This is a genomic window from Pantoea sp. VS1, from assembly GCF_002207995.1.
Classification (GTDB): domain Bacteria; phylum Pseudomonadota; class Gammaproteobacteria; order Enterobacterales; family Enterobacteriaceae; genus Pantoea; species Pantoea dispersa.
On sequence record NZ_NHZE01000044.1, the window covers coordinates 57,672 to 115,342 of the forward strand.

General features: G+C 60.5%; 39 protein-coding genes and 3 tRNA genes (2 of these 42 cut by a window edge). 28 read left to right on the forward strand and 14 right to left on the reverse strand.

What is annotated here, in order from left to right; genetic code table 11:
- Positions 1-1,983: the 5' portion of an autotransporter domain-containing protein gene (locus CBW22_RS16550; RefSeq protein WP_088517216.1), read on the reverse strand. Its footprint begins 777 nt before the window's first position; 1,983 of the gene's 2,760 nt are visible here — the first part of the coding sequence; it begins with the start codon at positions 1,981-1,983; its stop codon lies off the left edge, out of view.
- 551 nt (positions 1,984-2,534) lie between these two features.
- Between CBW22_RS16550 and prfB the strand changes: the two genes are divergently transcribed.
- Both prfB and lysS read left to right on the forward strand, forming a co-directional pair.
- Positions 2,535-3,633 (forward strand): peptide chain release factor 2 gene (gene prfB, locus CBW22_RS16555; RefSeq protein ID WP_104093670.1). Its coding sequence is split into 2 segments (ribosomal slippage): positions 2,535-2,609 and positions 2,611-3,633, totalling 1,098 coding nucleotides; the frame shifts between segments, so codons are not numbered across the junction.
- A gap of 9 nt (positions 3,634-3,642) precedes the next feature.
- Entirely contained in the window at positions 3,643-5,163 is a 1,521-nt protein-coding gene (lysS, locus tag CBW22_RS16560) for a lysine--tRNA ligase (RefSeq protein WP_088517217.1), read from the forward strand.
- Positions 5,164-5,376: 213 nt separating this feature from the next.
- Here lysS and CBW22_RS16565 read toward each other — a convergent pair whose 3' ends face one another.
- Entirely contained in the window at positions 5,377-6,003 is a 627-nt protein-coding gene (locus CBW22_RS16565; protein ID WP_021506683.1) for a hypothetical protein, read from the reverse strand.
- 391 nt (positions 6,004-6,394) lie between these two features.
- On the opposite strand from CBW22_RS16565, the gene CBW22_RS16570 reads away from it, so the two are divergent.
- The gene (locus tag CBW22_RS16570; RefSeq protein WP_088517218.1) at positions 6,395-7,558 is read left to right on the forward strand and encodes an MFS transporter; all 1,164 of its coding nucleotides are present in this window, start codon (positions 6,395-6,397) and stop codon (positions 7,556-7,558) included.
- Here the strand turns inward: CBW22_RS16570 and CBW22_RS16575 are convergent.
- Complete coding sequence (locus CBW22_RS16575) at positions 7,555-8,475, reverse strand: LysR family transcriptional regulator (RefSeq protein ID WP_088517219.1); 921 nt, start codon at positions 8,473-8,475, stop codon at positions 7,555-7,557. The two genes, CBW22_RS16570 and CBW22_RS16575, sit on opposite strands and share 4 nt — an antisense overlap.
- Before the next feature lie 110 nt (positions 8,476-8,585).
- Between CBW22_RS16575 and lysA the strand changes: the two genes are divergently transcribed.
- On the forward strand, positions 8,586-9,839 hold the full coding sequence (lysA, locus tag CBW22_RS16580; protein ID WP_088517220.1) for a diaminopimelate decarboxylase: 1,254 nt from the start codon (positions 8,586-8,588) through the stop codon (positions 9,837-9,839).
- Positions 9,839-10,291 (forward strand): GNAT family N-acetyltransferase, encoded by a 453-nt coding sequence (locus CBW22_RS16585; protein ID WP_088517221.1) that lies wholly within the window; start codon positions 9,839-9,841, stop codon positions 10,289-10,291. The genes lysA and CBW22_RS16585 overlap by 1 nt, the downstream gene beginning before the upstream one ends.
- Before the next feature lie 153 nt (positions 10,292-10,444).
- Here the strand turns inward: CBW22_RS16585 and galR are convergent, their stop codons facing one another.
- Positions 10,445-11,446 (reverse strand): HTH-type transcriptional regulator GalR, encoded by a 1,002-nt coding sequence (gene galR / locus CBW22_RS16590; protein ID WP_031279486.1) that lies wholly within the window; start codon positions 11,444-11,446, stop codon positions 10,445-10,447.
- Between the two features lie 196 nt (positions 11,447-11,642).
- Here galR and CBW22_RS16595 point away from each other — a divergent pair, with 196 nt between their 5' ends.
- From CBW22_RS16595 to lplT, 8 genes are all read left to right on the forward strand, one after another.
- Positions 11,643-13,916 (forward strand): molybdopterin-dependent oxidoreductase, encoded by a 2,274-nt coding sequence (locus CBW22_RS16595; RefSeq protein ID WP_088517222.1) that lies wholly within the window; start codon positions 11,643-11,645, stop codon positions 13,914-13,916.
- 311 nt (positions 13,917-14,227) lie between these two features.
- Positions 14,228-15,958, forward strand: coding sequence for a penicillin-binding transpeptidase domain-containing protein (locus tag CBW22_RS16600; RefSeq protein WP_021506690.1), 1,731 nt, complete (start codon positions 14,228-14,230; stop codon positions 15,956-15,958).
- A gap of 443 nt (positions 15,959-16,401) precedes the next feature.
- Positions 16,402-17,607: an MdtA/MuxA family multidrug efflux RND transporter periplasmic adaptor subunit gene (locus tag CBW22_RS16605; RefSeq protein WP_088517223.1), complete on the forward strand. Its 1,206-nt coding sequence runs from the start codon at positions 16,402-16,404 to the stop codon at positions 17,605-17,607.
- Positions 17,604-20,753, forward strand: coding sequence for a multidrug efflux RND transporter permease subunit (locus tag CBW22_RS16610; RefSeq protein WP_088517224.1), 3,150 nt, complete (start codon positions 17,604-17,606; stop codon positions 20,751-20,753). Before CBW22_RS16605 ends, CBW22_RS16610 begins: the two co-directional genes overlap by 4 nt.
- Positions 20,750-23,851, forward strand: coding sequence for an efflux RND transporter permease subunit (locus tag CBW22_RS16615; protein WP_088517225.1), 3,102 nt, complete (start codon positions 20,750-20,752; stop codon positions 23,849-23,851). The genes CBW22_RS16610 and CBW22_RS16615 overlap by 4 nt, the downstream gene beginning before the upstream one ends.
- 12 nt (positions 23,852-23,863) lie before the next feature.
- Complete coding sequence (locus tag CBW22_RS16620) at positions 23,864-25,255, forward strand: efflux transporter outer membrane subunit (protein ID WP_441339118.1); 1,392 nt, start codon at positions 23,864-23,866, stop codon at positions 25,253-25,255.
- A gap of 90 nt (positions 25,256-25,345) precedes the next feature.
- Positions 25,346-27,496 carry a bifunctional acyl-ACP--phospholipid O-acyltransferase/long-chain-fatty-acid--ACP ligase gene (aas, locus tag CBW22_RS16625; RefSeq protein WP_088517226.1) on the forward strand — a complete coding sequence of 717 codons (2,151 nt, stop codon included), beginning with the start codon at positions 25,346-25,348 and terminating at the stop codon, positions 27,494-27,496.
- Positions 27,493-28,683, forward strand: a complete 1,191-nt coding sequence (gene lplT / locus CBW22_RS16630) for a lysophospholipid transporter LplT (protein ID WP_088517227.1) — start codon at positions 27,493-27,495, stop codon at positions 28,681-28,683. Before aas ends, lplT begins: the two co-directional genes overlap by 4 nt.
- Before the next feature lie 127 nt (positions 28,684-28,810).
- Here the strand turns inward: lplT and CBW22_RS16635 are convergent, their stop codons facing one another.
- From CBW22_RS16635 to mutH, 4 genes are all read right to left on the reverse strand, one after another.
- Entirely contained in the window at positions 28,811-29,851 is a 1,041-nt protein-coding gene (locus tag CBW22_RS16635; RefSeq protein ID WP_088517228.1) for an NADP(H)-dependent aldo-keto reductase, read from the reverse strand.
- A 143-nt stretch (positions 29,852-29,994) separates the two neighbouring features.
- On the reverse strand, positions 29,995-30,213 hold the full coding sequence (locus tag CBW22_RS16640) for a YgdI/YgdR family lipoprotein (RefSeq protein WP_021506698.1): 219 nt from the start codon (positions 30,211-30,213) through the stop codon (positions 29,995-29,997).
- 116 nt (positions 30,214-30,329) lie between these two features.
- Complete coding sequence (locus CBW22_RS16645) at positions 30,330-31,040, reverse strand: TerC family protein (RefSeq protein WP_021506699.1); 711 nt, start codon at positions 31,038-31,040, stop codon at positions 30,330-30,332.
- A 97-nt stretch (positions 31,041-31,137) separates the two neighbouring features.
- Positions 31,138-31,824 (reverse strand): DNA mismatch repair endonuclease MutH, encoded by a 687-nt coding sequence (mutH, locus tag CBW22_RS16650; protein ID WP_058757065.1) that lies wholly within the window; start codon positions 31,822-31,824, stop codon positions 31,138-31,140.
- A gap of 684 nt (positions 31,825-32,508) precedes the next feature.
- Between mutH and rppH the strand changes: the two genes are divergently transcribed.
- The 12 genes from rppH (at position 32,509) to recD (ending at position 50,831) form a co-directional block, all read left to right on the forward strand.
- Positions 32,509-33,039 (forward strand): RNA pyrophosphohydrolase, encoded by a 531-nt coding sequence (rppH, locus tag CBW22_RS16660; RefSeq protein ID WP_031279497.1) that lies wholly within the window; start codon positions 32,509-32,511, stop codon positions 33,037-33,039.
- A 12-nt stretch (positions 33,040-33,051) separates the two neighbouring features.
- Positions 33,052-35,298: a phosphoenolpyruvate--protein phosphotransferase gene (ptsP, locus tag CBW22_RS16665; RefSeq protein ID WP_058757064.1), complete on the forward strand. Its 2,247-nt coding sequence runs from the start codon at positions 33,052-33,054 to the stop codon at positions 35,296-35,298.
- 112 nt (positions 35,299-35,410) lie between these two features.
- The gene (lgt, locus tag CBW22_RS16670; RefSeq protein WP_021506703.1) at positions 35,411-36,292 is read left to right on the forward strand and encodes a prolipoprotein diacylglyceryl transferase; all 882 of its coding nucleotides are present in this window, start codon (positions 35,411-35,413) and stop codon (positions 36,290-36,292) included.
- Positions 36,289-37,083, forward strand: a complete 795-nt coding sequence (gene thyA, locus CBW22_RS16675) for a thymidylate synthase (protein ID WP_021506704.1) — start codon at positions 36,289-36,291, stop codon at positions 37,081-37,083. Before lgt ends, thyA begins: the two co-directional genes overlap by 4 nt.
- A gap of 203 nt (positions 37,084-37,286) precedes the next feature.
- Entirely contained in the window at positions 37,287-37,757 is a 471-nt protein-coding gene (locus CBW22_RS16680; protein ID WP_058757063.1) for a prepilin-type N-terminal cleavage/methylation domain-containing protein, read from the forward strand.
- Entirely contained in the window at positions 37,748-38,287 is a 540-nt protein-coding gene (locus CBW22_RS16685; protein WP_088517229.1) for a prepilin peptidase-dependent protein, read from the forward strand. The genes CBW22_RS16680 and CBW22_RS16685 overlap by 10 nt, the downstream gene beginning before the upstream one ends.
- Entirely contained in the window at positions 38,284-38,712 is a 429-nt protein-coding gene (locus CBW22_RS16690) for a DUF2509 family protein (RefSeq protein ID WP_064511411.1), read from the forward strand. Before CBW22_RS16685 ends, CBW22_RS16690 begins: the two co-directional genes overlap by 4 nt.
- A gap of 1 nt (position 38,713) precedes the next feature.
- Entirely contained in the window at positions 38,714-39,004 is a 291-nt protein-coding gene (locus CBW22_RS16695) for a prepilin-type N-terminal cleavage/methylation domain-containing protein (protein WP_230857086.1), read from the forward strand.
- 61 nt (positions 39,005-39,065) lie between these two features.
- Positions 39,066-42,446, forward strand: a complete 3,381-nt coding sequence (recC, locus tag CBW22_RS16700; RefSeq protein ID WP_088517230.1) for an exodeoxyribonuclease V subunit gamma — start codon at positions 39,066-39,068, stop codon at positions 42,444-42,446.
- Between the two features lie 107 nt (positions 42,447-42,553).
- Positions 42,554-45,451: a pitrilysin gene (gene ptrA / locus CBW22_RS16705; RefSeq protein WP_088517231.1), complete on the forward strand. Its 2,898-nt coding sequence runs from the start codon at positions 42,554-42,556 to the stop codon at positions 45,449-45,451.
- Positions 45,448-48,987: an exodeoxyribonuclease V subunit beta gene (gene recB / locus CBW22_RS16710; protein WP_088517232.1), complete on the forward strand. Its 3,540-nt coding sequence runs from the start codon at positions 45,448-45,450 to the stop codon at positions 48,985-48,987. The genes ptrA and recB overlap by 4 nt, the downstream gene beginning before the upstream one ends.
- A complete protein-coding gene (gene recD / locus CBW22_RS16715; RefSeq protein ID WP_058757057.1) occupies positions 48,984-50,831 on the forward strand; it encodes an exodeoxyribonuclease V subunit alpha in 1,848 nt (615 codons plus the stop codon). The genes recB and recD overlap by 4 nt, the downstream gene beginning before the upstream one ends.
- Before the next feature lie 51 nt (positions 50,832-50,882).
- On the opposite strand, the gene argA is transcribed toward recD, so the two are convergent.
- A complete protein-coding gene (gene argA / locus CBW22_RS16720; protein WP_021506712.1) occupies positions 50,883-52,211 on the reverse strand; it encodes an amino-acid N-acetyltransferase in 1,329 nt (442 codons plus the stop codon).
- A 232-nt stretch (positions 52,212-52,443) separates the two neighbouring features.
- Here argA and amiC point away from each other — a divergent pair, with 232 nt between their 5' ends.
- Positions 52,444-53,679, forward strand: coding sequence for an N-acetylmuramoyl-L-alanine amidase AmiC (gene amiC, locus CBW22_RS16725; RefSeq protein WP_088517233.1), 1,236 nt, complete (start codon positions 52,444-52,446; stop codon positions 53,677-53,679).
- An 88-nt stretch (positions 53,680-53,767) separates the two neighbouring features.
- On the opposite strand, the gene CBW22_RS16730 is transcribed toward amiC, so the two are convergent.
- The 3 genes from CBW22_RS16730 to CBW22_RS16740 all read right to left on the reverse strand — a co-directional run bounded on the left by CBW22_RS16730 (position 53,768) and on the right by CBW22_RS16740 (position 54,102).
- Positions 53,768-53,844: transfer RNA gene (locus tag CBW22_RS16730), tRNA-Met, on the reverse strand.
- A gap of 52 nt (positions 53,845-53,896) precedes the next feature.
- A tRNA-Met gene (locus CBW22_RS16735) sits at positions 53,897-53,973 on the reverse strand.
- A gap of 52 nt (positions 53,974-54,025) precedes the next feature.
- Positions 54,026-54,102 (reverse strand) — tRNA-Met (locus tag CBW22_RS16740).
- 207 nt (positions 54,103-54,309) lie between these two features.
- Here CBW22_RS16740 and mltA point away from each other — a divergent pair.
- Both mltA and tcdA read left to right on the forward strand, forming a co-directional pair.
- A complete protein-coding gene (gene mltA / locus CBW22_RS16745; RefSeq protein WP_021507388.1) occupies positions 54,310-55,458 on the forward strand; it encodes a murein transglycosylase A in 1,149 nt (382 codons plus the stop codon).
- 60 nt (positions 55,459-55,518) lie between these two features.
- On the forward strand, positions 55,519-56,325 hold the full coding sequence (tcdA, locus tag CBW22_RS16750; RefSeq protein ID WP_021507387.1) for a tRNA cyclic N6-threonylcarbamoyladenosine(37) synthase TcdA: 807 nt from the start codon (positions 55,519-55,521) through the stop codon (positions 56,323-56,325).
- Here tcdA and csdE read toward each other — a convergent pair.
- Both csdE and csdA read right to left on the reverse strand, forming a co-directional pair.
- Positions 56,313-56,765 carry a cysteine desulfurase sulfur acceptor subunit CsdE gene (gene csdE, locus CBW22_RS16755; RefSeq protein WP_058771612.1) on the reverse strand — a complete coding sequence of 151 codons (453 nt, stop codon included), beginning with the start codon at positions 56,763-56,765 and terminating at the stop codon, positions 56,313-56,315. The two genes, tcdA and csdE, sit on opposite strands and share 13 nt — an antisense overlap.
- A 4-nt stretch (positions 56,766-56,769) precedes the next feature.
- Positions 56,770-57,671 carry the 3' portion of a cysteine desulfurase CsdA gene (gene csdA / locus CBW22_RS16760; protein ID WP_088517234.1) on the reverse strand. It continues 304 nt past the right edge of the window, so 902 of the gene's 1,206 nt are visible here — the last part of the coding sequence; the start codon falls outside the window, past its right edge; its stop codon occupies positions 56,770-56,772.

Sequence of the window (57,671 nt, forward strand, 5' to 3'; positions counted from 1 at the left end):
GAGATAGCCGTCCTGGTCGAGCGAACCGCGCAGCTGACCGCTCTCCAGCCAGAAGCCGAAGCGCCCCTGTTCGCTGGCATCATCGATGCGGTTGTTGAGCAGGCGCGTCTGATAATCAAGCGCGTTGAACAGCACCGCATTGCCGGAGGCATGCGCCTGGCCGGACAGGGAGTTGATCGCCGCCTGTGCGCTGCGGGTGTCCGCCAGCGTCTGGAAGGCACCTGCGGCCGCCAGCGCTGACTGCTGCGCACTGCTCAGCGTCGCCTGACCCTGCCAGCGGTCCGCCAGCTCAAACGCCTGCTCCAGGTTGCGGCTGGTTTGCTGCGCGCTGGTGCTATCGATTCCCATCGCCTGTGCCGCTGCGGCGGTGTTCTTGCGCGTCAGCTGGCCGGTAACGCTGTGGGCGTCATAGCTGACGGAACCGTCGAGAAATACGCCGGTATTGACCTGGCTAAACTGACCGCTCACGCCGCCGCCGCTGGTCAGCAGCGTTTCCTGCTGTTTCACCACGTAGCTGGCGGAGGGCGGCGCCAGGTTTAGCGTGCCGTCGAGCGCTGCGTTGCCGGTCACGCGCAGCGGATTGTTCAGCGTGACGTTGAGCGTACCGTTGGCGCTTTGCTGATAGTTGCCCGCCACCTGCAGGCCGCTATTAACCGATCCCTGGTTGACCAGATTGCCGCCGATGCGTCCGCTGCCACCCAGTTTACCGCTGCCGTTCACCAGCGCGTTGCCGGCAATCGCACCGTCAATCAGCAGGCTATTGGCGGAGACCTGCGTCAGGCCCTGATAGCTGTTGTTGCCGGTCAGCTGCAGCGTACCGCCGCGTTCGCTGCCGTCCAGCACCAGCCCGCGATCGCCGCTGATGTCATTGCTGAACACATACTGGCCGCCGTCGAGGCGCGCACTGAAGTCCTCTGCCCAGAATTGTCCCGGCCCGTTTAAGGCTTTGGCGGCGTTAAGATCGCCCCAGCCGAACGTCTCATTGTATGGCCGCCCGTTCGCGCTGTCGGCGACGTTATCGTGCGCATCACTGCGGTAGGTGGCGGTGGTCAGCAGGGTTTGCTGCAGGTTATGGCCGCTCATCCACGGGAAACGCTGCAGCAGCTGCGAAGCTGCGGCCGTCACGCGCGGTGCGGCAAATGAGGTGCCGAAGCTGCGCACCTTTACCCAGCTGCCGTCAGAATTTTGATACAGATAATCGGTATAACCCGGCGCGGTCAGGCACCATGCGGCGGCCGCGCCGCAGGCGTCAAACGGTCCGGTGCCGGCTGCGCGTCCCGGCAGATCATAACCGGTATGATCCATGATGCCGGTGACCGCCAGCAGATTACGCGCCAGTTGCGGGTCGTTATACATCAGCGGAGTCAGCACGTCCGGTGCCGGCGTGGCGCCGCTGTTGTTGCCGGTGATCATCACCGCCAGCCCATCTGCCGCAGCCACCGCGTTAAGCCCCTGATACAGTGACTGATAGCGCTGACGCGCATCGCTCAGTGCCTGCTGGCTGGTGAGACGCTCCTGCGAACCGTAGGACATATTGAAGATGCGCACACCCTGCGCCACTAAGCCCTGCACGGCGCGCGCAGTATTGTCGTAGCTGAAAATGTTATTTTGTGATGCCTGCGCCACATACAGCGCGCTGTCAGGCGACAGCCCCAGTAGCGTCATCGCCACTAACGTGCCGTGGCCGTTGATCCCCATGTTGTCGTTCAGCGCGGTGTTGCTGCCGACATAGCTGGAGAAATTCACGTTAGCGTAATTAATTTCGCTGCGGCCCGGGGCCAGACCGGAGTCAATGATGCCCACTTTATTGCTGGCTGCCGTGGCCGGCACCGCAGGTTCAACCACCGGCGTGACCGGGGCCAGGGTGCCGCCGCCGCCGCTACCACCGCCGCCGCCGCCACCACCACAGGCGCTCAGCAGAAACGGGATGATCAGCGCCAGCAGGCGCGGTGAGGATCGAAAAGTAACAACAGGATAATGCATGGCAACTCCTCATGCCTCTCAGGGCATGTTGTCGCCCGTTCACGTTAACGGGCCTGAATGCAGTCTTTCCCTGTCACGAATACTCCTGAGCAACGTGGCTGACAGACAGAACGCAATAGATGAAGCACGAACCCCTGAGATTCCGCCAGGGTGCAGAAAGGATAAGGTGCGCACTGGCCGGTTGATGGCCAGGACAGCGCAGCATTGCGCAGGCTAATCGCGCTATATCACGCTTCGAACCAGACATTTCTGATGGTGGAGTTTTAATGATTTTGTTTGAGAAATCATGGGTTTTAATGACGCCAGCTGGCGTTTATTGTCGTGATTATGTAGGAAAATTCTGAAGATGCACCGCGCCGGTGGCGAGTGACAGCGGGATTTCTGGCAACCGCCATACCTGCTGGTTTCCAGAACTGGCGCAATTATTTTCTGCCGGTTCATACGCGGTATAGCCATTGATGTGCAAAGCTACAAACCAGGCGCGCTTTCGGGTAAACTAGCGCGTTACTTTTATCTCCTCTCACCGAATCGTCAAAAAAGACTGAAAAGCCATGTTTGAAATTAATCCGGTCAAAAATCGTATCCAGGACCTCAGCGAGCGCAGCAGCGTTCTTAGGGGGTATCTTTGACTACGATGCCAAGAAAGAACGCCTCGAAGAAGTAAACGCCGAGCTGGAACAGCCGGACGTCTGGAACGAACCTGAACGCGCGCAGGCGCTGGGCAAAGAGCGCGCCTCGCTGGAAGCGGTGGTTGAAACGCTCGACCAGATGCAGCAGGGGCTGGAAGATGTGCAGGGTCTGCTGGAGCTGGCGGTTGAAGCCGACGACGAAGAGACCTTCAACGAAGCCGTGGTCGAGCTGGACGCGCTGGACGTGAAGCTGGGTGAACTGGAGTTCCGCCGTATGTTCTCCGGCGAATATGACAGCGCCGACTGCTACATGGATATTCAGGCCGGCTCCGGCGGCACCGAAGCGCAGGACTGGGCCAGCATGCTGCTGCGCATGTATCTGCGCTGGGCGGAAGCCAAAGGCTTCAAAACCGAGATCATCGAAGAGTCCGAAGGCGAAGTGGCCGGTACCAAATCAGCCACCATCAAAATCATCGGTGATTACGCTTACGGCTGGCTGCGTACCGAAACCGGCGTTCATCGTCTGGTGCGTAAGAGCCCGTTCGACTCCGGCGGTCGTCGTCACACCTCATTCAGTTCGGTATTTATTTACCCGGAAGTGGATGACAACATCGACATCGAAATCAACCCGGCCGACCTGCGTATCGACGTCTATCGCGCCTCGGGTGCCGGTGGTCAGCACGTTAACAAAACCGAGTCAGCGGTGCGTATTACCCACCTGCCGACCAACATTGTGGTGCAGTGCCAAAACGACCGCTCGCAGCATAAGAACAAAGATCAGGCCTTCAAACAGCTGCGTGCCAAGCTGTATGAATACGAAATGCAGAAGAAGAATGCCGACAAGCAGGCGGCGGAAGAGAACAAGTCGGACATCGGCTGGGGCAGCCAGATCCGTTCATACGTTCTTGACGATTCGCGCATCAAGGATCTGCGTACCAGCGTAGAAACGCGTAACACCCAGGCCGTACTGGATGGCGATCTTGACCGTTTTATTGAAGCAAGTTTAAAAGCAGGGCTATAAGGAACCGACATGTCTGAACAACAACCGCAGAGCGCTGATGCCGCCCTTGAGTTAAACAACGAACTGAAAGCGCGTCGCGAAAAACTCAGCGCGCTGCGTGAAAAGGGCGTGGCGTTTCCTAACGATTTCCGCCGTGACACCACCTCCGATCGTCTGCATGCCGACTATGACAGCAAAGAGAACGACGAGCTGGAAGCGCTCGGCGTTGAGGTGAGCGTAGCCGGTCGTATGATGACCCGCCGCATCATGGGTAAAGCGTCGTTCGCCACCCTGCAGGATGTAGGCGGTCAGATCCAGATCTACGTTTCGCGTGACGATCTGCCGGAAGGCGTCTACAACGAGCAGTTCAAAAAATGGGATCTCGGCGATATCCTCGGCGCGCGCGGTAAGCTGTTCAAAACCAAAACCGGCGAGCTGTCGATCCACATCTCTGAGCTGCGCCTGCTGACCAAAGCGCTGCGTCCGCTGCCGGACAAATTCCACGGCCTCGCCGATCAGGAAACCCGTTACCGTCAGCGTTACCTCGACCTGATCTCCAACGACGATTCGCGTAAAACCTTCAAAATTCGCTCACAAATCATGGCCGGCATTCGTCAGTTCATGGTTAACCGCGACTTTATGGAAGTGGAAACGCCGATGATGCAGGTGATTCCGGGCGGCGCGTCCGCGCGTCCGTTCATCACCCATCACAATGCGCTCGACATCGACATGTACCTGCGTATCGCGCCGGAGCTGTACCTCAAGCGTCTGGTGGTCGGCGGTTTTGATCGCGTGTTTGAGATCAACCGTAACTTCCGTAACGAAGGGATTTCGCCGCGCCACAATCCAGAGTTCACCATGATGGAACTCTATATGGCGTATGCGGATTACAAAGATCTGATCGAACTGACCGAGAGTCTGTTCCGCACCCTGGCGCAGGACGTGCTGGGCACGACGGAAGTGCCTTATGGTGAGCACACCTTCGATTTCGGCAAGCCGTTTGAGAAGCTCACCATGCGTGAAGCGATCAAGAAATACCGTCCGGAAACGGACCTCGCCGATCTGGATGACTTTGATAAAGCAGTGGCGATTGCCCATGCGCTGCACATCAAAGTGGAGAAGAGCTGGGGGCTGGGCCGCGTGGTGACCGAGATCTTCGAAGAGACCGCAGAAGCGCACCTGATTCAGCCAACCTTCATCACCGAGTATCCGGCAGAAGTGTCACCGCTGGCGCGTCGTAATGACGAGAACCCGGAAATCACCGACCGCTTTGAGTTCTTCATCGGCGGCCGTGAAATCGGTAACGGCTTCTCCGAGCTGAACGATGCGGAAGATCAGGCCGAGCGTTTCCTGCAGCAGGTTAACGCGAAGGACGCCGGTGATGACGAAGCGATGTTCTACGACGAAGACTACGTCACCGCGCTGGAGCACGGTCTGCCACCGACTGCGGGTCTGGGCATTGGTATCGACCGTCTGGTCATGCTGTTCACCAACAGCCACACCATTCGTGACGTGATCCTGTTCCCGGCTCTGCGCCCGACTGGTAAGTAATCAGGTTGCCTTCACCCTCACCCTAACCCTCTCCCATGGGGAGAGGGGACTTGCCTGTACCCCGGTGGGAGAGGGCCGCTGTGGTTTTCTCCCTCTCCCTGTGGGAGGGGGACGCTGTGGTTATCTCCCTCTCCCCGTGGCAGAGGTCAGCTCTGGTTTTCTCCCTCTCCCTGTGGGAGAGGGCCGGGGTGAGGGCATCAGCGCGCACCCAACCTAAGACTTCACCACCCCATCCAGCCACGCCTGGAACCGCGCATAAGGCACATACAGCGCCACATCTTTAAACAGCGTTTTGCCGCTCTTATTATCATCAATCCGACTGCTATAGCCGACAATCACCCCGGCCAGCGTGTCGTCGCTGGCGTTATACACCGCGCCGCCGGACATGCCTTTCACCACGCCGGCATTGGCCGCCACCACCACGCAACTGGCCTTATTCCAGTCATTGCTCAGCGTCGTATTGATCAGGTTTTTGCCGCTTGATGCCACCGGCAGCGCGGAGATAAAGCTATACCCATACAGATTAACGTTGTCGCCGATATGGCTGTTGCGGAACTGCGGGGGCAGGTTGGCTTCTTTATTCGCATGATAAACCACGGCGATATCGCACTCCGGATGCCACGCCTTTACCCGATACAGCGAATATTTGGCCACGTGCGCCGCCGTCAGGCTGTATTCGCGCGTCAGGGGGATAGTGGTGCCCAGCGCACCCATGCCGAGCACGGTGGGGATGCCGGTGACGGTCATATCGACGCGCCTGGCCGCTTCTGAGCTGTATTCATAGTGCCCGACCGAGCAGCCGCTTAAGCCGCCGATCGCCAGCGCGATGATCCATCGCATAACTCTGTCCCCCTGTTGTGTTGACGCCGCATTACCGGGCAATCCATTGGGGTATCGGCAATGTGCGACCATCCTTTACTGCCTGATTTAACGCCAGAAAGCGCCGTCGCTGTGACAGCGATCACAACCTGTTATCAAGCGTAGTCTGTTATCGCCATCCTGTCTCAGTGATGCATAAGCGACACTTTTTAGCGCCGGGATTATTGCCGCGCAGGCAAAATAGCCTTGCTGCCGCCCGGGTGGTTGAGAGTCAGAGGCTGTGCTTTAATAGCAGACTGTGACGCAGTTCAAAAATAAACATCCCCGCACTGTCGGAGGGATACGCGTCTGTCTTAACCGTACGGCGTTCGTCGTGCGGCCCGCCTGCAAAATTATTTTGGGAGAGTGTGTTATGCCTGTTGCATTACTGGCGCTGGCGCTGAGTGCGTTCGCCATCGGCACCACGGAGTTCGTCATCATGGGGTTACTGCCGGAAGTGGCGGGTGACCTGCAGGTGTCGATTCCTTCTGCGGGCTGGCTGATCAGCGGCTATGCGCTGGGCGTGGCCATCGGCGCGCCAATCATGGCGCTGCTGACCGCGAAACTGCCGCGTAAACGTACCCTGATTCTGCTGATGATCATCTTCATCATCGGCAACGTACTCTGTGCGCTGGCTTATACCTATAACCTGCTGATGCTGGCGCGCGTCATTACCGCGTTGTGTCACGGTGCGTTCTTCGGCATCGGTTCAGTGGTGGCGGCCAGCCTGGTGGCACCGAGCCGTCAGGCGTCGGCGGTGGCGCTGATGTTTACCGGTCTGACGCTGGCCAACGTACTGGGCGTGCCGCTCGGCACCTGGTTTGGTCAGCTGTTTGGCTGGCGCGCCACCTTCTGGGGCGTGGCGATTATTGGCATCCTCGCGTTCATCGCGCTGATTGTCAGCCTGCCGACTAACAAAGATGAAAAACCGGTGCACCTGGCGAGCGAAATCAGCGCGCTGGCCAACGGCAAATTGTGGCTGTCGCTGCTGATGACGGTGTGTTTTGCCGCCGCGATGTTTGCGCTGTTCAGCTACATTGCACCGCTGCTGCTGCAGGTGACCGGCATCAGCGATCGCGGTGTCAGCTGGACGCTATTCCTGATTGGCGCTGGCCTGACGGTGGGTAACATTGTTGGCGGAAAACTGGCGGACTGGAAAGTGTCGTTCAGCCTGATCCTCAGCTTCTCGCTGATCGCCGTGTTCTCGCTGCTGTTCAGCTGGACCAGCCATGCGCTGTGGCTGGCAGAGGTAACCCTGTTCCTGTGGGCAATGGCGACCTTCGCCACCGTGCCGGGCCTGCAAATTAACGTGGTGCGCCACGGTAAAGACGCGCCAAATCTGGTGTCGACGCTCAACATTTCGGCCTTCAACGTCGGTAACGCACTCGGTGCGTGGGTGGGCGGCGCAGTAATCGATAAAGGCTATGGCCTGACGGCGGTGCCGGTCGCGGCGGCAGCGCTGGCGGCAGCGGGATTAGTGGTTTGTCTGATGACCTTCCGCAAATCGGGCGGTCAGCGCGAGACGGTTCGCGCTTAAGCCAGACGCCGGGCGATGCGCTGCGGAAAGGTGGCCACCTGCTGCTGCAGGTGGTCGCAGAAGTGATCGACCAGCGCCGATGCCGGCCGATGCTGTGGCCGCACCAGGCTTACCGTGAACGGCACGGCAATACTGAAGCGGCGCATCACCACGCCGCTGTCGGCGTAATCCAGCGCCGTCAGCGGATTAACAATCGAAATGCCCACCCCGGCGCGCACCATCGCGCACACCGACGCGGCGCTGTGCGTCTCCAGCACCAGCCGCCGCTCCACCTGCTGCTCATGGAACAGCGCATCCAGCAACTGACGATAGCTATCGCTGCGCGACAGGCTGACATAGTTTTCACCGTGAAAATCCTGCGGCGTCAGCACCGCCCGCTGACACAGCGGATGCTGCGGCGGCAGCACACACACTTCATCACAGGTCAGCAGTGCCAGGCGTTCAGTCCCGGCGGGTGCATGCTGGGTTTCGGTCAGACCGAGATCGTAGCGCTGCGCCGACAGCCACTCCTCCAGCAGCGGCGACTCCTGCGGAATAATATTCAGGCTCACCTGCGGATAGCGCTGTAAAAACGGCTGCAGCAATGGCGGCAACAGCGACTGGGAAAAGACCGGCAGGCAGGCGATGGACAGCTCGCCCTGGCGGAAATTGCGCAACCCTTCGGCGGCATCCATGATGCGATCCAGACCGTACCACGAGCGCTGCACCTCTTCGTACAGCCGCAGCCCCTGCACGGTGGGCTGCAGGCGGCCGCGCACCCGCTCAAACAGCTGTAAGCCCAGCTGCTGCTCCAGCCGCGCCAGTTCGCGGCTCATCGTTGGCTGCGAGGTATGCAGCAGCGTGGCGGCCTGGGTCAGATTGCCGCTGGTCATCACCGCGTGAAAGATTTCGATATGCCGCCAGTTGATTTTTGCCATCGTCGCCTCCGTGTTATCCATATCATATTTGCATAGCTGATGCTTAAACAGATATTTTTCTGCATCACTGTGCTGTGGCTAAATGACAGCAACGACTCAGGAGAATGCTCATGCCACGTCCACTTAACGATTCCCAGACGGCGCTTAACGCCACAAATCTGCTGCCGCTGGCGCAGCGCTACAGCGGCCCGTTCTGGGCTTACGATGCCGAAATCATTCAGCAGCGTATTGCGCAGCTCAGCGCGTTTGACGTGGTGCGCTTTGCGCAAAAGGCCTGCTCAAATATTCATATTCTGCGCCTGATGCGTGCTGCCGGCGTCAGGGTCGATTCGGTTTCGCTCGGCGAGATCGAACGTGCGCTGGCTGCCGGTTTTCAGCCGGGCGGCGAGGATATTGTGTTCACCGCCGATGTGCTGGACTCACCGACGCTGGCGCGCATCGCCGAGCTGAAGGTGCCGGTGAATGCCGGCTCAGTAGATATGCTGCATCAGCTCGGCGCGGTTTCGCCGGGTCACAGCGTCTGGCTGCGCATTAATCCGGGCTTTGGCCACGGTCACAGCCAGAAAACCAATACCGGCGGCGAAAACAGTAAGCACGGCATCTGGCACAGCGATCTGCCGCTGGCGCTGGCGGCGATTCAGCAGCATGGCCTGCAGCTGGTGGGGCTACATATGCACATCGGTTCCGGCGTCGATTATGGCCATCTGCAGCAGGTGTGCGACGCGATGGTCGACCAGGTAGTGGCCTTTGGTCAGGACCTGCAGGCCATTTCGGCGGGCGGCGGGCTGTCGATTCCTTACCGCTTTGGTGAGGAGGCGATTGATACGCAGCACTATTACGGCCTGTGGAACGGCGCGCGCGAGCGTATCGCGGCGCACCTCGGCCATGCGGTGAAGCTGGAGATTGAGCCGGGCCGTTTTCTGGTGGCGGAGTCGGGCGTACTGGTGTCGCAGGTGCGGGCGGTGAAGCAGATGGGTAGCCGTCACTTTGTGCTGGTGGATGCCGGTTTCAGCGATCTGATGCGTCCGTCGATGTACGGCAGCTATCACCATATTTCGCTGCTGCCTGCCGATGGCAGTGTGCCGGGTGAGGCGCATGTGGAGAGCGTGGTGGCCGGGCCGCTGTGTGAGTCGGGAGATGTGTTTACCCAGCTGGAAGGGGGCAAAGTGGAAACCCGCGCGCTGCCGGCGGCACAGGTCGGCGATTATCTGGTGTTCCATGATACCGGCGCTTACGGCGCATCAATGTCCTCCAACTACAACAGCCGTCCGCTGATCCCGGAAGTGCTGTTTGAGCAGGGCGTGCCGCGTGAGATTCGCCGTGCGCAGACCATTCAGGAACTGCTGGCGCTGGAGCTGAACTGATGCGCATCGTGCCGCTCAGCAGCGTGCCGCATCACGCCAGCCAGATCACCGACTGGCTATGGCAGGCGTTTGGTGACGGCACCTCGCGCGCGTTTTACGACAGCATTGTACGCAGTAGCCTGAACGGTGCCGCGTTTCCGGTGACCTTTGTCGCGCTGGATGACGATGACGTGCCGCATGGCACGGTAGGGTTCTGGCGCTGCGATTTGATTAGCCGTCAGGATCTCTATCCGTGGGTTGCCGCGCTGTATGTGGATGAAGCGGCGCGCGGGCAGGGGCTGAGCACCGCCCTGCAACAGCACGTGCTGGATTACGCCCGCCAGCGCGGCTATGCAACGGTGTGGCTGTGGTCGACGTTTGGCGGCTACTACGAGCGTTTCGGCTGGCAGTATCAGTGTGATGCGCTGGAGTTTCCTGAGGTGCAGGTGAAGGTGTATTCGCAGGATTTATAGTGGGTTGGGTGCGCGCTGGCCCTCACCCCAACCCTCTCCCGCAAGCGGGCGAGGGGGCTGACCGCGCTCTCCCTGCCGCAAGGGCTGACCGCGCTCTGGAACGTTCCCTCTCCCTCAGGGAGAGGGTCAGGGTGAGGGAAAGCCCGCACCCGTTTAACCCGGCCCACCCACCGAATGCCGCCTGACCAGCGTCGGGCTAAACATATTGGTCACCTCCGGCAGCGCGGTGCCGTTGGCCAGCGCCAGCGCCAGCTGCGCGGCCTGCTGCGCCATGGTCACAATCGGATAGCGCACCGTAGTCAGGCGCGGACGCACGTAGCGCGACACCAGCACATCATCAAAGCCAATCAGCGACATCTCTTCCGGCACGCGAATGCCGTTATCGCTCAGCACCGCCAGCGCACCGGCGGCCATCGAATCGTTGTAGCACGCCACCGCGCTCACCTGCTTGCCGCGTCCGAGCAGTTCCGTCATTGCCTGCTCGCCACCAACCTCATCCGGTTCTCCCCACGCCACCAGCCGGTCGTTGCACGGCAGACCGTGCTCCTTCAGCGCATCGTAGTAGCCCTGCAGCCGATCTTCGGCGTCAGAGATGGTGTGCGTCGAGCAGATAAAGGCGATCTGCGTATGACCCTGCTGAATCAGGTGGCGCGTAGCCAGCCAGGCGCCGTAGCGGTCATCCAGCGCAATGCAGCGTGACTCAAACCCCTGCAGCAGCCGGTTCAGCAGCACCATGCCCGGCACCTGCTTCATCAGCAGCTCTAAATCGTCATCGGGAATTTTCTTGGCGTGCACCACCAGCGCAGCGCAGCGATGGCGCATCAGCTGTTCAATCGCCTGACGCTCTTTCTGCTCATTATGGTAACCGTTACCAATCAGCAGAAAGTTGCCGGTTTGCCCGGCGACTTCATCGACCGCTTTCACCATCGCGCCAAAAAACGGGTCTGACACATCGCCTACCACCAGCCCGAGCGTTTCGGTGGATTGCTGCGCCAGCGCGCGGGCATTGGCGTTCGGGTGATACTGCAGCTGTTCCATGGCCTGGGTAACGGCGAGGCGCGAACTCTCGCTGGCTTTGGGCGAATTATTGATGACGCGGGACACGGTCGCGACCGACACCCCCGCCATGCGGGCAACATCCTTAATAGTAGCCATGCAATGGTCGACATCCGGGAAAACGTTTACACATGCTCTCAGTGTTACGGAAAAGCCCGGCAGCCGCAACCCGCCAGAATGTCAGCGCTGTCGCAAAAGTGCGGAAAATCAGACGCTCACGGTGAGGCTTTAGCCCGGTAACGGCACCGTGCTATGCTGCCAGCCTGAATCACACCTGCCTGCCGGACCCATAACCATGAAAACTCGTGTGCCGCACCTTGCGCACTGGGGCGCGTTTACCGCCGTCACCGAAAATCAGCGCCTGATTGCCTGCGAACCTTTCTTCGCCGATGCCGATCCTTCCCCGATGATCCACACTCTCCCTGAATTGGTGTACTCGGATAAACGCATCCGTCAGCCGATGGTGCGCCGTTCGTGGCTGAAGTCGCGTGAAAACAGCGATCGCACGCTGCGCGGCCGGGAAGATTTTGTCGCCGTGGACTGGGACACCGCGCTCGATCTGGTGGCTGAAGAGAACCGCCGGGTGCGCGACCGCTACGGCGCTTCCGGCATTTTCAACGGTTCGTACGGCTGGTCATCAGCCGGTCGCGTTAACCACGCGCGCACCCTGATTCGTCGCTTCTATTTCCAGGGCGGCGGTGGCGTTGATCAGCAGGGTAACTACAGCTGGGGCGCGGCACAGTTCTTTCTGCCGTACGTGATTGGCACTTATATGCCGCTCACCGGCCGCGTCACCGACTGGCCGCAGGTGGTGGAGCATGCAGAAATTTTCGTCGCCTTTGGCGGCCTGGCGCTGAAAAATGCGCAGGTGGCCTCCGGCGGCGCCGGCGAGCACAGCCTGAAACCGGCGCTGCAGCAGCTGAGCGCCAAAGGCACGCCGATCATTAACATCAGCCCGATGCGCGATGACTGCCCGGCATTCGTTAACGCCGAGTGGATTCCGATTCGCCCGAACACCGACGTGGCGCTGATGCTGGCGCTCGGCTATGAAATTACCCGCCGCAACGCGATCGATGAGGCTTTCCTCGCCAGCCACTGCACCGGCTGGCCGCAACTGCGTGCCTATCTGCTGGGCGAAAGCGACGGCGTGGCGAAAACGCCCGCGTGGGCCAGTGCGATAACCGGCATCCCGGCGGCGCGTATCGCGCTGCTGGCGCAGCAGCTGGTGGGCAAACGCAGCTTTATCACCTGTGCTTATGCGGTGCAGCGCGCCCATCGCGGCGAGCAGCCGTACTGGATGATGATTGCGCTCTCGTCGATGCTGGGCCAGCCGGGACTGCCGGGCGGCGGCTTCTCTTTTGGTCATGGCTCAATGAACAGCGTCGGCAATCCGCGCCAGGAAGGCCCGGCGCCGCTGATGAGCACCGGCCCGAATCCGGCGAACCTGTCGATCCCGGTGGCGCGCATCAGCGACATGCTGCTCAATCCCGGCCAGCCGTATGCGTTTCAGGGCGAGACGCTGCACTATCCCGACATTCACCTGGTGCACTGGGCAGGCGGCAATCCGTTCCACCATCACCAGCAGCTCAACCGGCTGGTCGAGGGCTGGCAGCGTCCGGATACGGTCATCGTGCAGGATATCGTCTGGACGCCCGCGGCGCAGATGGCGGATATCGTGCTGCCGGCCACCACCACGCTGGAGCGCAACGACATTGGCGGCTCCTCGCGTGACCGCTTCGTGCTGGCGATGCACCAGGCGATTAAACCGCAGCATCAGGCGCGTAACGACTTTGATATTTTTGCCGATCTGGCCGATCGCCTTGGCTACCGCGATCGCTTTACCGAAGGACGCAACGAGATGCAGTGGATTGAGCATCTTTACCAGCAGTGCGCGCAGGCGCATGCGCAGCTGGACATCGCGTTCCCGGAGTTCGAGGCATTCTGGCAGCGCGGTTTTGTTGAGATTCCGCAGGGCGGCAAGCCGTACGTGTTTATGGATGATTTCCGCGCCGATCCGCAGGCGCATCCGATTCACACCGCCAGCGGTAAAATTGAGCTGTTTTGCCAGACCATCGCCGATTACCAGCTGGCGGATTTCGCCGGGCATCCGGAGTGGCGCGCGCCGCAGGAGTGGCTTGGCGCAGCGCTCAGCGCGCAGTTCCCGCTGCACATGATTTCGGTGCAGCCTGCGGATCGCCTGCACAGCCAGCTGGATGCCACCGCCACGGTGCAGGCCGGCAAAACTGCCGGTCACGAAACGCTGTATATGCACATTGACGATGCCGCCGCGCGCGGTATCAGTGACGGCGATGAGATTGAAGTGAGCAACGCGCGTGGCCGTATGCTGGCTGGCGTTCGCCTGACGGACGGCCTGACGCCCGGCGTGGTGATCATCGCCACCGGCGCCTGGTTCGATCCCGGTTTCGGCAAAGCGTGGCAGCCGTGGGACCGCGCCGGCAACCCTAACGTGCTGACGCTCGACATCGGAACCTCGTCGTTAACTCAGGGACCAAACGCCATGAGCTGCCTGGTGGAAATTAAAAAACACGCCAGTTGCACAATCGGCTAACAATCTCACCGCTGGTTACATTTTGCCGGTAACTGTTGCGTTTGAGTGATAGTTTCTGCGCTGAGCAACTTGCTACAGTCAGGGTCCCAGAGGTATTGATGGGTGAACATCAACAGTTTTCTTGATTACACCGACCTGCGCAGATGCGCAGGTTTTTTTTGCCTGCGATCTGCCGGTGTGAAGCGTCCCGTTGTGGTGACCTCAATCGGGCATAAACGAACTGATACATTGTTTTCCTGTCAACTCGCTTTACCTTTCTTTATAACTGCAGCTAACCCCTTTGGATTCATCTTTTATCGCAGCGGATCGCCATGCCCCCGATTAAAAAATTTCTGGGAAAAGACCAGATTAAAGCCCCGTTTAACCCGTTTCGTTTTCGTCTGATTTGTCTGGGCGTATTAGGCTGCATGGGCCTGCTGCTGGCGCGTGTCGGCGATCTGCAGCTGATCAATCATCCGATGCTGGAGCACGAGGCCGACCAGCGCTCGCTGCGTACCGTGACGCTGCCGACCAACCGCGGCACGCTGCTCGACCGCGACGGCCAGGCGCTGGCGCTCAGCGTGCCATCGCGCGATATCATCGCCGATCCGCTGCGCGTGCTGGAGGCCAATCCCGATTTCACCAGCGCCAAATGGAGCTATCTGGCGGCGGCGCTGAATCTGCGACCGGACGAGCTGCGCGCGCAGATCACCGCCAATCCGAAAAAGCGCTTCCTCTATCTCGGGCGCAAAATCGAGCTGGGCATTGCCAAAGATATTGCAGAGCTGCATCTGAAAGGCATCAGTTCGGTGTATGACGACAGCCGTTTTTATCCGATGAGTGAGGCCGCGGCGCCGCTGATTGGCATCGTCGGGGCGGACAATAACGGGCTTAACGGGCTGGAGAAGGGCTTTGACCGGGTACTGCAGGGCGAGCCGGGTAAAGAGGTGTATCGCCAGGATGGGGACGGCAACATTATTGCGATGATCGATTACGAGCCGCCGAAGCAGCCGCCGACGGTGCAGCTCAGCATCGATAAGTTTGACCAGTTTACGCTGTACAGCAAGCTGCGCGACGGCGTGCTGCTCAACAAGGCCGATTCAGGCGCGGCGGTGCTGGTGAAGATCGACACCGGCGAAATCCTCGCCATGGCGTCTTATCCGTCGTTCAACCCCAACAATTATGACAACGCCACGCCGGCGCAAATGCGCAATACCGCCATCAACGACAGCTACGAGCCCGGTTCGACGGTGAAGCCGCTGGTGGTGATGGAAGGGCTGCAGCGTCATCTGGTGCGCCCCGATTCGGTGATCGACACCACGCCCTACAGCGTCAACGGCCACCTGATCCGCGATGTCGGCCACTGGCCGCGCCTGACCATGACCGGCATTTTGCAGAAATCCAGCGACATCGGCGTCTCGCACATCGCGCTGGCAATGCCGGCGGAAGCGCTGGTGAACACCTATCAGGCGTTTGGTCTCGGCAAGCCGACCGGGCTGGGGCTGACCGGAGAGAGCGTGGGCTACTTCCCGCTGCATCGCCAGCGCTGGGCCGACATCGAGCGCGCCACTTTTTCGTTCGGTTACGGTCTGCGCGTAACGCCGCTGCAGATTGCGCGTGAATACGCCACGCTCGGTTCGTATGGCGTCTATCGCCCGCTGTCGATCACCAAAGTGACGCCACCGGTGCTGGGCAGGCAGGTGGCGGATCCGCAGATCGTGCAAACCGTGGTGCACATGCTGGAGAGTGACGTGCTGCCGGGCGGTACCGGGGTGAAAGCGGCGGTACCGGGCTACCGGCTGGCGACCAAAACCGGCACCGCGGAGAAGATGGGCAGCAGCGGCAAATATGACGGCGGCTATGTCAACTACACCGCCGGCATCGCGCCGGCCAGCCATCCGGAAGTGGCGCTGGTGGTGATGATTAACCATCCTACCGCTGGCGATCACTTTGGCGGCTCGGTGGCCGCGCCGGTATTCGGCAACATCATGGGGCCGGTGCTGAAACACATGAACGTGGCACCCGACGCGATTTACAGTAAACCGGCATCAGATAAATCTTAACGAAATCAGGATGTAAACGCGCAGTCGAGCTTTTCACACCTCGTTGCATTTCGCCGAACTCCGTTGCGATTTGCGGCTGTTATCCGTGCCGCCATTGCGCGACGATAAAGGTCCCAGAGGTATTGATTGGTGTGAAGATCGGCTGCTGCGGCAGCGATACCCTTGTGGTATTCACCCTGTTCGGTTGCACCGACCCACGCGGATGCGTGGGTTTTTTTTGCCTGTAAGTTGTCCTCCTCTCCCGTTTATTGCGCCTGCGCGCGCCATCACCGGCCGTTGCCGGGCGCGGTTTAAATCCTGCATCTCTTAACGAAACGCTTACGGTTTGCGTATAGAAAACGTTCTGGCGATCCGCCGATAATGCGCGTCGTGATGATTTTCGCTGAAATAATCCCCTGTTTACCGGGGGTTTTACCCACACTTTTGCTGATCTGAAGACGCTGATGACTATCCATGCTCCCCGTTCTGGTTTCTCCCGCTGGCTGAAATGGCTGCTTGTGTTGCTGGTGCTGCTGATCGCGGCAGGCGTGATCTGGCGTGTGGCAGGCGGCAAGCGGGGCGCAGCACCCGGCGACCTGCCGCCAGGCGGTCATCGCGGCGCGGCGCAGATGAGCGGCCCGGCAACGCTGGTGCACAGCGGCGTTGCCGCGACAGCCGACGTGCCGGTGTACCTGAATGCGCTCGGCACGGTGATCCCCAACGCCAGCGTCACCGTCACCAGCCGCGTGGCCGGGCAGCTGCAGCAGGTGTTCTTTACTGAAGGGCAGAAAGTCAGCGCCGGTCAGCTGCTGGCGCAGATCGATCCGCGCAGTTATCAGGCGACGCTGGCGCAGTATCAGGGCGATCTCAGCCAGAACCAGGCGCTGCTGCACAGTGCGCAACTGACGCTGGCACGCTACAAAAAGCTGGCAGCGCAGGACTCGCTGTCGCGCCAGGATCTGGATAGCCAGATTGCTACCGTCGGCCAGTATCAGGGCGCGGTGGCGGCGGATCAGGCGCAAATCGCCAGCGCAAAACTGGATATTGAGTATGCCCGCATCACCTCGCCGATCAGCGGCCGCGTGGGCCTGCGGCTGGTCGATCCCGGCAATATGGTGCAGACCAGCGACACCACCGGCATTGTGGTGGTGACGCAAATGCAGCCTGCTGCCGTGACGTTCAGCGTGCCGCAGAGTTACATCGCGCAGCTGACGCGCGCACTGCGCAACGGCCAGAGCCTGCCCGCGACGGCCTTCGATCAGGACAACAGCACCATACTGGCGCAGGGTGAGGTGAAGTACATCAGCAATCAGATCGATACCAGCACCGGCACCATCGAACTGAAAGCCAGCTTTCCTAACCAGGACGAAGCGCTGTTTGCCAACCAGTTCGTTAATCTGCGTCTGCAAACCGGCACGCTGAAAAACGCGACGGTGATCCCGGCGCAGGCGCTGCAGCTGAGCAGCGACGGGAGCTTTGTGTTTATTATCAACAAAGACAATAGCGTGACGCGCAAAGCGGTCACCACCGGACCGGCACTGGGGGAAGATCGTCAGGCGATCCTGCAGGGCGTGGCGCCAGGCGATCGTCTGGTGACCGAGGGGATCGATCGTCTGACTAACGGCAGCAAAGTCCAGCTGGCTGACGACAGCAAAAGTACCCAGCCATGAATCCGTCTCGTCTGTTTATCCTGCGCCCGGTGGCGACGATTCTGCTGATGATCGGCGTGCTGATCGCCGGCCTGTTCGCTTATCGCTTTCTCTCCACCTCGGCGCTGCCGCAGGTGGATTATCCGACCATTCAGGTTACTACCCTTTATCCTGGCGCCAGCCCGGACGTGATGGCCTCATCCGTAACCTCGCCGCTGGAGCGTCAGCTCGGTCAGATGGCCGGTCTTAGCCAGATGACGTCTGCCAGCTCGGGCGGATCATCGATTATTACCCTGAAATTCAGCCTCGATCTGTCGCTTGACGTCGCTGAACAGGAAGTTCAGGCGGCAATCAACGCAGCGAATAATCTGCTACCGGAAGATCTGCCTAATCCGCCGACGTATAAAAAGGTCAATCCGGCCGACAGTGCAGTGATCACGCTGGCCGCCAGTTCCGACACGCTGCCGCTGACTGAAGTGCAGGATCTGGTGAACACGCGCGTGGCGCTGAAGCTGTCGCAAATCAACGGTGTGGGGATGGTGACCCTGGCGGGCGGCAATCAGCCGGCGATTCGCGTGCAGATGGATCCAAAAGCGCTGGCGGCGCACAAGTTGTCGCTGGAAGACGTCAATACGCTGATCGCCAACAGCAACGTCAACGGTTCGAAAGGCGGTTTCGACGGCAAATATCACTCGGTGACCATCGACGCCAACGACCAGCTGCGCACCGCAGCCGAATACGGCAATCTGATTCTCACCTGGCAGAACGGTGCGGCGCTGCGGCTGAAAGATATCGCCCATATCGAACAGGGGCCGGAGAATCGCTTTCAGTCGGCGTGGGCCAATAACCGTCCGGCGATTGTCATCAGCGTGCAGCGCCAGCCCGGCGCCAACGTCATTCAGGTGGTGGATAGCATTAAAAAGCAGCTGCCCGTACTGCAGGCGGCGCTGCCGGATGGCGTGAAAATGCGTGTGCTCGCCGATCGCACGCAAACCATCCGCGCCTCGATCAGCGACGTACAGTTTGAACTGATGCTGTCGATCGCACTGGTGGTGATGGTGACCTTCCTGTTTCTGCGCAACGTGGCGGCGACGCTGATTCCCAGCGTGGCAGTACCGCTGTCGCTGATTGGCACCTTTGGCGTGATGTATCTCGCCGATTTTAGCCTCAACAACCTGTCGCTGATGGCGCTGACCATCGCCACCGGGTTTGTCATTGATGACGCGATTGTGGTGGTGGAGAACATTTCGCGCCGGCTGGAGCAGGGCGAAACGCCGATGCAGGCGGCGCTGAAAGGTTCGCAGCAGATTGGCTTCACCATCATTTCCCTCACGTTTTCCCTGATTGCGGTCCTGATTCCGCTGCTGTTTATGGGCGATGTGGTCGGACGGCTGTTCCGCGAATTCGCCATCACCCTGGCCGTGTCGATTCTGGTGTCGATGGTGGTGTCGCTGACGCTGACGCCGATGCTGTGTGCCTGGCTGTTAAGGCATATTCCTGAGGCGCAGCAGTCACGCTTTGCGCGCAAAGGCGGCGAGCTGTTTGACAAACTGGTCCGCGGCTATGACCGCCTGCTCAGCGTAGTGCTCAACCATCAGAAGCTGACGCTGCTGGTGGCGCTGGCAACCTTTGCACTCACCGCGCTGCTGTATCTGGCCATCCCGAAAGGGTTCTTTCCCACGCAGGATACCGGGCTGATTCAGGGGGTGACCGTGGCGTCGCAGGATGTCTCGTTCACGGCGATGGCGCAGCGTCAGCAGGCGCTGGCAACGGTGATCCTGCAAAATCCGGCGGTCGAAAGTGTGTCCTCAACCATTGGTATCGACGGCAATAACACCAGTCTCAATAGCGGGCGCCTGCAGATCAACCTGAAAGCGTTTGACCAGCGCGACGTCAAAGCCGATGAGGTGATTGCGCAGCTACAGCAGGCGGCGCGCCAGGTCGCCGGCATTCAGCTTTATCTGCAGCCAGCACAGGACCTGACGGTCAACGATCAGGTGACGCCGAGCCAGTACCAGTTCACCCTCGATGATGCCGACAGCGAAAACCTGGTGCGCTGGACGCCGCAGCTGATAGCTGCGCTGCAGCAGCGCCCGGAGTTTAATGGCGTGGTCAGCAACCTGCAGGATCAGGGGCGCGTGGCCTATGTGGAGCTGAACCGCGATAAAGCGGCGCGCTACGGCATCACGGCAGCTGACGTCGATACCGCGCTGTACAACAGCTTTGGTCAGCGGCTGGTTTCCACCATTTTTACCCAGGCGAACCAGTATCGCGTGGTGCTGGAAGTGGCGCCGCAGTATCAGCAGTCTCCGGCGTCTTTTGATGACGTTTATCTGCCGGTGAGCAGCAGTGCATCAACCAGCAGCGACAGCGACAGTGAGACCACCACCACCGGCATGGTGAAACTCACCGCCATCGCCAGCGTGCATGCGCGGACCGGGGCGCTGATGCACATGCGCCTGAATCAGTTCCCGGCGGTGATGGTGTCGTTCAATCTTAACCCCGGTTATTCGCTGGAGGAGGGACAGCGGGCGATTGCGCAGGTCACGCAGCAGCTTAAACTGCCCGCCAGCATAACGCTGCGCTATCAGGGTGAAACCGCGGCGTTTCAGAGCGCCACCGGCAACACGCTGTGGCTGATTCTGGCGGCGCTGATCACCATGTACGTGGTGCTGGGCATTCTGTATGAAAGCTTTATTCATCCGGTGACCATTCTCTCCACGCTGCCGTCGGCGGCGGTCGGGGCGCTGCTGACGCTGATGCTGGCGGGCAGTGAATTCAGCCTGATCGCGCTGATTGGCGTCATTCTGCTGATTGGCATCGTCAAAAAGAACGCCATTATGATGATCGACTTCGCGCTGGAGGCGCAGCATAAGCAGCAAATGACGCCGCGCGAAGCGATCCATCAGGCCTGTCTGCTGCGCTTCCGGCCGATTCTGATGACCACCATGGCGGCGCTGCTCGGTGCGCTGCCGCTGATGCTGGCCTCCGGCTCCGGTGCCGAACTGCGTCAGCCGCTCGGGCTGGTGATTGTCGGTGGCCTGCTGGTGAGCCAGGTGCTGACGCTGTTCTCCACCCCGGTGATCTATCTGTGGTTTGATGGGCTGGCGCAGCGCGGTAAGCGCTACGTGCAGCGCCGGCAGCAGCAGGCGCGGGGCGAGCCATGAACATCACCCGGCTATTTATCTTTCGCCCGGTTGCCACGCTGCTGCTGACGCTGGCGATCCTGCTGCTCGGGGCGCTGGGCTACCGGCTGCTGCCCGTCGCGCCGCTGCCGCAGGTGGATTTTCCTACCATCATGGTCAGCGCCAGCCTGGCCGGTGCCAGCCCGGAAACCATGGCGGCCACGGTAGCGACGCCGCTGGAGCGTTCGCTCGGCCAGATTGCCGGTGTGACGGAGATGACGTCGACCAGCTCGCAGGGCTCGACCAGCGTGATACTGCAGTTTGAACTTGACCGCGATATCAATGGCGCGGCGCGCGACGTGCAGGCAGCGATAAACGCGGCGCGCAGCCTGTTACCGAGTGCTATGGAGTCGCTGCCGACCTATCGCAAAGCAAATCCCTCGGACGCGCCGATTGTGATGCTGGCGCTTACCTCCGCCACGCGCACGCCGGGTGAACTGTATGACCTCGCCGAAAGCAAAATTGAACAGGCGATGGGGCAGGTCAGGGGCGTGGGCGAGGTGTCGCTGATGGGCAGCGCGCTGCCGGCGGTCCGCATCGATCTGCAGCCGCAACAGCTGACGCACTATGGCATTGCGCTGGATACGGTGCGCAGCGCCGTCGCCAGCAGCACCACCAATCTGCCGAAAGGCATGCTGCAGGGCAGTAGCCAGTCCTGGATGGTGGACGGCAACGGCCAGCTGGACAAAGCGGCACAGTACCGCGACCTGATAGTCAGCTACCACGCGGGTAAGGCGGTGCGACTGCATGACGTCGCCACGGTGTATGACTCGGTGGAGGATCAGTATCAGGCCGGCTTTCTCAATTCACAGCCGTCGGTGATGATCGCCATCAAGCGTCAGGCCGGCGCTAACATGCTCGACACCATTGACGCCATCAAAGCGCAGCTGCCACAGCTGGAGAAAGATCTGCCTGCCGATACCCAGCTCAAAGTGGTGGTGGACCGTTCGCCAACGGTGCGCGCCTCACTGTATGACACCGAAGAGACGCTGCTGGTGGCGATGCTGCTGGTGATTGCTGTGGTATTTGTCTTCCTGCGTAATCTGCAGGCGGTGGTGATTCCGGCGCTGGCGCTGCCGGTGTCGCTGATCGGCACCTGCGCGGTGATGTATCTGCTCGGCTACAGTCTTGATAACCTGTCGCTGATGGCGCTGATCATCGCCACGGGTTTTGTCGTTGATGACGCCATCGTGGTGCTGGAAAATATCACCCGGCACATCGAAGCCGGTCTGAGTCCGCTGCGTGCCGCCCTGCGCGGTGCCCATGAGGTGAGCTTTACGGTGCTGTCGATGACGGTGTCGCTGGTGGCGGTGTTTATCCCGATTCTGCTAATGGGCAGTATTGTTGGCCGCCTGTTCCGCGAATTTGCGGTGACGCTGACGGTCTCACTGCTGATCTCCATGTTTGTCTCGCTCAGCCTGACCCCGATGCTGTGCGCCCGGCTGCTGCGGCCGAAGCCGCAGGTCACCCGGCGGCCGCATCCGCTCTATCAGCTGATTGAAAATGCGCTCAACGCGCTGCTGGCCGCTTACGCGCGTGGCCTGGCGTGGGTGATGGCGCACCAGAAGATTACCCTGCTGAGTTTGCTGCTCACCGTGCTGCTTAACCTGTTTCTGTTTAGCGTGGTGCAAAAGGGCTTTTTCCCCAATCAGGACACCGGCCTGCTGATGGGCGCCCTGCGCGCTGACCAGAACATCTCCTTCCAGGCGATGAAGCCAAAGATGCTGGCGTTCACCAAAATCATTGAGGCCGATCCGGCGGTAGACAGCGTAATGTCCTCAATGGGCAGCGGCATGTTTGGCTCGCGCAATAGCGCCAACTTTTTTGTCCGGCTGAAAGATTTTGATCAGCGCAGCGCCAGCGCCACCGAAGTGGCTAACCGGCTGAGCCTGAAAACCCGCCATATTGCCGGGGCGCAGCTGTTCCTGATGGCCGCGCAGGATCTGCACATCGGCGGGCGCAGCGCCAACGCCACTTATCAGTACAGCCTGCAGGCTGACAATCTCGATCTGCTGCGCCGCTGGACGCCAAAAGTCCAGGCGGCGCTGGCCGCGATACCGCAACTCAACAGCGTGGATTCCGATGCGCAAACTGGCGGACAGGAGGTGGTGATCAACATCGATCGCGACCGCGCCACGCGGCTGGGCGTTAACGTGCAGATGCTGGACACGCTGCTGAACAATGCCTTTAGCCAGCGACAGATTGCCACGCTCTATCACACGCTCAATCAGTACCATGTGGTGATGGCCCTGCAGGACAGCGACACGCGCGATCCGGCCATGTTGCAACAACTGTATGTGATTAACGACAGCGGCGATCGCGTGCCGCTGGCGGCCTTTGCCCGCTTCAGCGGCGGCAACGCGCCGCTGTCGGTTGCGCATCAGGGCCAGTCAGCGACCAGCACCATCGCCTTCAACCTCAACGACGGCGTGTCGCTGGAGCAGGCGCAGACGCTGATTAAGCAAGCGATGGCACAGCTGGGGTTGCCCTCGAGCATTCAGGCGGGTTTTGCCGGCACTGCCGCAGCGTTCTCTCAGCTCACCGCCACTATGCCGTGGCTGATTATTGCGGCGCTGGCGGCGGTGTATATCGTCCTGGGCGTGCTGTATGAGAGTTACATTCACCCGCTGACCATTCTCTCCACGCTGCCGTCGGCAGGCGTCGGGGCGCTGCTGCTGTTGCTGCTGACCAATACGCAGCTGACGGTGATTGCGCTGATCGGCATCATTTTGCTGATCGGTATCGTCAAGAAAAACGCCATCATGATGATCGATTTTGCCCTGCACGCCGAGCGCAGCCAGGGGTTGTCGCCGCAGCAGGCGATTACGCAGGCGTGCCTGATGCGCTTTCGGCCGATCATGATGACCACGCTGGCCGCCTTCTTCGGCGCTCTGCCGCTGGCGCTGGGCAGCGGTGGCGACGCTGATTTACGCAGTCCGCTGGGGATTGCGATTGCCGGCGGTCTGGCCCTGAGCCAGCTGCTAACCCTGTTTACCACGCCAGTGGTCTATCTCTGGCTGGATCGTCTCAGCCGCGCCACCCAGCGTCAGTGGCGGCGCGTGCGTCATGTGGAATCCTGATTGATGAAAATGATGAACATTGGCGCGCTGACGGCGGCGCTACTGGTTGCTGGCTGTAGCGTTGGCCCCGATTATCAGCGTCCGGCGATGGCGCTGCCGACGCACTATAAAGAGGCCAAAGGCTGGACGCAGGCTACGCCGCAGGACGCCAGTCGCAAAGGGGAGTGGTGGACGGTGTATCACGATGCCACCTTGTCCAGCCTGCTGCGCCAGGTGAGCATCTCCAACCAGAACGTCGCCAGTTACGCGGCGCAGTATCGCGAAGCCCAGGCGCTGAGCGCGCAGTCGCGCGCGGCGCTGTTTCCCTCACTTGACTACGATGTCAGCAGCACGCGCAGCGGCAGCCGTGCCAGCACCAGCGGTCAGCGCAGCGTCAGCAACAGCCACAGCGCTACGCTGAATGCCAGCTGGGAGCTGGATCTGTGGGGCAAACTGCGCCGCACCCAGGAAGAGGATAAGGCCAGCGCGCAGGCCAGCCAGGCTGAACTGGCCAATGTCACGCTGAGCGCCCAGTCAGAGCTGGCGCAGGACTATTTTCAGCTGCGCATCATCGACGAAAAGATCGCGCTCTATCAGCGCAGCATTGAATCTTATCAGCGCTATCTCAGCGTGATTAACAACAAGTACCGCGCCGGTAGCGAATCCCGCGCCACTCTGGCGCAGGCGCAGATGCAGCTGGAGAGCGCCCGCGCTTCGGCGCAGGATTATCAGTGGCAGCGCGCGCAACTGGAGCACGCGGTGGCGCTGCTGCTGGGGCGGGCGCCAGCCGACTTTACGTTGCCGGTGGCGAAGCTGGATGCCACGCTGCCGTCCATTCCACAGAGCCTGCCTTCGGCGCTGCTGCAGCGCCGTCCGGACATCGCCTATGCCGAACGTAACGTGGCGGCCGCCAACGCGGCGGTCGGAGTGGCGATTGCCGGTTATTATCCCGACCTGACGCTCAGCGCCAGCGGTGGCGTGACCGCCTCAGCGATCCACAGTTTATTGTCGCTGCCGAATCGCGCCTGGTCGCTGGGGCCGGAGCTCAGCGGTACGCTGCTCGACTTTGGCGCGACCTCGGCGAAAGTGGCGCAGGCGCGTGCCGCCTATGATGCCAGCGTGGCCACCTATCGCCAGACGGTGCTGAGCGCGCTGGGAGAAGTGGAAGATAACCTGGTGGAACTGAATACCCTGCAGGGGGAAATCGCCGCGCAGCAGCGCGCCGCCATAGCGGCACAGGAGTCAGCACGCGTAACGCGCAACCAGTATGACGCCGGCATGATTGATTACCTTGATGTCGCTACCACGGAAAACAGCAGCCTGAGCGAGCAACAGAGCCTGCTGTCGCTGCAGAGCAGCCAGTGGGTGAGTAGCGTGGCGCTGATCGCCGCACTGGGCGGCGGCTGGCAGGGCGAATCACCCTGAATTCATCACGATAAATCACTGCGCTACTTGTCGAACATCCCCGGATCCTGCAAGGTAAGAACCATTTTTTACCGCTGCTAAGGAGCTGGCATGCTATTTACCGTTCTGCGTTTCCTCTGTCGCCTGTTATGGCGCGTTGAGCTGCGTGGCGATCTGACTGCCCTGCACAAAGAAAAAGTGCTGATCACGCCAAACCATATGTCGTTTCTCGATGGCGTGCTGCTGGCGCTGTTTCTGCCCATCAAACCGGTGTTCGCCGTCTATTCTTCGATCAGCGAACAGTGGTATATGCGCCTGCTCAGGCCGATCATCGACTTCGTGCCGCTCGACCCCACCAAACCGATGTCGATCAAACATCTGGTGCGCATGATCAACGAAGGGCGTCCGGTGGTGATCTTTCCGGAAGGGCGCATTACCGTCACCGGCTCATTGATGAAAATCTACAGCGGCGCTGGCTTCGTCGCTGCGAAATCCGCCGCCACCGTGGTGCCGATGCGCATTGAAGGCGCAGAGTACACGCCGTTTGGCCGCCTGGCCGGGGTGTTTAAACGTCGCCTGTTCCCGCGCATCACCCTGACGGTGCTGCCGGCCACGGTAATTCCCATGCCGGAAGCGAAACGCGCGCGCGACCGCCGCGTGCTGGCCGGTGAGCATTTACATCATGTGATGATGGAAGCGCGCATGGCGGTGCGCCCGCGCGAAACGCTGTTCGACGCTTTTCTCAATGCGCGCACCCGTTACGGGCTGAGCAAACCCTGCATCGAAGACATCAACTTTAAGCCGGACAGCTACACCGGACTGCTGAAAAAAGCGCTCGGCGTCGGACGCATTCTGGAGCGCTACAGCCAGCAGGGCGAATTCATTGGCCTGCTGCTGCCGAACGCCACGGTGACCGCGGCAGCGATTCTCGGGGCTTCACTGCGCGGGCGCGTGCCGGCCATGCTCAACTACACCGCCGGCATCAACGGCATGCGCGCGGCGCTGACCGCCTCGCAGGTGAAAACCGTGTTTACCTCGCGCCAGTTCCTCGAGAAGGGCAACCTGTGGCACCTGCCGCAGGGGCTGACGGAGGTGCAGTGGATCTATCTGGAGGATCTGAAGGATACCGTCACGCTGCAGGACAAACTGTGGATCCTCGCGCACCTGCTGCTGCCACGCCGGGCGCAGGTTGCGCAGCAGCCAGAAGACGCGGCAATGGTGCTGTTTACCTCCGGCTCGGAAGGCAATCCCAAAGGCGTGGTGCACTCGCACAAAAGCCTGCTGGCGAACGTGGAGCAGATTCGCACCGTGGCGGACTTCACTCCGCGCGACCGCTTTATGTCGGCGCTGCCGCTGTTCCACGCCTTCGGCCTCACCGTCGGGCTGTTCACGCCGCTGCTGACCGGCGCGCAGGTGTTTCTCTATCCCAGTCCGCTGCACTATCGCATCGTGCCGGAGCTGGTGTATGACCGTAACTGCACCGTGCTGTTTGGCACCTCCACCTTCCTCGGTAACTATGCGCGCTTTGCCAGCCCGTACGATTTCGCCCGGCTGCGCTACGTGGTGGCCGGTGCCGAGAAGCTGCAGGAAGGCACGCGCCAGATCTACATGGAGAAGTACGGCATCCGCATCCTTGAAGGTTACGGCGTGACCGAGTGTGCGCCAGTGGTGGCAATCAACGTGCCGATGGCCGCCAAATCGCATACCGTCGGGCGTATTCTGCCGGGCATGGATTCACGTCTGATTGCGGTACCGGGCATTGAGCAGGGCGGACGACTACAGCTGCGCGGTCCGAATGTGATGAACGGCTACCTGCGGGTGGAAAACCCCGGCGTGCTGGAGCCACCGGTGGCGGATAACGGCGAGGGCGAACAGGAAGCCGGCTGGTACGATACCGGGGATATTGTCAGCTTTGACGAGGGCGGTTTCTGTCAGATTCAGGGGCGCGCTAAACGCTTCGCCAAAATCGCCGGAGAGATGGTGTCGCTGGAGAACGTGGAGCAGATTGCCCTGAAAGCTTCGGCGGAGAAACAGCACGCGGCGTCGCTGCGGCCCGATGGCCAGCGTGGCGAAGCGCTGGTGCTGTTTACCACTGACAGTGAACTCAGCCGCGAGCGGCTGCAGCAGGCTGCGCGCGAGATGGGTGCGCCAGAGCTGGCCGTGCCGCGCGATATTCGCTTCATGAAACAGCTGCCGATGCTGGGCAGCGGTAAACCAGACTACGTCAGCCTGAAACAGCTGGCAGAAGAGGAGCGGGCATGAGTCAGTCGGTGAATCCGGACGCCCCGTTGCTGTCGCGCAGTATGCTGGCGGTGATCGTGGCACAGTTTTTCTCTGCCTTTGGCGACAACGCGCTGCTGTTCGCCACGCTGGCGCTGCTGAAAAGTCAGTTCTATCCGGACTGGAGCCAGCCGATCCTGCAGATGCTGTTTGTGGCCACTTACATTCTGCTCGCGCCGTTTGTCGGACAGATGGCCGACAGCTTTGCCAAAGGGCGGGTGATGATGTTTGCCAACAGCCTTAAGCTGCTCGGTGCGCTGGTGATCTGCTTCGGCTTTAATCCGTTTCTCGGCTACACGCTGGTGGGCGTCGGCGCGGCGGCATATTCGCCGGCGAAATACGGCATCCTGACGGAGATCACCAGCGGCGCGCGGCTGGTGAAAGCCAACGGGCTGATGGAGTCGTCGACTATCGCGGCGATTCTGCTCGGCTCGGTGGCAGGCGGCGTGCTCGCCGACTGGCATCTGCTGGCAGCACTGGTGGTGTGTGCACTCACTTACGCACTGGCGGTGGTGGCGAACCTGTTCATTCCGCGTCTGCAGGCAGCGCGCCCCGGCCAGAGCTGGCACGCTGGCGCGATGCTGCGCAGCTTTATCGCCTCGGCACAGCTGCTGTGGCGTAACGGTGAAACCCGCTTCTCGCTGCTCGGCACCAGCCTGTTCTGGGGCGCCGGCGTCACGCTGCGCTTCCTGCTGGTGCTGTGGGTGCCGGTGGCGCTCGGCATCACGGACAACAAAACGCCGACCACGCTAAATGCCATGGTGGCGATCGGTATCGTTATCGGCGCGGGCGCGGCGGCAAAACTGGTCACGCTGCAAACGGTGCGGCGCTGCATGCCGGCCGGCGTGCTGATTGGCGTGATGGTGGTGCTGTTCTCGCTGCAGCATAGCCTGCTGAATGCGTATCTGCTGCTGATGCTGATTGGTGCGCTCGGCGGCTTCTTTGTGGTGCCGCTCAACGCGCTGTTGCAGGAGCGCGGCAAAGATACCGTGGGTTCAGGCAACGCGATTGCGGTGCAAAACCTGGGTGAAAACAGCGCGATGCTGTTGATGCTGGGGCTGTATACCGTGGCGATTAAGCTGGGTGCGCCGGCGGTCGCGACGGGCGTAGGCTTCGGCGCGCTGTTCGCCATGGCGATTGCCGTGCTGTGGTGGAGAACGCGTCGCTGAGCGGCGCAGAAAGGGACCAGGTCGCCATGAATGGCGACCCTACCCTGGCCCGGCGCGTACGCCAAAACCGCAGCAGGTACGCGAGGGTAACGAACCCTGTAGGGTGCGCGTTAACGCACCAGGGAGATTACGGTGCCGGATACGTATACTGACGGTGAATCGCTTCCAGCGCCTCTAACACCTCGCCGCTCAGCGTCAGATTGAAACTCTCCACGTTAACCTTCAGCTGTTCCATGGTGGTGGCACCGAGCAGGGTGCTGGCCACAAACGGCTGCTGCCGCACATAGGCCAGCGCCATCTGTGACGGATCCAGGTTGTGCTGTTTCGCCAGCGCGACGTAGGCAGCAATCGCCTGCTGTGACTGATCGCCGCTGTAGCGGGTAAAGCGGCTGAACAGCGTATTGCGCGCGCCGGCCGGTTTCGCCCCGTTGAGGTATTTGCCGCTCAGCGTACCGAACGCCAGGCTGGAATAGGCCAGCAGTTCCACGCCCTCATGCTGGCTAATCTCTGCCAGACCCACTTCGAAACTGCGGTTCAGCAGGCTGTACGGATTCTGAATGGTGACGATACGCGGCAGCTCGTGCTTCTCCGCCAGCTGCAGGTAGCGCATCACGCCCCAGGCTGTTTCGTTCGAGACGCCAATGTAACGGATCTTGCCCGCGCGTACCTGTTCGGTCAGCGCTTCCAGCGTCTCCAGCAGCGTAACGGTGGCGGTGTTATCACTGTACTGATAACCGAGCTTGCCAAAGTAGTTGGTCTGGCGCTGCGGCCAGTGCAGCTGGTAGAGGTCGAGGTAATCGGTATTAAGGCGTTTCAGGCTGGCGTCCAGCGCTTCGCGGATGTTCTTGCGGTCCAGCGCCTGGTTGGGGCGAATCAGCGCATCGCTGCCGCGCACCGGGCCGGCGACTTTACTCGCCAGAATGATTTTGTCGCGGCTGCCGCGCTTTTGCAGCCAGCTGCCAATGTATTTTTCGGTCAGGCCCTGCGTTTCCGGACGCGGTGGCACTGGATACATCTCGGCGGTATCAATCAGGTTAATACCCTGGCTAACGGCGTAATCAAGCTGCTGGTGGGCGTCGGCTTCGCTATTCTGCTCACCAAACGTCATTGTGCCTAACCCCAGCTGACTGACTTCCAGCGTGCTATGGGGGATACGGTGATAATGCATTGCCGGCTTCCTTTTTTCATTATGAAACGGAATGTTGTGTTCTCTGGGACTATAGCCTGTGAAGTGGCGCAGAAGGAAGGGGGGAAAGTTCGGGAAATCGCCTGCACAGGGGGAAAACGCGTACAGGCGAGGCAATTTGGCACTTAACGCTCAATGATGGTGGAAACCTCGTCACCATTAATTTGCATAACATGGCCCTGTTCGTCGGTGTACTGCACCAGACCGGTTTCTTTATCAATCGACGGCTTACCTTCGGTCATAATCATGCGGCCATCTTTGGTGGCCATAACGTAATCACTGCTGCAACCGCTTAAAGCCAGCGCCGCCAGCAGCAGGCCCACTGCACTTACCAACCCTTTCATTCTCAGCTCCCTCAAGCCACTTCAACAGCAAAAGTGTAGTAATAAATGCTTTTGCCAGCTGGAGTAATCGCATCATTCCTAAAATAACAGGGCGAGATGCGCTCGCCCTTGACAGGTTACGCTTTGTTTTTCCTGCTGCGCATCAGGTTCAGACACTCTACCGCCATGGAGAAGAACATCGCAAAATAAATGTAACCTTTTGGTACATGCATACCAAAACTCTCGAGGATCAGGGTAAAGCCGACCAGAATCAGAAACGCCAGCGCCAGCATTTTGACCGACGGATGCCGCTCAACAAACTCACCAATCGCGCGCGCGGCCACCATCATCATCAGCACCGCAATGACCACCGCCGCCATCATAATGAACAGATGATCGGACAGGCCGACGGCGGTGATCACCGAATCCAGGCTGAAGATGATGTCGAGCAGCATGATCTGCACGATGGCACCGAAGAAAGAGTGCACGTTGGTTTTGTGCTCCTCTTCGCCGCCTTCGATGGTTTCATGGATCTCCATGCTCGACTTCCACAGCAGGAACAGGCCGCCGAACAGCAGAATCAGATCGCGCGCAGAGAAGGCGTGGTCCATGATGGAAAACAACGGCTGCGTCAGTCTCACCACCCAGGCGATGGAGGCCAGCAGCCCGAGGCGCATCAACATCGCCCCCATCAGACCCAGCCGGCGCGCCCGGTTTTGCTGGTGCTGCGGCAGTTTCGCGACCACCAGAGACAGGAAAATAATGTTATCGATACCCAGCACCACTTCCAGAATGGTTAATGTTCCCAGCGCCAGCCAGGCGTTGGGATCAGCAATCCAGTCAAACATGAATCCTTCATTCCTAAACGAAAAGTAAACGGGAATTATACACGGCGCAGGCGGCGCTGCCTAAAGCGATCCTGCAAGGGCGAGGTTGTACCGGGAATTACAGCAGAAAATGCCGTGCCAGCAGCGGTCCGGTAAAGCTCTTCTTGAGATAAAAACCGCGCGGCAGCGTCATGATCGGCTCACCGTGTTCGCCGATGGCTTCGGTCAGCGCTTTGCTGTTGGCCGCTTTCGGCCGGATTTGCAGCCACGCGCCGTGGCGGGCGGTGATGCGCTCCACCTGGCCGAGCACGATCATGTCCATCAGCTCTTCCCAGTCCTCACGTAACTGCTGCTCTTCCTGCGCATTCGGCTGCCACAGCAGCGGCGAACCCACGCGGCGCTCGGCCAGCGGAATGGCGCGATCGCCCTCCACCGGGATCCACAGCACCCGCGCCAGCTTATGGCGCACGTGGCTGGTTTGCCAGGTAACGCCGCTGTTGCCGGTGAGCGGTGCCACGCAGACAAAGGTGGTTTCCAGCGGCTTACCCAGCGCGTCGACCGGAATGGTTTTGAGTTCAATACCCAGATGCGCAAAATCCTGCTCGGCTTTACTGCCGGCGCTGGCACCCAGCAGCAGCTCCAGCAGCATGCCGACCCAGCCTTTGTCACGGCGTAAATCGGCGGGCATCGGCAGGCCAAGCTGCGCGGCCAGCGCGGCAAAGCTCTGACCAGCCAGCTGTTGGGCACGCTGGAGCAGTTCGGCTTCGTTTCGGGGCGCAGCAGGCAAGGCGGCAGGGCAATTCATGATAAAACTCGCATTGGTCAAAATATGGTCAGTAAAGGTCAGCGCGTGTTGTCCACACCGTGCCGGACAATGTAAACGTGATAATAGCATGATTCAGCATGCTTTTTTAGCGCGATTGACCTGGTGCTCACCAGGCTAAGAGGCGGTTATCCCGGTTTGTTATCGACAATGAACAGGATCTTAAACCCAGTTATCCACAGAAAAGTGGGATAACCCCACGTTTTGCCCACCCCTGTTTCCATTTACAGCCTTGACTTTGCCGAACTGCGCGCTTTTTTTCCATTCTCTGCCCAGGTTTAGGACATTCTCTGTGGATAAAATCAACGGTGATGGATCTTTGAGCAGCGGTAACCGCGTGGGGAAGAATAACCGGCTTTCACGCTGTGTATCTGAACGGGTTAATTGACTATCGCTATGATAAATGGGGGTTTTAATGCTATTCTCCCCGCCGTGCATGAGAATTTTCCGAAGCGGTTATTCAACTCATTCCCGTGTTCTGCACAAAGCTATCCACAGAAAAGGTGAATAAGATCGCCGTTAAATGCCCCTGTCTGTTCATAACATGGCTATTATCTGTGAGTTATCCCATTGTTATCCGGTCAGCGGCGCGGATATCCAGTGGTTTACCGCCTGTAAGGAGTATGAAACAATCAGGCTATTCAAATTTAGCTTTGAGGTAGTCCAGTGATCGATGATGATGGCTACCGCCCGAATGTTGGTATCGTAATCTGTAACAGGCAAGGACAAGTGTTGTGGGCCAGGCGCTTTGGACAGCACTCCTGGCAGTTTCCTCAGGGAGGCATCAATCCGGGTGAAACCGCTGAACAGGCGATGTATCGCGAACTGTTCGAAGAAGTGGGTTTACACCGCAAAGATGTTCGAATACTTGCTTCAACCCGTAACTGGTTACGTTACAAGTTGCCAAAACGTTTGGTGCGTTGGGACACAAAGCCGGTGTGTATCGGCCAGAAACAAAAGTGGTTTCTTCTGCAGTTGATGTGTAGTGACGCGGATATCAATGTGCAACACAGCAGCACGCCGGAGTTCGATGGCTGGCGCTGGGTCAGCTTCTGGTATCCGGTACGTCAGGTTGTCTCTTTCAAGCGCGATGTGTATCGCCGCGTCATGAAGGAATTCGCTGGCGTGGTGATGTCTATGCAGGAGAGTGCGGGGCAGCGCAATAACAACGCCGCCCATCGACGTAAAAGAGGATAGGCCACGCCCTTTATGCTCACTCAGTTGCGCGAAATTGTAGAAAAAGTGGCGAGTGCACCGCGTCTGAATGAAGCACTCGACATTCTGGTCAACGAAATATGCCTGGCGATGGAGACCGAGGTCTGCTCGGTTTACCTCGCCGATCACGATCGGCGTTGCTACTACCTGATGGCGACGCGCGGCCTGAAAAAGCCGCGCGGCCGTACGGTTACGCTGGCGTTCGACGAAGGTATCGTCGGGCTGGTGGGCCGCCTGGCCGAACCGATCAACCTCGCCGATGCGCAAAGTCATCCCAGCTTCAAATACATTCCCTCCGTCAAAGAAGAGCGCTACCGCTCGTTTCTGGGTGTGCCAATCATCAGCCGGCGTCAACTGCTCGGCGTGCTGGTGGTGCAACAGCGAGAGCATCGTCAGTTCGACGAAAGCGAAGAGTCGTTTCTGGTTACGCTGGCCACGCAGATGGCCGCGCTGCTGTCGCAGTCGCAGCTTGGCCAGCTGTTCGGTCAGTTCCGCCAGACGCGCGTTAAAGCGATTGCCGCCGCGCCGGGCGTCGCCGTTGCCCCTGGCTGGGTTGATGAAACGCAGCCGCTGCTCGACCAGGTGTCCGCCGCCTCTACGCTCGATCCACAGCGTGAACGCGAGCGCCTGATTGTCGCCATGGGCGAGGCGGGCAACGAGTTTCGTCGCTTCAGCAAGCGTTTCGCGGCCAGCGTGCAGAAAGAGAGCGCGGCGATCTTCGATCTCTACTCGCACCTGCTCACCGATGCGCGACTGAAAAAAGATCTGTTTGCCGAGATCGAGCGCGGATCGGTAGCCGAGTGGGCGGTCAAAACGGTGATCGAGAAGTTTGCCGCACAGTTTGCCAGCCTGCAGGATCACTATTTACGCGAGCGCGCCGGGGATTTGCGCGTGCTCGGCCAGCGCCTGCTGTTCCACCTTGACGACACGCTGGTGGGCACCAACGCCTGGCCGGAACGTTTTGTGCTGGTGGCCGATGAGCTCACCGCCACCACCCTGGCGGAGCTGCCGCAGGAGCGGCTGGCGGGCGTGGTGGTGCGCGATGGCGCAGCCAACTCGCACGCGGCGATCCTCACGCGCGCCATGGGTATTCCGACCGTGATGGGCGCGGATATCCTGCCGTCGCAGCTCAACAAGCGGCTGCTGATCGTGGACGGCTATCGCGGCGAAGTGCTGATCGATCCGGAGCCGGTGCTGGTGCAGGAGTATCAGCGGCTGATCAGCGAAGAGAACGCGCTTAGCAAAATGGCCGAAGATGTGGTGGAGCAGCCCGGCGAGCTGAAAAGCGGCGAGCGCGTGCAGGTGATGCTCAACGCCGGTCTCAGCCCGGAACACGAACAGGCGCTCGACAACTGGGTTGACGGCATCGGCCTGTATCGCACCGAAATTCCGTTCATGCTGCAAAGCGGCTTCCCGTCGGAAGAGGAGCAGGTGGCGCAATATCAGGGCATGCTGCAACTGTTTTACGACAAACCGGTGACGTTGCGTACGCTGGATGTCGGCGCTGACAAACAGCTGCCTTACATGCCGATCAGTGAAGAGAACCCCTGTCTCGGCTGGCGCGGCATTCGTCTGACGCTCGACCAGCCGGAGATCTTCCTGGTGCAGGTGCGCGCCATGCTGCGCGCCAACGTCGCTTCGGGCAACCTGAGCATTCTGCTGCCGATGATCAGTCATATTGACGAGATCGAAGAGGCGCGGCGCCTGATCGATCGCGCCGGTCGCGAAGTGGAAGAGATGCTCGGTTATGCCATTCCAAAACCGCGTATTGGCGTGATGATTGAAGTGCCGTCGATGCTGTTTCTGATCCCGCATCTGGCGCAACGCGTGGACTTTATCTCCGTCGGCACCAACGATCTCACCCAGTATCTGCTGGCGGTCGATCGCAACAATACCCGCGTTGCCAACCTTTACGATTCGCTGCATCCGGCGATGCTGCGGGCGTTGCAAACCATCGCCAGTGAAGCCCGCCAGGCCAAACTGGAGCTGTGCCTGTGTGGTGAAATGGCGGGCGATCCGATGTGCGTCGCGTTGCTGGTGGGTCTGGGTTATCACCATCTCAGCATGAACGGCAAGAACATTCCGCGCGTCAAATACCTGCTGCGCCACCTCGATTACGAAGAGGCGCAGAAACTGAGCCAGCAGGGCGTGATGGCGCACACCGCAACGGAAGTGCGCCATCTGGTGTCGGCCTTCATGGAGCGGCGCGGCCTGGGCGGACTGATTCGCGGCGGACGTTAACTGTTTACATTTCTGCGGAAATTGTGAAAAGCGGCTGTGCTATGATGCGCAGCCTTTTATTGTATGGCCCTTTAGCCACGCCCTTTTGCGGGCAGAAAAAACATGGTGAAAGATGACTAACGGCTACATTTCATTTCCCCAATTCGATCCGGTGATCTTCTCCATCGGACCGGTTTCGCTGCACTGGTACGGCCTGATGTATCTGGTAGGCTTTGTGTTTGCTATGTGGCTGGCGGTGCGCCGCGCCAACAAACCCGGCAGCGGCTGGAAGAAAGAAGAAGTTGAAAACCTGCTGTACGCAGGCTTCCTCGGCGTGTTCCTCGGCGGCCGCATCGGCTACGTGCTGTTCTATAACCTGCCGCTGTTCCTCGACAACCCACTCTATCTGTTCAAAGTGTGGGACGGGGGCATGTCATTCCACGGTGGTCTGATTGGCGTGATCGTGGTGATGCTGATCTTCGCCCGCCGTACCAAACGCACCTTCTTCCAGGTCTCTGATTTCATTGCGCCGCTGATCCCGTTTGGCCTCGGTGCTGGCCGTCTCGGCAACTTCATCAACGGCGAACTGTGGGGCCGCGTGGCGCCTGACTTTAAATTCGCCATGCTGTTCCCGGGTTCGCGCAGCGAAGACCTCGCGCTGGCGGCCAATAACCCGCAATATCAGGAACTGCTGAACACGTACGGCGTGCTGCCGCGCCATCCGTCACAGCTGTATGAGCTGTGCCTGGAAGGCATCGTGCTGTTTATCATTCTCAACCTGTTTATTCGCAAGCCGCGCCCGATGGGCAGTGTCTCCGGCCTGTTCCTGATTGGCTACGGCGCATTCCGCATCATCGTGGAGTTTTTCCGCCAGCCGGATGCCCAGCTTGGCCTGTTCGAAGGCGGTATCAGTATGGGCCAGATTCTGTCGATCCCGATGATTCTGGCCGGAGTGATTATGATGGTCTGGGCGTATCGTCGTCGCCCGCAGCAACAAACGCGTGAGGTAAAATGAAACAGTATCTGGATTTGATGCAACATGTGCTGAATGAAGGCGCAGAAAAGGCCGACCGTACCGGTACCGGCACGCTCTCCATCTTTGGCCACCAGATGCGTTTCAATTTGCAGGACGGTTTTCCGCTGGTCACCACCAAGAAGGTGCATCTACGCTCGATCATTCATGAGCTGCTGTGGTTCCTCAAAGGCGACACCAACATCGGCTACCTGAAAGAGAACAAGGTCACCATCTGGGACGAATGGGCGGATGAAAACGGCGATCTGGGACCGGTCTACGGCAAGCAGTGGCGCAGCTGGGGCAAGGCTTCCGGCGAAGAGATCGATCAAATCAGCAAGGTGATTGAGCAGCTGAAACGCGATCCGGATTCGCGCCGCATTATCGTTTCGGCATGGAACGTCGGTGAGCTGGATCAGATGGCGCTGGCGCCGTGCCACGCGTTTTTCCAGTTCTACGTGGCGAATGGCAAGCTGTCGTGCCAGCTGTACCAGCGTTCGTGCGATATCTTCCTCGGCCTGCCGTTCAATATCGCCAGCTATGCGCTGCTGGTGCATATGGTGGCACAGCAGTGCGATCTTGAGGTGGGCGATTTCGTCTGGACCGGCGGCGATACGCACCTGTACAGCAACCATCTCGAACAGGCGCGACTGCAGCTGACGCGTGAACCGCGACCGCTGCCGAAACTGGTGATTAAGCGTAAGCCCGCGTCGATTTTTGATTACCAGTTCGATGATTTTGAGATCGAAGGCTACGATCCGCATCCGGCGATCAAAGCGCCGGTTGCCGTGTAATCTGCCGCTCTTCAGCATCAGGCCCTGCCATCGCGCAGGGCTTTTTTTTTGCCTGGCCCCGTCCGCTTCTGCGGGGATTTTCTGAATCCGACGCGCAAAAAAAAGGGTGTTGTCTGCACCGGACATAACTTTCCTGCGGCACGCTTTCCATCTTCTCTGTTTGCCGCTGTTGCTTTTCGTCCGGCAGGCGCAGAGTGCCGGTTATGAACAGAACCCAAAACGCCGGCTTTACGCTGCCGGAACTGCTGCTGGTTATGGTGATTGCCGGCATCCTCAGCATCGCCGCCTTACAGGGCTGGCAGCGCTGGCAACAGTATCAGCAACTGCGTGACAGCGTTCTGCAGCTGCAGAGCTTTTTGCTGCGGCTGCGCGCACACGCCAGCTGGCACAACCGCGACCTCAGCCTGTGGCTGCAACCAGGCGAAAACGGCTGCCTTGGCACCGGGCCGCAGCCCGCAGAAGGATGTCAGCTGCCGTCGCGCTGGCTGTTCCGGCCGCCTTATCGCGAAGTGCGCATCACCGCGCTGGTCGGCGAGCCGGGCTTTTACGGCCGACGCGATGTGGCCCGGCCCGGCAGTATCGAACTGGAGAGCGCGGCTGGCCGCTGGCGCGTCATCCTCTCCGCCCGGGCGCGCATCCGGGTCTGCCAGCCGGGAGAGAAGGGATGCGAATAGCGCAGGGGGGCTTCAGTCTGCTGGAGATGCTGATCGCCATGGCGATTGGCGCGGTGCTGATGGTCAGCGTCGGCCGCTTTCTGCCGCTGCTGCTGGAGCAGAACCTGCGCCTGCAGCAGCGGGTCCAGCTGCAACAGGAGCTGCAGCAGATTGCCGGCTCACTGAACAAAGCGCTGCGCCGTGCCGGTTACTGTCACGGCCAGTGCAGCGGTGCGGCGCTCACGCTGGTGAGCAGCGGCAGCTGTGTATTGCTGCGCTGGGACGAAAACAGTAACGGACGCTGGGAAGGCGTCGGTCACAGTGAAAGCGATTATTACGGCTATCGTCTGCGCAACGGACAGCTGGAGATGCAGCGCGGCGTGGACGAGTGCAACAGCAACGGCTGGGAGCGCATCACCGATCCGGCATTCCTCACCCTCAGCACCTTCCGGGTTGAGCGCCAGGGCACGCGGCTGCTGTTGCAGCTGGCCGCCACGGCGGGCCGCCAGCAGGCAGAGCTGACGATAATAGCGGAGGGGTTGAATCTGTGAAGCAGCGGGGCAACAGCACGCTAGGCATGGTGGTGATGTTACTGCTGATGGGCGGGCTCACGCTGCACGCCGCGCGTACGCAGCTGGCGCAGGGCATGGCGCTGGTCGCCGACGAGCAGCAGCATCAGCAGGATTTCTGGCAGGCGCAGGCCGCTTTAACGTGGGGCCGGCAGCAAAACTGGCCGCAGGCCGCGGGCTGGCAGTGTCAGACCGCTCAGGCCGACGCGTGGCAAAGCTGTCTGCTGCGGCAGGAGGAGAATCATGGCTTATTATCGGCGCGCGGCACCGGACGTGCGCTCGTGCTCTATCAGTGGGTGTCGCTGCGCAACGGTCAGCTGCAGCCACAGCCGCATGGCTGGATCGACTACTGCCCGCTGGCGAAGGCGGAGCAGTGTCAGTTGCCAGAGGCGACAGCAGGGTTTTAGCCTGGCGGAAACGCTGGTCGCCATGCTGCTGCTGGCGATGACCATCAGCACGCTGCTGCAGTATCATCGCGCACTGGCGCTGGGATTTAGCCAGCAGTGGCAGCAGCGCCAGGCGTGGCAGGTAGCCGGGCAGGCGCTGCTCGGGCGTGATACCGCCGGCTGGCACATTGTGCACCAGCCGCAGAGTTTACCTGGCGGCTGCGTGCTGGATCGCGTTACCGTCACCGGACCCCATCAGCGCACGGCGTCGCTGGCGCGGCTCAATTGCCGCGAAGGTGATGCCGGCGGGTAGGCAGGCCAGACGAATAAGGGTAGAGTGACCGGGCTGCGCTTTCCCTTCTTTAAGGAGTTTTATGTTCCGGGTTTACCACTCCAATCGGTTAGATTTATTGAAAGACTTAGCGGTAGAGCTGATAAAACTCCAGCCGCTGGCCGATCCGCTCGCGGCTGAGCAGGTGCTGGTACAGAGCCCGGGCATGGCGCAGTGGCTGCAGATGGAGCTGGCTAACCGCTTCAACATTGCCGCCAACATCGATTTTCCGCTGCCCGCCAGCTTTATCTGGAGCATGTTCGTTAAAGTGCTGCCGGATATCCCGGAAGAGAGCGCTTTCACCAAAGCCAGCATGAGCTGGAAGCTGATGCACCGGCTGCCGGTGCTGCTGGAGCAGGAGGCGTTTCAGCCGCTGCGCAGCTATCTGCATGACGACGACGATCAGCGCAAACTCTACCAGCTCAGCGCGCGCGTGGCGGATCTGTTCGACCAGTATCTGGTTTACCGGTCCGACTGGCTGAACCGCTGGGAGCGCGGCGAACAGGTGGACGGGCTGAGCGATGCTCAGCAGTGGCAGGCGGCGCTGTGGCGCGATCTGGTCGAATTCACGCGCAGCCTCGGTCAGCCGATGTGGCACCGTGCCAACCTCTATGCACGGTTTATCCAGGCGCTGGAGCAGTCGTCAACGCCGCCGCCGGGGCTGCCGCAGCGCGTCTTCATCTGCGGTATCTCTGCGCTGCCGCCGGTTTATCTGCAGGCGCTGGAAGCGCTGGGCCGCCACATTGATATTCACCTGCTGTTTACCAATCCCTGTCGTCACTACTGGGGCGACATTCAGGATTACGCCTTCCTCGCGAAGCTGCAGAGCCGCCAGCGGCTGCGCCTGCATTCGCAGGAGACACAGCCGCTGTTCCGCGACCCGGATGCTGCGCCAGCGCTGTTTAACGAACTGGGCGAGCAGCAGCTGACCAATCCACTGCTGGCCTCGTGGGGCAAGCTGGGCCGCGACAACCTGTTTCTGCTGAGCCAGATGGAGTCAGCCGCCAACGACATCGATGCGTTTGTGGAGATGTCACCGGATAATCTGCTGCACTGCCTGCAGGCCGATCTGCTCAATCTTGACGATCGCGCGGTGATTGGGCTCAGCGCTGGCGAGCTGGCCGACAGCATGGACAAGCGCCGCCTCGATCCGCACGATCGTTCCATCACGCTTCAGGTGTGTCACAGCGCCCAGCGTGAAGTGGAAGTGCTGCAGGATCACCTGCTGGCGCTGATGGAAGCCGATCCGGAGCTGAAGCCGCGCGATATCATCGTCATGGTGGCAGACATCGACAGCTACGCGCCTTTTATTCAGGCGGCTTTTGCCAGTGCGCCGCCTGAGCGCTATCTGCCGTTCGCCATTTCTGACCGGCGCGCCAGTCAGGCGCATCCGGCCATCCTCGCGCTGCTCAGCCTGCTGGCACTGCCGGACAGTCGCTTTGCCTCAGAAGAGGTGCTGGCGCTGCTGGAGGTGCCGGCGCTGGCACAGCGTTTCTCCGTCGAGGAGAGCGGCCTGCGCCTGCTGCGCCGCTGGGTGATGGAATCCGGCATCCGCTGGGGACTGGATGACGCCAGCGTGGAAGCGCTGGCGCTGCCGGTCACCGGCCAGCACACCTGGCGCTTCGGCCTGCAGCGTATGCTGCTGGGCTACGCGCTGGAAAGCCGCAACGGCGACTGGCAGGGCATTCTGCCGTATGACGAATCCAGCGGCCTGATCGCCGAGCTGGCGGGCCATCTGGCCGAGCTGCTGGCACGGCTCGACAGCTGGCGCACGCGCCTTGCGCAGACGCGCACTTTGGCCGAATGGCTGCCGCTGTGCCGCGAGCTGATCGACAGCTTCTTCAGCGGCGATGCCGACAGCGAGGCGGCGCTGCTGTTGGTGGAAACGCAGTGGCAGGAGATCATTGAACAGGGGATGCAGGCCGCCTATCAGCAGCCGATTCCGGTCACGCTGCTGCGCGATGAGCTGCGTTCGCGCCTCGATCAGCAGCGCATCAGCCAGCGCTTCCTGGCCGGGCCGATCAACTTCTGTACGCTGATGCCGATGCGCTCCATCCCGTTTAAAGTGGTGTGCCTGCTGGGCATGAACGACGGCGTGTATCCGCGCACCCTGGCGCCGCTCGGTTTTGACCTGATGCAGCAGCAGACGCGGAAAGGCGATCGCAGCCGGCGTGATGATGACCGCTATCTGTTCCTTGAAGCGCTGATCTCGGCGCAGCAGCAGCTGTACATCAGCTACATTGGCCGGGCGATTCAGGACAACACCGAGCGCTATCCCTCGGTGCTGGTGACTGAACTGGTGGATTATCTGGCGCAAAGTTTCTGTCTGCCGGGCGATGAAGCCTGTGAGCCGGACGTCAGTGAGCAGCGGGTGCGGGCACATTTGCAACGCCTGCACAGCCGCATGCCGTTCGCGGCGGAAAATTTCCAGCCGGGAAGCCACGTGCAGAGCTTCGCCGCAGAATGGTTGCCAGCGGCGACCGGCAGCGGCGTGGCGCAGCCCGGGTTTGTCCAGCCGCTGCCGGTTCAGCCGCTGACCACACTGTCGCTGGAGCAGCTGCTGCGCTTCTGGCGTCATCCGGTGCGGGCGTGGTTTCAGCAGCGGCTCGGCGTGGCTTTCTGGATGGAGGAGAGCGAGCTGCCGGACAGCGAACCGTTCGCACCGGACAGCCTGGAGCGCTATCAGATCAACGCTGAACTGCTCAATACGCTGGTCAACGGTGACGATCCGGCCCAGCTGTATGCGCACCATCGCGCCGCCGGTAATCTGCCTTACGGCGCCTTCGGGGAACTTTTCTGGCAAAGCCAGACCGAAGAGATGCAGGAAGTGGCGGCGGAAGTGAGCGCGCAGCGGCTGCCGGCGGAGAGCTGGGAAGTCAACCTGACGCTGGGCGCAACGCAGTTGACCGGCTGGCTGACTCAGGTGCAAGCTGATGGGCTGCTACGCTGGCGTCCGGGCGTGCTCAACATCAACGATGGCCTGCTGCTGTGGCTGGAACATCTGGTGTATTGTGCGCTGGGCGGCAACGGCACCAGCCGCATGTACGGTCGCAAACAGAGCCGCTGGCGCTTCGCGGCGGAGGCTCCCGCCCAGGCGCAGGCGCAGCTGGCTGAATATGTGGCCGCCTGTGAGGCAGGTCTGGCGCAGCCGCTGCTGCTGCTGAATAAATCCGGCGGCGCCTGGCTGGACGCCAGCTTTGACAGCAAATCCGGCCAGCTTCAGGAAGATGACGCCACGCAGAAAAAGGCGCTCAACAAACTGTTGCAGGCGTGGCAGGGCGGCTACCAGGTTGAAGGCGAGGGCAGCGATCCCTATCTGCAGCGCCTGTGCCGCACGCTGGACGAGCCGACGCAGCAGCAGATCATCGCTGCGGCGCGTCAGTGGTATTTACCGGTGCGCCTCGCGCATCAGGATGATGTATAGCAACGGAAGTGCGGCCTGTACCTTGGCAGCCACCGTCTTATAAGAAAGTGTTTGAGTATCCCGACCGGCGCAACGCCGGCGGATAAGGGTAACGTTAAGGGGTTGAAATGCGGATTTACGCACGCTGGATAGGAGCGCTGCTGCTGAGCATGCTGGCGCTGAATGCCTTTGCCGACGACGGGCGCGGCTGGCAGCCGATTGATGAAACCATCCGCAAGAGCGATCACGATCCGCGCAGTTATCAGGCCATTACCCTGAGCAACGGCATGACGGTGCTGCTGGTGTCGGATGCTGCCGCGCCGAAATCACTGGCAGCGCTGACGTTACCGATCGGTTCTCTGGACGATCCCGACAGTCAGCTGGGCCTGGCACACTATCTGGAACACATGGTGCTGATGGGGTCAAAAAATTATCCGCAGCCGGATAACCTGGCGGAGTTTCTCAAGAAGCACGGTGGCAGCCACAATGCCAGCACAGCCTCGTACCGCACCGCGTTTTACCTGGAAGTCGAAAACGATGCGCTGCAACCGGCGGTGGATCGTCTGGCGGATGCGATTGCGCAACCCCTGCTCGACCCGACCAACGCGGACCGCGAGCGGCATGCGGTTAACGCTGAGCTGACGATGGCACGCTCGCGCGATGGGCTGCGTATGGCGCAGGTTGGTGCGGAAACCCTCAATCCGGCGCACCCCGGCTCGCGTTATTCGGGCGGTAACCTTGATACCCTGAGTGACAAACCCGACAGCAACCTGCATCAGGCGCTGCTCGATTTCTATCATCGCCACTATTCGGCGAATCTGATGAAAGCGGTGATTTACAGTAACAAACCGCTGCCGGAGATGGCGACGATCGCTGCACAGACCTTTGGTCGCGTGGCCAATCATCAGGCCAGCGTGCCGGACATTACCGTGCCGGTGGTCACCGATGCGCAGAAAGGCATCATCATTCATTACGTGCCAGCGCAGCCGCGCAAGCAGCTGAAAATTGAGTTTCGCATCGCCAACGACAGCGACCAGTTCCGCAGCAAAACCGACACCTTAATCAGCTATCTGCTGGGCAACCGCAGCAAAAATACCCTGAACGACTGGTTACAGCAGCAGGGACTGGCGGATGGCGTCAATGCCGGCGCGGATCCGATGACCGAGCGCAACAGCGGCGTGTTTGCCATCTCTGTTTCGCTGACCGACAAAGGTCTGGCGCAGCGCGATCGCGTGGTGGCTGCAGTATTCAGCTACCTTGATATGCTGCGCAAACAAGGCATCGACAAGCGCTATTTCGATGAAGTTGCGCACGTGCTGGCGCTGGATTTCCGCTATCCATCAATTACCCGCGATATGGATTACATTGAGTGGCTGGTGGATACCATGCTGCGCGTGCCGGTGACGCATACGCTGGATGCGCCTTATCTGGCCGACCGCTATGATGCGGCCGCGATCAGCGCCCGTCTGGCTGAGATGACGCCGCAGAACGCCCGCATCTGGTACATCAGTCCCGCTGAGCCGCACAACAAACAGGCTTACTTTGTGAATGCGCCTTATCAGGTGGATAAAATCAGCGCCGCGCAGTTTAGCGACTGGCAGCAGCAGGCGCAGCAGATTCCGCTGTCGCTGCCGACCCTGAATCCCTACATTCCGTCGGATTTCTCCCTCATCCCGTCTGACGGTAAGCATTACGATCATCCGGTGGCGCTGACCAATGGCGACAGCATGCGCATCTACTGGATGCCGAGCCAGTTCTACGCCAGCGAGCCGAAGGCCGCTATTACGCTCGCACTGCGAAACAAATCCGCGATCAGCGATGCGCGCCAGCAGGTGTTGTTTGGACTCAACGACTACCTCTCCAGCCTGGCGCTGGATGAGCTGAATTCGCAGGCTTCGGTGGGCGGCATCAGCTTCTCTACCGGTGAGGACGACGGGCTGGTGTTCAATGCCAGCGGCTTCACCCAGCGCCTGCCGGAGCTGCTGAAAAAGCTGGTTGAAGGCTACGCCAGCTTCCAGCCGGATGCGCAGCAGCTCGAGCAGGCGAAATCCTGGTATCTGGATCGGCTGGAAGCAGCGGAAAAGGGCAAAGCGTTTGAACAGGCGATTCAGCCGATGCAAATGCTGTCCCAGCTGCCCTACACCCAGCGTGAGGCGCGACGCCAGCTGGTGAAACAGATCACGCTGCAGGAGGTGATGGATTACCGCGATGCGCTGATCCAGCACGCCACGCCGGAAATGATGGTGGTCGGCAATCTGTCGGCCGATCGCGTCAGGCAGCTGGGTGAAGAGCTTAAACAGCAGCTGCACAGCACGGGGCACGGTTACTGGCACAGCGATTATGTGGTGGTGGATAAGCCGATCAAAGCCAACCTGCAGAAAACCGGCAGCAGCACCGACTCGGCGCTGGCGACGCTGTATGTGCCGCTCGGCTACAGCGAGTATCAAAGTATGGCTAACAGCACCATGCTGAGCCAGATTGTGCAGCCGTGGTTCTACAATCAGCTGCGCACCGAGGAGCAACTGGGCTATGCGGTGTTCGCTTATCAGATGCCGATTGGTCGCCAGTGGGGCATTGGCTTCCTGCTGCAAAGCAACAGTAAAGCGCCCGCTTATCTGCTGCAGCGTTTCCAGGCGTTCTATCCGCAGGCGGAACAGCGTCTGCGCAGCATGAAAGCGGAGGATTTCGCCCAGTATCAGCAGGCACTGATCAACGATCTGAAACAGCGTCCGCAAACGCTGGATGAAGAAGCCAACCGCTACAGTCGTGATTTCAATCGCCAGAACTTCGCGTTTGATACGCGCGAAAAAGCCATTGCGCAAATTCAGCAGCTGACACCGGCCAGCCTGGCTGACTTTTTCCATCAGGCCGTGCTGGCGCAGCAGGGCATGGCGATGATCTCGCAGATTGGCGGCAGTCACGATGGCACCCACGATGCGGATTACGCGCCGCTGCCGGGCTTTACTACCTGGGATGAAGTCGCCCGGCTGCAGCAGTCGCTCTCCGTGAAGAGTGATGCGCCATGAGTCAGCGCCCTGAATCGCTCAATCCCCTGACGCTGCCGCTGCAGGGTGAGCGTCTGATTGAGGCCTCCGCCGGCACCGGTAAGACCTTTACCATTGGTCTGCTCTACCTGCGTTTGCTGCTGGGACTCGGCGGGCAGAATGCCTATGCGCGCCCGCTGTCGGTGGAAGAGATTCTGGTGGTGACCTTTACCGAAGCCGCCACCGCCGAACTGCGCGGCCGTATCCGGGAAAATATTCATGAGCTGCGGCTGGCGTGTCTGCGCGGCGTCAGCGCAAATCCGATGCTGATGCAGCTGCTGGCCGACATTGCCCAGCCCGCTGAGGCGGCCTCGCTGTTGCTGGCAGCGGAACGTCAGATGGACGAGGCGGCGATTTTCACCATTCACGGCTTCTGCCAGCGCATGCTCAATCTCAACGCGTTTGAGTCCGGTATGCTGTTCGAGCAGCAGCTGATTGAAGATGAACAGCTGCTGTTGCGTCAGGCGACGGCGGATTTCTGGCGGCGCCACTGCTATCCGCTGACGCTGGATATTGCGCGCGTCATCGTTGCGGAATGGAGCGGGCCGGAACAGTTATTGTCGACGCTGCGCCCGTGGCTGCAGGGCGAGTCGCCCAGCCTGCGCCTGGCGCCGCACGACAGTGAAACCCTGACATCGCGCCACAGCAGCAACCTGGCGCGCATTGCCGAAATGAAAGCGCAGTGGCGGGCGCGGGGCGAAGAGGTGCTGACGCTGGTCGGGCAGTCTGATGTCGATAAGCGCAGCTACAGCAGCAAAAACCTGCCGCTGTGGGTCAGCAAAATCAGCGCCTGGGCGCAGAGCGAGACCGCGGATTACCAGATTCCCGCCGAGCTGGCGCGTTTCGGTCAGCAGGTGCTCAATGAAAAAACCAAAAAGGGCGCGCCACCGCAGCACCCGTTGTTTGCCGCCATTGATACATTCCTGGCGCAGCCGCTGTCGCTGCGCGATTTGGTGATTGCACGCGCGCTGGTGGAGGTGCGTCACGCGGTGCGTAAAGAGAAACGCCTGCAGGCGCTGCTGGGGTTTGACGATCTGCTGAGCCGGCTGGACGAGGCGCTGCAACAGCCCGGCGGCGAGCAGCTGGCGCAGGCGATTCGCCAGCGCTTTCCGGTGGCGCTGATTGACGAATTCCAGGATACCGACCCGCTGCAGTACCGTATTTTCCGCACGCTCTATTTACAGCAGCCGCAGCATGCGCTGCTGCTGATTGGCGACCCGAAACAGGCAATCTACGCCTTCCGCGGTGCGGACATCTTTACCTATATTCGCGCGCGCAGTGAAGTTCACGCGCACTACACGCTGGATACCAACTGGCGCTCGTCACCGGCGATGGTGGAGAGCGTCAATCAGCTGTTTATGCGCCAGCCCGCCCCGTTTCTGTTTGCGGACATCCCGTTTCTGCCGGTCAATGCCGCGCCGCCCAATCAGCGTTTGTCGCTGAGTATCGACGGCGAGCAGCAGGCCGCGCTGCGCTTCTGGCTACAGCCGGGCGCAGGCTGCAGCGTCAGCGAATACCAGCAGCTGATGGCGCAGCAGTGCGCCGCCGATATCAGCCGCTGGCTGCAGGCGGGTCAGCAACAGCGCGCGCTGCTGGGCAAAACGCCTGATCAGCGGCCGGTGCAGGCCTCGGACATCACCGTACTGGTGCGCAGCCGGAACGAAGCCAATCTGATTCGCGCCGCGCTCAATCAGCTCGGCATCCCTTCGGTGTATCTCTCCAACCGCGACAGCGTGTATACCACGCCCGAGGCGCGAGAACTGCTGTGGCTGCTGCAGGCGATCCTTGCACCCGAGCAGGAGCGTATGCTGCGCACCGCGCTGGCCACGTCGCTGTTTGCCTTTGATGCCGCGCAGCTGGACGCGCTGGATCAGGATGCACGCGGCTGGGATGCGCTGGTGGATACCTTTGCCCGCTGGCAGCAATTGTGGCACCAGCGTGGCGTACTGCCGATGCTGCGTCAGCTAATGCTGGAACGCCAGCTGGCAGAAAACCTGCTGGCCTCAGAGAACGGCGAGCGTCGCCTGACCGATCTGCTGCACCTCGGCGAACTGCTGCAGGAGGCGGCGGCCCAGCTCGACAGTCCGCACGCGCTGGTGCGTTATCTGGCGCAGCAAATTGCCCGACCGGACAGCCAGTCGGCCAGCCAGCAGCTGCGGCTGGAGAGCGACCGCCACCTGGTGCAGATTGTCACTATCCATAAATCCAAGGGGTTACAGTATCCGCTGGTGTGGCTGCCGTTTGCCGCCGGTTTCCGCGAGGCCGATATCGCTCTTTATCACGACCGCGAGCATTACAACGCGGTGCTGGATTTGCAGAATGATGAGCAAAGTCTGGCGCTGGCAGAGCAGGAGCGGCTGGCAGAGGATTTACGCCTGCTGTACGTGGCGCTGACGCGTTCGGTGTATCACTGCAGCGTCGGCGTGGCACCGCTGTTTCGCGGCACGCGCAAGAAAGAGGGCGAGAGCGATTTACATAAAAGCGCGCTGGGTTTCCTGCTGCAGCGCGGCGAGCCGGCCACCGCAGAACAGCTGGCGAGTTTACTGCACGACATCAGCGTGACCGGAACCGAAGTGGTGCTGGCGCAGCCGCAGGGCCATGAACGCTGGCAGGCGCTGGACAAGGTTGACGATGAGCTGGATGCGCGCAGCGTCACGCGCGCGCTGGCCGATCCGTGGCGTGTTACCAGCTACTCCGGGCTGCAGCAGCACGGCAGTCACCGTCTGCTGGATGTGATGCCGGGCTTCGATGCGGAAGCGGTCGGGGAAGATCGCGAGGCGGAAGTGCTGGAAGCCGCGCTGACGCCGCACCATTTCCCGCGTGGCGCAGCGCCCGGGACTTTCCTGCATACGCTGTTTGAATCGCTCGACTTCACCCAGCCGCCGTCAGCGCCGCAGCTGGAACAGCAGTTGCAGCAGAGCGGCTATCCGCTGCACTGGCAGCCGATGCTGAGCGAGTGGATTACCCGCGTGGTGAACACGCCGCTCAACACTGAAGGGATCCGGCTGAGCGACATCACACCGGGCAATCGCCTGATCGAGATGGAGTTCTATCTGCCGATTGATGGACTGCTGACGGCACCGGCGCTGGACGCTTTGATGCGGCAGGATCCGCTGTCGCGTCAGGCGCCGCCGCTCGACTTCCGTCAGGTGCAGGGCATGCTGAAAGGCTTCATCGACCTGGTATTTCGCTGGCAGGGCAAATACTATCTGCTGGATTACAAATCTAACTGGCTGGGCGAGAGCCATCAGGCATACACACCGCAGGCGATGGCGCAGGCGATGATCGACCACCGTTACGATTTGCAGTATCAGCTGTATACGCTGGCGCTGCATCGCTATTTGCAGCACCGCCTGACGGATTACGATTATGAACAGCATTTTGGCGGCGTATTCTATCTGTTTTTACGCGGCATGGATGGCAGCTCGCCGGATAACGGGGTGTTCCATACCCGACCAACGTCAGATTTCGTTTCACAACTGGATAGCCTGTTTCGCGGGCCGGGAGCAGCAGCATGAGTAGCATGAGTACGCTATTGGCACAGGCGGCAGAACTGCGCCTGCTGCGGGCGCTGGATATTCAGTTTGCCCGGCTGCTGGCCGACGACGATCGGCCCGCGCATCTGCTGGCGGCTGCCTGTCTCAGCGCGGAAGCCGGTGACGGTCACGTCTGCCTGCCGCTGTCGCAGCTTACCCGCGAAGGGCTGTTCAGCGGTCGTCATCCGGAGCTGGCGCACGCCATCTGGCAGGCCGCCGGCGAGCCGCAGGACTGGCCGACGCTGCTGGCGGACTGGCAGGCGCTCAGCGCCAGCGATCGCCCGGCGCCGGTGGTGCTGCGTGATAACCGGCTCTATCTGCACCGGCTCTGGCATCACGAAGGGGAAGTGGCGCGCTTCTTCCAGCCACAGGCGGCGCCGCAGCTGTTTGCGCCCGAACAGGTGCGCAGCGTGCTGGATACCTTTTTCGGCAGCCAGCCTGAGGACTGGCAGAAAATTGCGGCGGCGGTGGCGCTGACGCAAAAAACTGCGGTGATCTCCGGCGGGCCTGGCACCGGCAAAACCACCACGGTGGCGAAGCTGCTGGCGGCGCTGATTCGCCTCAGTGAGGGAACCCTGCGCATTCAGCTGGCCGCGCCTACCGGCAAGGCGGCGGCGCGGCTCACCGAGTCGCTGGGTAAGGCGCTGCGCAGTCTCGACGTCAGCGATGCGGAGCGCCAGCGTTTTCCGGCAGAAGCCACCACGCTGCACCGTTTACTCGGTGCCCAGCCGGAGACGCAGCGCCTGCGCTACCACGCCGGTAACCCGCTGCATCTCGACGTGCTGGTGGTCGATGAAGCTTCAATGGTCGATCTTGGCATGATGGCAAACCTGATCGCCGCGCTGCCCGCTCACGCGCGGGTGATTTTTCTCGGCGATCGCGACCAGCTGGCCTCGGTTGAAGCCGGTGCGGTACTCGGGGATATCTGCCGCTGTGCTGAGGCGGGCTACAGTCCGGTGCGCGCGCTGCAGCTCACCACGCTGACCGGCTGCGAGGTTGCCGGCACCGATGATGCGGTGGCCCCGGCGGTGCGTGATGCCATCTGCCTGCTGCGCAAAAGCTACCGTTTTGCGGCGCACTCCGGCATCGGTCAGCTGGCTGCGGCGGTCAACGCCGGCGAAGCGCAGGCGGTCGAGGCGGCCTTTCAGGCGGGCTTCAGTGATATCGTGCGCCAGCCGCTCAACGATGCCGAAGCGTATCAGGCGATGCTGACGCAGATTGCCGAAGGCTATCGGCCATTTCTCCAGCTGATTAACCAGCGTGCCGCACCGGCCGAGGTGATTGCTGCATTTGGCCGTTATCAGTTGCTGTGCGCGCTGCGCGAAGGGCCATTTGGCGTGCAGGGGCTCAATCAGCGTATTGAGCACAAGCTGATGCAGCTGCAGCTGATTCGTCGTCCGGCAGGGGGCAGCCGCTGGTATCAGGGGCGTCCGGTGATGGTGACGCGTAACGACAGCGCGCTTGGCCTGTTCAATGGTGACATCGGCATTACGCTGTTCGATGAGGAAGGGCTGCTCAAGGTGTTTTTCCCGCTGCCTGATGGCAGCATCAAAGCGGTACAGCCAAGTCGCCTGCCGGCCCATGACACGGCATGGGCGATGACGGTGCACAAATCACAGGGTTCAGAGTTTGACCACACCGCGCTGGTGATGCCGGCTCAGTTCCTGCCGGTACTGACGCGCGAGCTGATTTACACCGCCATTACCCGGGCGCGCAGCCAGCTGACGCTGTTCAGTGATGAAGCGGTGTTCCGGCGCGCGGTGCAGCTGCGCACGCAGCGGCGCAGCGGGCTGCTGGATCGCTTAGGGGGAGAAGAGGGCAGATGATTGCGCCGCCGCGGGGACTTTCCCTCAGCGGCGCGTAAGGTGCGCTGGCGCTTAGCGTAAGTCTGCCATCAGCACTTTGGAACGACGCTGATAGTTGTACATCTGCTTTTTGCTTTCAGGCAGCGACTCAATATCCACCGGCGTGAAGCCGCGCTCCTGGAACCAGTGGATGCTGCGCGTGGTCAGCACGAACAGCTTCTTCAGCCCCATCTGCCGCGCCTGCAGCGCCACGCGCTCCAGCAGCAGCTCGCCGCGTGACGAGCTGCGATAGTCGGGGTGCACCGCCACGCAGGCCATCTCGCCGATTTGCTCGTCCGGGAACGGATAGAGCGCCGCGCAGGCGATGGTCATATTGTCGCGCTGAATAATGGTGAATTTGTCGATCTCCATCTCCAGCTGCTCGCGCGAACGGCGCACCAGAATGCCCTGCTGCTCCAGCGGACGAATCAGTTCGAGAATCCCGCCGATGTCGTTGATGTTGGCGCGGCGAATCTGCTCGGCCGACTCCATGACAATCTGCGTACCGATACCGTCACGCGAGAACAGTTCCTGCAGCAGTGCGCCATCTTCCTGATAGCTAATCAGATGGCTGCGGCGCACGCCGCTGCGGCAGGCTTTGACCGCGCCACGCAGGAAGCGCACGGTACCGGAGAGAAAATCACCGTCGCTCTCCATTTCATCAATACGCGTCTGCGCCTCGTTCGGGAACAGCTCGGAAATGATGGTGCCTTCGCGGTCGGTTACGCCCTGTTCGGAGCAGAAACCGATCATCTTCTCGGCTTTCAGCTTAATCGCCAGCTGCGTCGCCACCTCTTCCGAGGTCAGGTTAAAGCTTTCGCCGGTCACCGAGACCGCCACCGGCCCCAGCAGCACAATGGCATTGTTATCCAGCTGACGATGGATCGCCTCTTCGTCAATCCGGCGGATGCGGCCGCTGTGGCAGTAATCGACGCCGTCATCCACGCCCAGCGGCTGAGCGATGATGAAGTTACCGCTCACCACATTAATATGCGCGCCCTGCAGCGGCGTATTGTTCAGGCTCATCGACAGACGCGCCGTAATATCGAGCTGTAAACGCCCGGCCGCCTGCTTCACCAGCTCCAGCGATTGGGCATCGGTCACGCGGGTGTGTTTGTGATAAATCGGCTCCAGCTGCTGCTGCGCGAGGCTGGCATCGATCTGCGGCCGCGCGCCATAAACCACCACCAGGCGAATGCCGAGACTATGCAACAGGCCGATATCGTTAACGATGCTGGAGAAGTTCTCATGCTCGATGGCCTCGCCACCCAGCATGATGACAAACGTCTTGTCACGGTGGGCATTAATATAGGGAACGGTATGGCGAAAACCCTGAACCAGTTCGGTACTGCGTTCCTTCACGGCAAACCCTCTGTGAATGGTTATTCGAAATTTATGTATTTTTATGCTCTTTCGCCGCTTTTTGCAAGCATCGGACCTGACGTTACTTTACGATTTTCCTGATGCAAGCCACGCTAACAGACTGCATTATCTGGTTTTTCCGGCAAGACAAGACATTCCTCATTGAATAAAGTTTTCGCCTTCTGCTCGTCAACTGACGATTTTTTAGACATAACACAGTAGCTGGAGCGGCATGTCCGAAGCTTTTACCCGAAGACGACTTTTACAGGGCGCAGGTGCGCTGTGGTTGCTGAGCGTGACGCGCAGCGGTTTTGCGGCCAGTCAGCACATTGTGGCCGTGCGCATCTGGCCATCCTCGACTTACTCGCGCGTGACGCTGGAATCCAGCGTCGCGCTGCACTATAAGCAGTTCACGCTGAGCAATCCTGAACGGCTGGTGATCGATATCCAGAACCTGCACATCAACAGCGCGCTGAAAGGCATCGATAAGCTGGTGCGGGTGGACGATCCCTACATTAAAACCGCGCGCGTCGGTCAGTTCGATCCCACCACGGTGCGCGTGGTGCTGGAGCTGAAGCGCAGCGTGGCACCGAAAACCTTCACCCTCGATCCGGTCGCGGGTATTCGCCACCGGCTGGTGGTCGATCTCTATCCCAGCCAGTCGTCACAGGAAGAGGATCCGCTGCTGGCGTTACTGAAGGATTACAACCAGGGCGAACTGGAGCGCGATCAACCGGCGCAGGCGCCGCTACCGGGTAAAGCCGGGCGCGATCGACCGATTATTATCATGATCGATCCCGGTCACGGCGGGGAAGATTTCGGCGCGCACGGCAAGTACAAAACGCGCGAGAAAGATATCGTGCTGAAGATTGGACGCTATCTGAAAGCGCTGATCGACAAAGAACGTAATATGAAGGCTTACATGACGCGCAACGAAGATGTGTTTATACCGCTGCGCGTGCGGGTAGCGAAAGCGCGCAAACAGCGCGCCGATCTGTTTGTCTCGATTCACGCCGATGCTTTTACCAGCCGGGCGGCGCGCGGCTCTTCGGTCTTCGCGCTCTCCACCAGCGGCGCAACCTCGGCCGCCGCGCGATTTCTCGCCCAGACGCAGAACGAAGCGGATTTGATCGGCGGGGTCAGCATGAGCGGCGATCGCTATCTCGACCACACCATGTTCGATATGGTGCAGCGGCAGACCATCAGCGACAGTCTGAAGTTTGGCAAAGAAGTGCTGACGCGCATGGGCCACATTAACCACCTGCATAAACGCACGGTGGATCAGGCCGGCTTTGCGGTGCTGAAAGCGCCGGATATCCCGTCGATTCTGGTGGAAACGGCGTTTATCAGTAACGTCGAAGAGGAGCGGAAGCTGCGTACGCCGCGCTATCAGCATCAGGTGGCGGAAGCCATTCTGCACGGTATTAAGGCGTATTTTGACAAAGGCGGCGTGCTGGCACGACGTTAGGGCAGGGCGGCAGCGATGCCGCTTTTTACCGGGCGCAGAAACAAAAAAACACCCGTCAGGGTGTTGTGATGTTCTTCGTCAGAAGAAGTGGTTGCGGGGGCCGGATTCGAACCGACGACCTTCGGGTTATGAGCCCGACGAGCTACCAGGCTGCTCCACCCCGCGTCCGTCTGTCGCACTGAGCGACTTTGCACATTGTATTCTTCGTTAAGACAATTGGTTGCGGGGGCCGGATTCGAACCGACGACCTTCGGGTTATGAGCCCGACGAGCTACCAGGCTGCTCCACCCCGCGTCCGTCTGTCGCGCTAAGCGACTTGCCACATTGTCTCTTCATCACGAAGAATTGGTTGCGGGGGCCGGATTTGAACCGACGACCTTCGGGTTATGAGCCCGACGAGCTACCAGGCTGCTCCACCCCGCGTCCGTGGATGCGCACTATACACCGGGCGTATGATGATGCAACCCCTTTTTTGCGTTAAAGCGCTAAATAGACAAACAGTTGCTGAATTATTTGGCCATTGGACGATTTATTATACAGATGTGAGCGCGCTAGCCTGCGGCAGATTTCATTCTGTCTGCCCCTTTGCTATCGTCGCCGTGCAAACAACCAGCTTAAAAAGAGAAGGTAATGAAAGGACATTGGGCGAAGTATGCACTTACTGGCGCATTTCTGGCGCTGTTAGCCGGTTGTAGCTCTAAGCCGACCGATCGCGGTCAGCAATATATTGATGGCAAGCTGGAGCAACCGCTCGGGCTGGTGAATGAGCCGAACGCCAAAGGGCGTCCGGTCAATGGCCGTGATTTCGGCCTGCAGGTGCAGCAGATCCAGTCGGCGTCGTCCGGTCTGTATGGCCGCAACCTCGGCACTTACAGTGCGATTCAGAACTGGCTGCTCTCCGGCGCCGATACGCGTCAGCTGCGCCAGTTCGGCCTGAACGCCTATCAGATGGAAGGCACCGACAGCTACGGCAACGTACAGTTTACCGGTTACTACACGCCGGTGGTGGAAGCGCGTTATACCCGTCAGGGCGAATTCCAGTATCCGATTTATCGCATGCCGCCGCGTCCGCGCGGACAGAAGCTGCCAAGCCGCGCTTCTATCTATAGTGGCGCACTGGATGAGCGTTATGTGATTGCCTGGAGCAACTCGCTGATCGACAACTTTATGATGGACGTGCAGGGCAGCGGCTATGTCGATTTCGGCGATGGCCGTCCGCTGCGCTTCTTCGGCTACGGCGGCAAGAACGGCTGGGCTTACCACAGTATTGGTAAAGAGCTGATCGATCGCGGTGAAGTGAAGCGCGAAGATATGTCGATGCAGGCGATTCGGCAGTGGGCGCAGGAGCACTCGCCGCAGGAAGTGCGCAACGTACTGGAAACCAACCAGTCGTTCGTGTTCTTTAAGCCGGAAGAGTATGTGCCGGTGCGCGGTGCCAGCGCGGTACCGCTGATTGCCAAAGCCTCGGTGGCGTCCGATCGTTCGCTGATTCCCGCCGGTACGGCGCTGCTGGCTGAAGTGCCGCAGCTGAATGAGAAGGGCAAATTCAACGGCAAATATGAGATGCGCCTGATGGTCGCGCTGGACGTGGGCGGCGCGATTAAAGGCCAGCACTTCGATATCTACCAGGGCGTCGGCCCGGATGCGGCGCATCTGGCGGGCTTCTACAACCATTATGGCCGCGTCTGGGTGCTGAAAGCCGCGCCGGGAACCGGCCAGCCGCTGTTCAGCAATCCGCAAAACGGCAATAATGGTTCATTGATTATCGGCGCAAATTGATAGGCTGCGCACCCTGGGTTTGTCGGGTGCGCGTCTGCGCATCGTACTAAAAGGTTAGCTATGAAAGTTGTCAGCGACGCCTGGCGCCAGCGATTTGGCGGCACGGCGCGTCTCTACGGGCAGGAAGCACTGCAGCGTTTTGCTGACGCGCATTTCTGCGTCATCGGCATCGGCGGCGTCGGTTCCTGGGCGGCCGAAGCGCTGGCGCGCACCGGCATCGGTAAAATTACCCTGATCGACATGGACGATGTGTGTATTACCAATACCAACCGTCAGATTCATGCGTTGCAGGGGCATGTCGGCCAGGCGAAAACCGAGGTGATGGCGCAGCGTATTCATGCCATCAATCCGGAGTGTGAGGTGATCTGCATCGATGACTTTATCACGCCGGACAATACCGCGGAGCTGATGGCAGCGGGGTTCGACTATGTGATTGACGCGATTGATAGCGTGCGCCCCAAGGCTGCGCTGATTGCCTGGTGCCGGCGCAATAAGATCCCGCTGATCACTACCGGTGGCGCTGGCGGACAGATCGATCCTACGCAGATTCAGGTCAGTGACTTAGCCAAAACCATTCAGGATCCGCTGGCTGCCAAACTGCGCGAGCGGCTGAAAAGCGATTTTGGCGTAGTGAAAAACAGCAAGGGTAAACTGGGGATCGACTGCGTGTTCTCTACCGAGGCGCTGGTGTATCCGCAGCCGGACGGCAGCGTATGCGCTTCGCGCAGCACGGCGGAAGGGCCAAAGCGCATGGACTGTGCCGCCGGCTTTGGTGCGGCCACCATGGTGACCGCCACCTTTGGTTTTGTTGCTGTGTCGCACGCGCTGAAAAAATTCCTCGCGCGCGCGGCGCGTCAGTCTGCCTGATGCGCGCGGGCGGCGCGCTGTACCGCCTCAGCCAGCGCCTGTAAACCACTGCTGCGCGAGGCGCTCAGCTGCGCGCGCAGCCCTAAGGTATCAAACAGCGCCAGCGGGTCTGTGGCTAACAGCGCCGCGGGCGTTTTTCCTTCCACCGCTGTCAGCAGCACCGCCAGCAATCCGCGCACAATGCGTCCCTCGCTGTCGCCGTAAAAATGCAGCGTGCCGTCGGCCCGCTGCTGGCTGCTGAGCCAGACGCGGTTTTCGCAACCGGACAGCTCAATGTCCGCCGTTTTCAGCGCCTCCGGCAGCGCCGGCAGCTGGCGGCTGAGCTGAATCAGCTGGCGATAGCGATCTTCCCACTGATGAAAATGGGCAAACTTCTCCGTCAGGCTGGCTTCGGTAATCAGGTCACCAAACGGATGGGGGGCAAGCAGGGCTGATGTCATTACGTTACTCACTCAGTAAATCCACGGCATGGCGCATCGCGCGCACCAGCGCGTCCACGTCCTGCAGATTATTATAGGGGGCAAATGAGACGCGCAGCGTGCCGCTGACGCCAAGCGCCGCCATCAGCGGCTGGGCACAGTGCTGGCCGGCGCGCAACGCGATGCCCTGTTCCGCCAGCAGCGTCACGATATCGCTGTGGTGAATACCGGCGATATCAAACGCCAGCAGGCTGGCGCTGCCGCAGCGGAAACTGCGGAAGCCGGGAATAGCGCTGAGTTGCTCTTCGGCAAGGCTGGCCAGCTGCTGGCTCCAGCGTTCGGCTTTTTCCGCATCGTACTGCCCCAGCCAGTCCAGCGCCGCACTCAGCCCGACCACGCCCGCCACGTTCGGCGTGCCTGCTTCAAAGCGCCACGGCACCGGCTGCGGCGTGAAGCCGCTGAAATCGACCTGCGTCAGCATTTTGCCGCCGCCCTGCCACGGCGGCATCGCGTCCAGCAGCTCCGCTTTGCCGTACAGCACGCCAGTGCCCATCGGGCCGTACAGCTTGTGCGCGGAAAAGGCGTAGAAGTCGATATCCAGCGCCTGCACATCCGGCGGGCAGTGCACCACGCCCTGCGCGCCATCCACCATCACTTTCGCCCCGACGCCGTGCGCCAGCGTAATCGCCTGCGCCAGATCCGGACAGCCGCCGGTCACGTTAGACATCTGACCTATCGCCAGCAGCCGGGTGCGCGCGTTGAGCAGCTGCGGCAGCAGGGCGATATCCGGCCGCCGGTCTGCGCCAATCGGCCATTTCACCACTTTCGCGCCGCTGGCCTGCGCCACCATCAGCCACGGCACCAGATTGGCGTGGTGCTCGGCTTCGCTCACCACAATCTCGTCGCCCGGCTGCAGGCGCGGCGCCA

What these genes read in the sequence shown, in the direction of transcription:
- lysS (WP_088517217.1), top strand. Translation starts at nt 3,643, where the DNA reads ATGTCTGAACAACAACCGCAGAGCGCTGATGCCGCCCTTGAGTTAAAC.
- CBW22_RS16565 (WP_021506683.1), bottom strand. Translation starts at nt 6,003, where the DNA reads ATGCGATGGATCATCGCGCTGGCGATCGGCGGCTTAAGCGGCTGCTCG.
- CBW22_RS16570 (WP_088517218.1), top strand. Translation starts at nt 6,395, where the DNA reads ATGCCTGTTGCATTACTGGCGCTGGCGCTGAGTGCGTTCGCCATCGGC.
- CBW22_RS16575 (WP_088517219.1), bottom strand. Translation starts at nt 8,475, where the DNA reads ATGGCAAAAATCAACTGGCGGCATATCGAAATCTTTCACGCGGTGATG.
- lysA (WP_088517220.1), top strand. Translation starts at nt 8,586, where the DNA reads ATGCCACGTCCACTTAACGATTCCCAGACGGCGCTTAACGCCACAAAT.
- CBW22_RS16585 (WP_088517221.1), top strand. Translation starts at nt 9,839, where the DNA reads ATGCGCATCGTGCCGCTCAGCAGCGTGCCGCATCACGCCAGCCAGATC.
- galR (WP_031279486.1), bottom strand. Translation starts at nt 11,446, where the DNA reads ATGGCTACTATTAAGGATGTTGCCCGCATGGCGGGGGTGTCGGTCGCG.
- CBW22_RS16595 (WP_088517222.1), top strand. Translation starts at nt 11,643, where the DNA reads ATGAAAACTCGTGTGCCGCACCTTGCGCACTGGGGCGCGTTTACCGCC.
- CBW22_RS16600 (WP_021506690.1), top strand. Translation starts at nt 14,228, where the DNA reads ATGCCCCCGATTAAAAAATTTCTGGGAAAAGACCAGATTAAAGCCCCG.
- CBW22_RS16605 (WP_088517223.1), top strand. Translation starts at nt 16,402, where the DNA reads ATGACTATCCATGCTCCCCGTTCTGGTTTCTCCCGCTGGCTGAAATGG.
- CBW22_RS16610 (WP_088517224.1), top strand. Translation starts at nt 17,604, where the DNA reads ATGAATCCGTCTCGTCTGTTTATCCTGCGCCCGGTGGCGACGATTCTG.
- CBW22_RS16615 (WP_088517225.1), top strand. Translation starts at nt 20,750, where the DNA reads ATGAACATCACCCGGCTATTTATCTTTCGCCCGGTTGCCACGCTGCTG.
- CBW22_RS16620 (WP_441339118.1), top strand. Translation starts at nt 23,864, where the DNA reads ATGAACATTGGCGCGCTGACGGCGGCGCTACTGGTTGCTGGCTGTAGC.
- aas (WP_088517226.1), top strand. Translation starts at nt 25,346, where the DNA reads ATGCTATTTACCGTTCTGCGTTTCCTCTGTCGCCTGTTATGGCGCGTT.
- lplT (WP_088517227.1), top strand. Translation starts at nt 27,493, where the DNA reads ATGAGTCAGTCGGTGAATCCGGACGCCCCGTTGCTGTCGCGCAGTATG.
- CBW22_RS16635 (WP_088517228.1), bottom strand. Translation starts at nt 29,851, where the DNA reads ATGCATTATCACCGTATCCCCCATAGCACGCTGGAAGTCAGTCAGCTG.
- CBW22_RS16640 (WP_021506698.1), bottom strand. Translation starts at nt 30,213, where the DNA reads ATGAAAGGGTTGGTAAGTGCAGTGGGCCTGCTGCTGGCGGCGCTGGCT.
- CBW22_RS16645 (WP_021506699.1), bottom strand. Translation starts at nt 31,040, where the DNA reads ATGTTTGACTGGATTGCTGATCCCAACGCCTGGCTGGCGCTGGGAACA.
- mutH (WP_058757065.1), bottom strand. Translation starts at nt 31,824, where the DNA reads ATGAATTGCCCTGCCGCCTTGCCTGCTGCGCCCCGAAACGAAGCCGAA.
- ptsP (WP_058757064.1), top strand. Translation starts at nt 33,052, where the DNA reads ATGCTCACTCAGTTGCGCGAAATTGTAGAAAAAGTGGCGAGTGCACCG.
- lgt (WP_021506703.1), top strand. Translation starts at nt 35,411, where the DNA reads ATGACTAACGGCTACATTTCATTTCCCCAATTCGATCCGGTGATCTTC.
- thyA (WP_021506704.1), top strand. Translation starts at nt 36,289, where the DNA reads ATGAAACAGTATCTGGATTTGATGCAACATGTGCTGAATGAAGGCGCA.
- CBW22_RS16680 (WP_058757063.1), top strand. Translation starts at nt 37,287, where the DNA reads ATGAACAGAACCCAAAACGCCGGCTTTACGCTGCCGGAACTGCTGCTG.
- CBW22_RS16685 (WP_088517229.1), top strand. Translation starts at nt 37,748, where the DNA reads ATGCGAATAGCGCAGGGGGGCTTCAGTCTGCTGGAGATGCTGATCGCC.
- recC (WP_088517230.1), top strand. Translation starts at nt 39,066, where the DNA reads ATGTTCCGGGTTTACCACTCCAATCGGTTAGATTTATTGAAAGACTTA.
- ptrA (WP_088517231.1), top strand. Translation starts at nt 42,554, where the DNA reads ATGCGGATTTACGCACGCTGGATAGGAGCGCTGCTGCTGAGCATGCTG.
- recB (WP_088517232.1), top strand. Translation starts at nt 45,448, where the DNA reads ATGAGTCAGCGCCCTGAATCGCTCAATCCCCTGACGCTGCCGCTGCAG.
- recD (WP_058757057.1), top strand. Translation starts at nt 48,984, where the DNA reads ATGAGTAGCATGAGTACGCTATTGGCACAGGCGGCAGAACTGCGCCTG.
- amiC (WP_088517233.1), top strand. Translation starts at nt 52,444, where the DNA reads ATGTCCGAAGCTTTTACCCGAAGACGACTTTTACAGGGCGCAGGTGCG.
- mltA (WP_021507388.1), top strand. Translation starts at nt 54,310, where the DNA reads ATGAAAGGACATTGGGCGAAGTATGCACTTACTGGCGCATTTCTGGCG.
- tcdA (WP_021507387.1), top strand. Translation starts at nt 55,519, where the DNA reads ATGAAAGTTGTCAGCGACGCCTGGCGCCAGCGATTTGGCGGCACGGCG.
- csdE (WP_058771612.1), bottom strand. Translation starts at nt 56,765, where the DNA reads ATGACATCAGCCCTGCTTGCCCCCCATCCGTTTGGTGACCTGATTACC.